The sequence below is a fragment of the Pigmentiphaga litoralis genome, assembly GCF_013408655.1.
Taxonomy (GTDB): Bacteria; Pseudomonadota; Gammaproteobacteria; order Burkholderiales; family Burkholderiaceae_B; genus Pigmentiphaga; species Pigmentiphaga litoralis_A.
Genome location: NZ_JACCBP010000001.1, coordinates 1,486,696 through 1,544,366, shown reverse-complemented (window position 1 = coordinate 1,544,366; position 57,671 = coordinate 1,486,696). Strand labels below are relative to the sequence as shown.

The window sequence follows — 57,671 nt, the reverse complement described above, 5'->3', positions numbered from 1 at the left end:
TCCACGAGTACCACGGGGAAAAGCGCGGCGACCTGTACTTCACCAAGGAAATGCTGCTGGCGGTGGGCGACCGGTACGAATCGGAGATCGCGCAACGCCGTGCCCAGGACGCGAAGTACCGGTGAAACGCGTGCCTGTCGACTCCGCCCTTCATACCGTCCCTTCGGGCCGGCACCTGACATTCAAACTATGACCGCCATTCTGTTCTATCTGTTTGCCGCGATCCTCGTGCTGGCCGCCTTGCGGATCATCACGACGCGCAGCCCCGTCACGGCCGCGATGCACCTGGTGCTGGCGTTCTTCACGGCCGCCATGATCTGGATGCTGCTGAAGGCCGAATTCCTGTCCATCCTGCTGGTGCTGGTGTATGTCGGCGCGGTCATGGTGCTGTTCCTGTTCGTGGTGATGATGCTCGACATCGACACCAGCAAGATGCGCGAAGGCTTCAAGTCCTACCTGCCGGTGGGCCTGTCGGTCGGCGCCATCATGGTGGTGGAAATGTCGTTCGTGCTGGCGCGTGCCTACTGGGTGCCCGAAGCCGGCCCGGCGCCTGTCGCCGCCGACTTCAACAACACGCGCGCCATCGGCATCGCGATGTACACGGACTACGTGTTCGCAGTCGAAGTCGCCGCCGTGCTGCTGCTGGTGGGCATGGTGTCGGCGATCTCGCTCACGCTGCGCCGCCGCTCCGACGTCAAGGTCACGCGCTCGTCCGACCAGATCCGGGTTCGCGCCAAGGATCGCGTGCGCATCGTCAAGATGACGTCGCAGACCGAGCAGCCGGAGCCGACGCCCCTGGACACTGCATCCGATTCGAATGGAGCCAAAGCATGACGCTCACCCTGGGCCACTTCCTGGTGTTGGGGGCGATCCTGTTCGCCATCAGCATCGTCGGCATCTTCCTGAATCGCAAGAACATCATCGTGCTGCTGATGGCGATCGAGTTGATGCTGCTGGCGGTCAATATGAACTTCGTCGCCTTTTCCACCTGGATGGGCGACATCAGCGGTCAGGTATTCGTCTTCTTCATATTGACGGTGGCAGCCGCTGAATCGGCCATCGGCCTTGCGATTCTTGTTGTGTTGTTCCGCAACCTGAACACGATCAACGTTGATGAACTTGACCGGCTCAAGGGCTGACGGTCCAGTAAACGAGAAAACCAAGACATGTCGAGCGTTCCTAAGCTCTATCTCATTATCGCTTTCGCCCCGTTGATCGGGTCCCTCCTGGCCGGCTTGTTCGGCACCGGCTTCCTCGGACGCTGGCTTGGAAGGGCAGGGGCGCATACCGTCACCATTCTGGGTGTCCTGATATCCGCCATTGGTGCGGTCATCGCGTTGCAAGACGCGCTGGCGGGCTACACCTTCAATGGCACCCTGTACACCTGGGGCGCGATTGGCGGCATCAAGCTCGAAATCGGATTCATGATCGACACCCTGTCGGCCATGATGATGGTGGTCGTCACCTCCGTGTCGCTCATGGTGCACATCTACACCATCGGCTACATGAAGGAAGACCCGGGCTATGCCCGATTCTTCTCGTACATCTCGCTGTTCACCTTCTCGATGCTGATGCTGGTCATGTCCAACAACATGCTGCAGCTCTTCTTCGGCTGGGAAGCAGTGGGCCTGGTTTCGTACCTGCTGATCGGCTTCTGGTACACCCGTCCGACCGCGATCTTCGCGAACATGAAGGCCTTCCTGGTCAACCGTGTCGGCGACTTCGGCTTCATCCTGGGTATCGGCCTGCTGTTCGGCTACGCCGGTTCGATGAACTACGCCGAGGTGTTCTCGCAGTCGACCAAGCTGGCCGGCATGACCTTCCCGGGCACCGACTGGATGCTGCTGTCGGTCGCGTGTATCAGCCTGTTCATCGGCGCCATGGGCAAGTCGGCGCAGTTTCCGCTGCACGTCTGGCTGCCTGACTCGATGGAAGGCCCGACCCCGATCTCCGCACTGATCCACGCCGCAACGATGGTGACCGCGGGCATCTTCATGGTGTCGCGTTTCTCGCCGCTGTTCGAACTGTCGCCCGCCGCGCTGTCCTTCATCATCGTGATCGGCGCCATCACCGCGCTGTTCATGGGCTTCCTGGGCATCATCCAGAACGACATCAAGCGCGTGGTCGCGTATTCGACGCTGTCGCAGCTCGGCTACATGACCGTGGCGCTGGGCGCGTCGGCCTACTCGGTCGCCATCTTCCACCTGATGACGCACGCGTTCTTCAAGGCCCTGCTGTTCCTGGCGGCCGGTTCGGTCATCATCGGCATGCACCACGAACAGGACATGCGCAAGATGGGCGGTCTGCGCAAGTACATGCCGATCACCTGGATCACGTCGCTGCTGGGCTCGCTCGCACTGATCGGCACGCCGTTCTTTGCAGGCTTCTACTCGAAAGAAAACATTATCGAAGCGGCCAAGCTGTCGACGATTCCGGGCGCGGGCTTCGCGTACTGGGCCACGTTGATCGGCGTGTTCGTGACGGCGTTCTACTCGTTCCGCATGTACTTCCTGGTCTTCCACGGCAAGGAACGTTTCGCGACGGACGGCGGCCATCATGCGGATGCGCATGGTCATGACGACCACGCGGCTGCACATGCCACGACGCATGCGCCGCACGCGGCGCACGGATCGCACGACTCGCAAGCCATTCCGCACGACGACCATGCGCACGATGTGCACGGCCACGACGACCACCACGGTCACGGCGGCGTGCCGCACGAGTCGCCCGCCGTGGTTTGGGTGCCGCTGGTGCTGCTGGCCATCCCGTCGGTCATCATCGGCGCGATCGCGATCGGCCCGCTGCTGTTCGGCGACTTCTTCAAGAATGTGATCTACGTGTCGCCCGACCACCACGTCATGGCGCACCTGGCCGAGCACTTCCACGGCTGGGCCGCGTATGGCATGCACGCCTTCACGACGGCGCCGTTCTGGCTGGCCGTGGCCGGTGTGGTGGTGGCCTGGTACTTCTACCTTGTGAACCCGGCCGTTCCGGCGGCGATCAAGGCACGTAGCGGCGCCATTTACACCTTGCTGGACAACAAGTACTACATGGACAAGTTCAACGAAGTCGTCTTTGCCCGTGGCGCCCGCGTGATCGGCAATGGCTTCTGGAAGTTCGGCGACCGCCAGCTGATCGACGGCCTGATCGTCAACGGCAGCGCGCGGTCGGTGGGCTGGATCGCCTCGGTGGTCCGCCACCTGCAGTCCGGCTATATCTATCACTACGCCTTTGCCATGATCATCGGCATCATGGCGCTCGTGACGTTCTTTGTGTTGATGAATAATTGATGGCAAGCGACATGGCTCAATCTTCTCTTCCGTGGCTCACGCTTGCGATCTTCACGCCGATCGTATTCGGGCTGCTGGTCCTGGCCACTGGCCGTGAACACAATCCGAACGTCTCGCGCGTCCTGGCGCTGATCGGCTCGATCGCCGGGCTGATCGTCACGATTCCGCTGATCGCGGGCTTCAACGCCGGCACCGCCGACATGCAGTTCGTCGAGAACACCGCATGGGTCGCGCAGTTCGGCATCTACTATCACCTGGGCATCGACGGTATCTCGTTGTGGCTTGTGCCATTGACGGCCTTCATCACGGTCATCGTGGTGCTGGCAGGGTGGGAGGTCATCACCGACCGCGTGGCGCAGTACATGGGCGCCTTCCTGTTCCTGTCGGGCTTGATGATCGGCGTGTTCGTCGCGCTGGACGGTCTGCTGTTCTACATCTTCTTCGAAGCCACGCTGATCCCGATGTTCATCATCGTGGGCGTGTGGGGCGGTCCGAACCGCGTGTACGCAGCCATCAAGTTCTTCCTGTACACGTTCATGGGCTCGCTGCTCATGCTGGTGGCCTTCATCTACCTCTGGCATGCATCGGGCGGCTCGTTCGACATCCAGACGTGGCAGAAGCTGCCCCTGGGCTACACCGAACAGATCCTGATCTTCTTCGCCTTCCTGATGGCGTTCGCCGTCAAGGTGCCGATGTGGCCGGTGCACACCTGGCTGCCCGACGCCCACGTGGAAGCGCCTACCGGCGGTTCGGTGGTGCTGGCCGCGATCATGCTGAAGCTGGGTGCCTATGGTTTCCTGCGCCTGTCGCTGCCCATCGTGCCCGATGCGTCGCACAGCCTGTCGGGATTCATGATCGTCCTGTCGCTGATCGCCGTGATCTACATCGGCCTGGTCGCACTGGTGCAGTCCGACATGAAGAAACTGGTGGCGTACTCGTCGGTCGCCCACATGGGTTTCGTGACCCTGGGCTTCTTCATGTTCAACACCGCCGGTACCGAAGGCGCGATCATCCAGATGATCTCGCACGGCTTCGTCTCGGGCGCCATGTTCCTGTGTATCGGTGTGCTCTATGACCGCATGCACTCGCGCCAGATCGCCGATTACGGTGGTGTGGTCAACGTGATGCCGCGTTTTGCCGTGTTCTTCGTGCTGTTCTCGATGGCCAACAGCGGCCTGCCGGCCACCAGCGGTTTCGTGGGCGAGTTCTTCGTAATCCTGGGCGCGGTCGAATACAACTTTTGGATCGGCCTGCTGGCTGCCACCGCACTGATCCTTGGCGCGTCGTACTCGCTGTGGATGGTGAAGCGCGTGATCTACGGCCCCATCGCCAATGACCACGTGCGGGCCCTGACCGACCTGAACCGTCGTGAATTCGCGATCCTGGCGATCATGGCCATCGCCGTGCTGTACATGGGTATCTATCCGGCACCCTTCACCGATGTGATGCACGTCTCGGTCGATGCGCTGCTCAAGCATGTCGCTGTTTCAAAACTGTAAGTCGCGGGACGCTTAACGCAATGGACTTTGCCAATCTGAACCTGCCCCTCGTCTTGCCGGAGATTCTTCTCCTGGTGCTGACGTCTACGATTTTGCTGATCGACGCATTCAGCAAAGACGAGGAGCGCAAACTCACGCACTACCTGTCGTTGACGACCCTTGCGGCGTTGACCTGGTTGAGCCTGTCGGAGCTGATCTCCGGCGTGCAGGGGACGGCGTTCGGCTCCCTGTATGTCGCGGACGGCATCGGCCACGTGCTCAAGGTGTTCTCGTACATCGCCGTGGGCGTGACCCTGATCTATGGCCGCAGCTATGCGCACCTGCGCGGCATGCTGCGCGGCGGCGAACTGTATGTGCTGTCGCTGCTGGCGCTGCTGGGCCAGATGATCATGATCTCGGCCGGCAACATGCTGACGATCTACCTGGGCCTGGAACTGATGTCGCTGTCGTTCTACGCGCTGGTCGCCCTGCGCCGCGAACACCCCGTGTCGACCGAAGCCGCCATGAAGTACTTCGTGCTGGGCGCGCTTGCATCGGGTTTCCTGTTGTACGGCATGTCGATGATCTATGGTTCGACCGGCACCCTGACGCTGGACGGCATTGCCCGCGCGGTGGCCGACCAGAATCAGGACCGCATGATCATGGTCTTCGGCCTGGTGTTCCTGGTCGCGGGTCTGGCCTTCAAGCTGGGTGTGGTTCCGTTCCACATGTGGGTGCCCGACGTCTATCAAGGCGCACCGACCCCCGTCACGCTGCTGCTGGGCGGTGGCCCGAAGCTTGCCGCGTTTGTCATCATCCTGCGTCTGCTGGTCGAAGGTCTGGGCGATCTGTGGGCCAGCTGGCAGCCGATGCTGGCCATCATGGCTGTCGCGTCGCTGGCGATCGGCAACCTGGCCGCTATTGCGCAGACCAGCCTGAAGCGGATGCTGGCGTACTCAACCATCTCGCACATGGGCTTCGTGCTGCTGGGCCTGATGTCGGGCATCGTCGACGGCAACGCCGCCAACGCCAACAACGCGTACAGCTCGGCCATGTTCTACGTGGTGATCTATGTGCTGACCACGCTGGGTTCGTTCGGCATCATCATGCTGCTGTCGCGCGCTGGCTTTGAATGCGACGACATCAAGGATCTGGCCGGCCTGAACCGCCGCAATCCCTGGTACGCCCTGATCATGCTGCTGCTGATGTTCTCGCTGGCCGGCGTGCCGCCGACCGTGGGCTTCTACGCCAAGCTGTCGATCCTGCAGTCGCTGGTCGGTATCGGCCACGTGGGCCTCGCCATCACCGCAGTCGTGTTCTCGCTCATTGGGGGCTACTACTACCTGCGCGTAGTCAAGACCATGTACTTCGACGAGCCGACCGACAACTCGCCCATCGTGGCATCGATCGGCTTCAAGTCGGTGCTGTCGGTCAACGGTGCGCTGATGCTGGTGCTGGGCGTGTTGCCCGCACCGCTGATGGCGCTCTGTGTGCAGGCGATTTCCACGTCGCTGAAGTTCTGAGGATTTGAACCTCGGGGGGCTTGAGGTGCTGAGGTGCTGAAGTGCTGAGGTGCCCAAGTTCTAGAGTTCTGATAGTTCTGAGGTTCAGGCTCCGGGGTTGTTTTCCCGGAGCCTGATGCTTATCAAGGCCCGCCTGAGCCGGGGCCGCGTCCACCGCGATGCGCGTCCCGCGAGGCTTCCCTGCAAGGTGGTGCACGCTCTTGAAACAAACGCTCGCCATCTACGTTCTTGTGTTCCTTGCGCTCGTCGGCGCGAATCTTCCCTTCCTGACTGAACGCCTGTTTGCCGTGCTGCCCTTTCGCCGCGCAGGCGCGATCGTTGCTAAGCCGTTCTGGCTGCGCTTTGTCGAACTGGTCGTCCTGTACCTGCTGATCGGCCTGATCGGGCGCGGCTTCGAAGCCAGCCTGGGCAACGTCTTTCCGCAAGGATGGCAGTTCTACGCCATTACCTTCGTGCTGTTCCTGGTGCTGGCATTTCCCGGCTTCGTACACCGGTACTTGATGAGAAAGAGGGTGGCATGACCGCAGACGAACTTCGCAAAGACCTGGACGCCGCGTCGGCCCGCATGAAGGAAGCGACGCTGACCAGCGAATCCGTCTTCAAGGGCAAACTGCTGGACGTTTGGCGCGATACCGCCCGGCTGCCCAACGGGGCCACGTCCACGCGCGAACACTTCCACCACCCGGGCGCTGCCGCCATCGTGCCCGTGCTGCCGGACGGCCGCCTGGTTTTGGTCAGGCAGTACCGCTATCCCATGCACCGCGCCTTCGTCGAATTCCCGGCTGGCAAGATCGACAAGGGTGAGGCGCCCCTGGCAACCGCGCAACGCGAGCTGCTGGAAGAGACGGGGTACCACGGCGGCAAGTGGACCGAGCTGACCACCATCCACAACGCCATTGCCTACTGCGATGAACGCATCATTCTGTTCATGGCGGAAGGCATTGAGGCGGGTGAGCAGAAGCTGGACGAGAACGAGTTCGTCGAGGTGTTTACGGCCACGCTGGAAGAGCTGCTGTCGTGGATCGCCGCAGGCATCGTCACCGATGTGAAGACGATCATCTCGGCGTTCTTTGTTGAGAAGTTTCGCGAAGGGCGCGGGGATCAGGTGCCGGTCAAAGGTAGCTAAAGGCCGCCGATCGCCGGTCGAACGATCGTGCGCCAACGACAAAAACGCCGCAGTGGCCAAGCCCCTGCGGCGTTTTTTTATTCAAGGCCCCGTGTGTGGGGCCAGGGCGTTACCGCCCTGTCTTGATCGTTACCCCCGAGCCGCCTTCTGCTCCAACCGGAAGCGATGCAGCAACGGTTCCGTATACCCATTCGGCTGCGCCAACCCTTCAAACACCAGCGCGCTCGCCGCCTTGAATGCCAGCGACGTCTCTTCATTGCCCGACATCGGCTCATAGATCGGATCGTTGGCGTTCTGCTGGTCCACCACCTTGGCCATGCGCTTCATCACGTCCTTCACGTCCGCGTCGGTCGTGATGCCGTGGCGCAGCCAGTTGGCGATGTGTTGGCTGGAGATGCGCAGGGTGGCGCGGTCTTCCATCAGGCCGACGTTGTGGATATCAGGCACCTTGGAGCAGCCGACGCCCTGGGCGATCCAGCGGACCACGTAGCCCAGGATGCCTTGCGCGTTGTTTTCCAGTTCCTGCTTGATGTCGGCGGCGGACCACTTGCTTGGGTCGCCGATCGGCACGGTAAGCAGGCCCTCCAGCAATTGGTCGTCCACATCGGCCAGCTTTGTCTTTTCCAGGTCCTGCTGAACGGCTTGCACGTCCACTTGGTGGTAATGCAGCGCGTGCAGGGTGGCGGCGGTGGGTGAGGGGACCCAGGCGGTGTTGGCGCCGGCCTTGGGGTGCGCGATCTTTTGTTCGAGCATGGCGGCCATCAGGTCGGGCATGGCCCACATGCCTTTGCCGATCTGGGCGCGGCCACGCAGGCCGGCGTCCAGGCCGATCAGCACGTTGCTGCGCTCGTAGGCGGCAATCCAGGAGGACGCTTTCATGTCGCCCTTGCGCATCATGGGGCCGGCTTCCATCGCGGTGTGCATTTCGTCGCCCGTGCGGTCCAGGAAGCCCGTGTTGATGAAGGCCACACGTTCGCTGGCGGCGGCAATGCACGCTTTCAGGTTGACGCTGGTGCGGCGTTCTTCGTCCATGATGCCCATTTTCATGGTGTGACGCGGCAGGCCGAGCAGGTCTTCGATGCGGTCGAACAACTCATTTGCGAAGCCGACCTCGGCGGGGCCGTGCATCTTGGGCTTCACGACATAGAAGGATCCGGCGCGCGAGTTTTGCTTGCGCTTGAGGTCAGGCAGGGAGGCCAGGGTGGCGACCACGCCGTCCATGATGCCTTCGGGGATTTCCAGGCCGTCCTTGTCCAGAATCGCCGGGTTGGTCATCAGGTGGCCGACGTGACGCACGAACATCAGCGAGCGGCCATGCAGCGTGAGTTCCTTGCCGTCGGCGCCGGTATAGGTGCGATCGTCGTTCAGGCGGCGGGTGAAGCTCTTGCCGCCCTTGCTCACTTCTTCGGTCAGCGTGCCCAGGTTCAGGCCCAGCCAGTTGCGGTACACGTGCACCTTGTCTTCGGTGTCGACCGCAGCGATCGAATCTTCAAAGTCCATGATGGTCGTCAGGGCGGCTTCCATCAGCACGTCCTTCACGCCGGCCTTGTCGGTGCTGCCGATCGAGTCGGTCTTGTCGATCTGGATCTCGAAGTGCAGGCCGTTATGGCGCAGCAGCAGCGCGGTCGGGGCCGACGCATCGCCCTGGTAGCCACGGAACAGCGACGGGTCTTGCAGGCCGGTGGTCTTGCCGCCCAGGTCGACTTGCAGGGCGCCATCGACCACGGTGTACGACGTTGCGTCCACGTGCGAGCCACTCGCCAGCGGCGCGGCCTGGTCCAGGAAGGCGCGGGCGCGGGTGATGACCGCCTGGCCGCGCTTGGGGTTGTAGCCCGCGCCGCGTTCGGCGCCGTCGGTGTCGGGCAGGGCGTCGGTGCCGTACAGGGCGTCGTACAGGCTGCCCCAGCGGGCGTTGGCCGCGTTCAGCGCGTAACGCTGGTTCGACACCGGCACCACCAGCTGCGGACCGGCCTGTTCGGCGATTTCGGTGTCGACGTTCTTGGTGCTGGCCTTGACGGTTGCCGGCCGCGCCTGCAGGTAGCCGATGCTTTCCAGGAAGCTGCGATACGCCGGCATGTCGGTGATCGGACCCGGGTGGGCCTGGTGCCAGGTGTCGATCTCGGCTTGCAGACGGTCACGTTCCTTCAGCAGCGCGCGATTCTTGGGCGCCAGGTCGTGAACGAGGCGGGAGAAGCCCTGCCAGAAGGTGTCGCTGTCCAGGCCGGAATCCTTGAGGGCTTCCTGTTCGATGAAACGATCCAGCAGCGAGGCTACCTGGAGGCCGTGGCGGGCGATGCGTTCAGTCATGGGGGTTCTCCACACAATCTTGGGTAAGGAAGTCGGGCGTGTACGGTGCAGCGCCCGGAAGTTTTGGCTATGGATGATCATAAACGCCCGGACGCTCCGGGCGGGCATCCGATACCGTGTATTGCAGTCACTAGTCTTTTGCGTGGGGAGTGGGGAAGGCGCGCCGTCGCCGATGACGTTGGTTGCGCGAATGCGTATCATTGCGATGCAGGCAGCGCGTGTCAGAGCGGGTCCACGTAGGGCCACAGACGGGCGGGGCGACTAGAGGGCCTTGCTCGGTGACGAGGTATTCTCCCAATACTTCCAGAGTGCGATGCGGACCTTGTCCACGCATTCCCTGGCTTGAGCGCGCGGCCGCGGGTCACCTTGGGCCGAGACGACGCGCGCTCCAGTGTCAGCAAACGATTTTGAATTCATCCATGCAGAGTCCTTCCATGTCGTCCCCCCTTAGTACCGATGCGTCGCCCGGCAGCGTTGCCGAGACCCCGCTCACGCTGTCGCAGCGGCTCAAGGCGGAAACCGCCAGGCTGCACGACATGCTCGATCAACTGGTGATGTCGACCCAGCCATTCGACAACCGCGAGAATTACGGCCGTTTCGTGCTGACCCAGTATCTGTTCCAGCGAGATATCGAGTCGCTGTATGACGACGCGCGCCTGCAGGCGATGATTCCGGATCTGCCGTCGCGGCCGCGTCTGGCGGCGGCGGCGATGGACCTGCAGGACCTGGCGGTTGTCGTGCCGGACGACGCCGATGCGCCGGCGGCGGCGCGGCTGGCGATGGAAGAGGGCCTGGGCTGGCTGTATGTGTCCGAAGGATCCAAGCTCGGTGCGGCGTTTCTGTTCAAGGAAGCGGCGGCGCGATTGGGACTGAGCGAAACCGTCGGCGCCCGGAACCTGGCCGCGCCGGAAGGGGGGAGGGGGGCGGCGTGGAAACGGTTTGTGCAGGTGCTCGACCACAACGCGTTGTCGGCAGATGACGAAGACCGTGTCGTGGAAGGCGCCCGCCAGGCGTTCCATCGCTTTGCCGAACTGCTGCGACGCAGTTTCGGTCTTGCGGCGTAAGGGGCAAAGGATGCGACGGGACAAGGGGCGCGCGGGTGGAGTGGATACGGAGACACATCCTGCCCAACATGCAACGTTGCCTGTGGGGAGGCGCGACCTTGCCGCGCGCGATGTCGACGAAGCGACGCGCGTCCTTGCCGTGCGCGGCTTCAACCAGGATGGGCCGTCGACTCGCGATGCACGGGATGACGTCAGTGGAACAGAGACGGCGCTTTGTGTGCCCGCCCTGGGCGTTGCCGCCGGACGTCGCCGTGTGTTGCGGATGGCGTCTGCGTTGCCTCTGAGCGTGCCTGGCATCACATGGGTTTCACGCGTTCTGCAGGCGCTGGGGGCAGCGGGACTGCTACGGGTTTCGGCGGCGCAGGCTGCCACGTCAGCTTCGTCAACGTCAGCGGCATCAACGTCAGCTTCATCAACGTCCCCGGAACCTGCCACCGCACCCTCCGCACGTCCGCGCCTGGTGTCCGTCGGCGCGGGCACGACCGAGATCGTGTACGCCCTCGGGGCGCAGGCGCAACTCGTCGGCGTGGATACCAGCAGTCTGTACCCGGCGGTGGCGCAGGCCTTGCCCAAGGTGGGCTATCAACGGACCTTGACGGCCGAAGGGGTCATGTCCTTGGCGCCGCAGGTGCTGCTGGCCAGTCAGGATGCCGGGCCGCCGGCCGTGCTGGCGCAGGTGGCGGCGGCGGGCGTGACGGTGGTGCGCGTGGATGGCGCGTATTCGTTCGAAGGTCTGTTGCAACGCATCGGTCAGGTGGCCAGCGCCACGGGCCGGCTCGATGAAGGCGAAAAGCTGTCGGTGTCATTGGCTGCGCGGTGGGCGGATGTGATGGCGCAGGTGGACGGCAAGCCGCTGCGCACCCGGTCCGGCAAGATCGCGTCGGTCGCGTTTCTGATGCGGCATGGGCCCACGGTGGTGGCCGCCGGCCGAGGCACCGGGGCCGATGCCATCTTGCGTCTGGCGGGGGCACGCAATGCGTTCGGCGATGCGTTCGACAGCTACAAGCCCTTGTCGGCCGAAGCGCTTGCCCAAGCCGCACCGGACGTCATCATCGGCACGTACGACGGCGTGCTGAAGCCCGGTGATACCGATGCACTGAAGGCGCTGCCGGGTGTCGCGCTGACGCCGGCGGGGCGCAGCGGGGCGATTCGCAGTTTTGACATCGTGCTGCTGCTGGGCTTTGGTCCGCGGCTGCCTGAGGCGGTCGAGGCGCTGCATCAGGGGCTGCTGCAGGCGATACGTGGGCCAGGGCAGGGCGCGGCGCCAACGTCGAGGCGGCTGGAAGGACGACCGGCAGCGCAATCGACGGCGTCATCCGTGGCGCCTTCTCCAAGTGCTTCTGCGGCGCCCTCTCCGGCTGGTTTCGCGGCATCGCCTCGTTGATGGCGATCGCTTCAACCCCGCCCGCGCCGCCCACGAGCCCCACGCCTGCCCGCTCCCGCGGTGCAGGCAGGCTGCCGGCGCCTGCCCTGTTTGGCGTGCTCGCCGTGCTGTTGATCGTCCTTCTGGTCTTGGCGGCAGGGCGGGGCGCGTACCCCATCTCGCCGTCGCAGGTCGTGGCTATTTTCCTGAGCAAGCTTGGCGTGTCCGATAGCGGCTTCGACGCGCAGCAGATGGGCGTGCTGTGGACGATCCGGCTGCCCCGCGTGGTGCTGGGCGCAGGCATCGGCGCGTTGCTGGGGATGGCCGGCGCGACCATGCAAAGTCTGTTCCGTAATCCCCTGGCGGACCCCGGGCTCATTGGCGTGTCGAGCGGCGCGGCGCTGGCCGTCGCGCTGACGATCGTCTTCGGCAATCTGTGGTGGCCTGGGCTGACCACGCAGCTCGGGCTGGCGCTGTATCCGCTGGCGGCCTTTGCGGGCGGCGTCGTCACCACCTTGCTGGTGTACCGCATCGGCCGGACGTCACTGGGCGTATCCGTCGCGGCCATGCTGCTGGCGGGCATTGCGCTCAACGCGATCGCATTCGCATTGATCGGCTTGGCGAGTTATGTCGCCACCGACGAACAGTTGCGCAGCATGACGTTCTGGAACCTGGGCAGCCTGGCGGCGGCGTCGTGGCCGGTGGCGGGCGTGGTCAGTGCGGGCGGCGTGATTGCCGTGTTCGGCATGTGGCGGCTGCGGGTCGGTTTGAATGCCATGGCGCTGGGCGAAGCCGAAGCGCGCCACCTGGGCGTTCATGTCGACCGACTCAAGACCCTGTCCATCATTTTCAGTGCGCTGGCGGTTGGCTTGGCCGTGGCGTTCTGCGGCATGATCGGCTTTATCGGACTGGTCGCGCCGCATTGCATTCGCCTGATCGCCGGGCCGGACGCACGCGTGGTGATGCCCGGCTCGGCCTTGCTTGGCGCAGCCTTGACGGTCGGCGCCGACGTGGTCGCACGCACGCTGGTTGCGCCTGCGGAGATGCCTATCGGTGTGCTGACCGCGCTGATCGGTGCTCCGTTTTTTCTGGTCCTGTTGCTGCGCGGCAAGGGCCGGATGATGGAGGGCTGAGCGATGACATCAGTCCAAGCGCCGGTGCTGCGCGTCGACGCGCTGACCGTCCATCGCCGCCAACGCGGCGGGGCAGACCATGCCGTGCTGCGCGACGTGTCGCTGACGGTCGCCCCCGGCGAACTGGTCATGCTGATCGGCCCCAACGGCGCCGGTAAATCGACCCTCCTGGCCGCCGTGTCAGGCGACCTTGCCCCTGCATCCGGCCGCATCGACTTCGACGGCAAGCCTTTGGCGTCATGGCATCGGAAGACCCTCGCACAGCGCCGGGCCGTCTTGCCCCAACGGGCAGGGCTCAGCCTGCCGTTCACGGTGCAGGAAGTCATCAAACTAGGTTGCCTGGCGCGGACCGGATCGCACGCCACGCTGACCCGCATTGTCAATGAAGCCGCTGCGGCTGCAGGCGTGGACCATCTGGCCCATCGGTCGATGACCCAGCTCTCGGGCGGCGAGCAGGCCAGGGTCCACCTGGCCCGGGTGCTGGCGCAGATCTGGCCGGAAGGCGGACGTGCGGCGCAAACCGGCACGGAGCCGACCCGCAATCTGTTGCTGCTGGACGAGCCCTGCGCTAGCCTGGACCCGCATCACCAACACGCAGTCTGCACGGTCGTTCGCGACTTCGCCCATCGCACCGGCACAGGTGTCGTCATCACGATGCACGACATGAATCTGGCCGGGCAATATGGGGACCGGGTGGTGGCGCTGTTGGACGGCGCCGTGGTTGCCGACGGCACGCCGCGCGATGTGCTGACCCGGACGTTCGTGCAGCAGTGCTTTGCCGTCGATGCCGCCCGCATCGACGCCGATGGCGGGCTGCTGGTGGCCACGCGGCCCTGGGCAGGCTAGGCGACGTCCGCCAACCTGGGTCAAAAAAAAGCCACCTTGCTTACCGCAGGGTGGCTTTTTCTTCACGGCTTCACATCCCGCGCCATCACATCTCCGTATACACCGGCCCTTCGCCACCTTGCGGCGTGACCCACACAATGTTCTGCGTCGGATCCTTGATGTCGCAGGTCTTGCAGTGCACGCAGTTCTGCGCGTTGATCTGCAGCTTGTCGGCGCCGGCGTCGTCCTTCACGTACTCGTACACGCCTGCGGGGCAGTAGCGTCCTTCGGGCCCGGCGTAGGTCGGCAGATTGATCCGCGTCGGCACGGTCGGATCCTTCAGCGTCAGGTGGACCGGCTCGTCTTCCTCGTGATTGGTGTTCGAGATGAACACCGACCCCAGGCGATCAAAGGTCAGCTTGCCGTCCGGCTTGGGATACACGATGGGCGTGCATTCACTGGCTGGCTTCAGGTACACGTGGTCGGGCTTGGTACGGTGGATGGTCCAGGGCATGTTGCCGCGGAACACCAGCTGTTCGATGCCCGTCATCAGCGTCGCCACCGTGCGGCCCTTCTTGAACCACTGCTTGAAGTTGCGCGCCTTGTTCAGTTCTTCGAACAGCCACGACGCTTCGAATGCGGCGGGGTAGGCGGTCAGTTCGTCATGGCGGCGGTCGGCCACCACGGCGTCGAACGCAGCCTGCGCGGCCAGCATGCCGGACTTGATGGCGGCATGGCTGCCCTTGATGCGCGATGCGTTCATGAAGCCCGCTTCGCAACCGACCATGGCGCCGCCCGGGAACACCAGCTTGGGCAAGGACAAGAGCCCGCCTGCCGTGATCGACCGTGCGCCATACGAAATGCGCTTGCCGCCTTCCAGGAAGGCACGGATGGTCGGATGCGTCTTGAAGCGCTGGAACTCTTCGAATGGCGACAGATAAGGATTGGCGTAATCCAGGCCCACGATCAGGCCGATGGCGACCTTGTTGTCTTCCTGGTGATACAGGAACGATCCGCCATAGGTATCGCTTTCCAGCGGCCAGCCGGCGGTGTGGATCACCAGGCCGGGCTTGTGCTTGGCCGGATCGATCTCCCACAGTTCCTTGATGCCGATACCGTAGCTTTGCGGATCCTTGCCGTCGTTCAGCTTGAACCGTTCCATCAGCTGACGGCCCAGGTGACCGCGCGAGCCTTCCGAAAAGATGGTGTAGCGCGCATGGAGTTCCATGCCAGGCTGAAACTGGTCAGTCGGCTCGCCGTCGCGGCCCACGCCCATGTTGCCGGTGGCCACGCCCTTGATCGACCCATCGTCGTTGTACAGGATTTCGGCGGCGGCAAAGCCCGGGAAGATATCGACGCCCAGGCCTTCGGCCTGTTCGCCCAGCCAGCGCGTGACCTTGCCCAGGCTGACGATGTAGTTGCCGTCGTTATGGAAACAGGGCGGCAGCATCCACGACGGGGTGGCTTTTGCGCCGGTGTCCGACAGGAACAGGAAGCGGTCTTCGGTCACGGGCACCGTCAAGGGGGCGCCTTTTTCTTTCCAGTCGGGAATCAGTTCGGTCAGCGCGCGGGGATCCATCACCGCACCGGACAGAATGTGGGCGCCGATCTCGCCGCCTTTTTCCAGCACACAGACACCGATTTCGCGGCCGGTCTCGGCGGCCAGTTGTTTCAGGCGAATCGCGGTGGAAAGTCCGGCAGGGCCGCCGCCAACGATGACGACGTCGTATTCCATCGACTCGCGTTCAATCTCTTGCATGAGGAAAGTGCTCCGCGTGGGCGGGCGACGGGCCGCAGGGCGGATGGCGGTTCCGTCACCAATAGGTTGGAAGTATTATTCTCGGATTGTATTTTAGGCGTTCACGTACGATCACGCTGAAACCAGCAGTCAACGAGGAAAAGATCAATGAATAAAGTCTATGCGAGCGCCAGAGACGCGCTGCTCGACATCGTGCGCGATGGCCAGACCATCGCGGTGGGCGGTTTTGGCCTGTGCGGGATCCCCGAGGCGCTGATTGACGCGCTGCGCGACTCCGGCGCCAGCCAGCTGACCTGCATCAGCAACAATGCGGGCATCGACAACGTCGGTCTGGGCAAGCTGCTGGCCACCCGGCAGATTCGCAAGATGATCGCCTCGTACGTGGGCGAAAACAAGGAATTCGAACGGCAATACCTGGCCGGCGAACTGGAAATCGAATTCACGCCGCAAGGCACGCTGGCGGAAAAGCTGCGCGCGGGCGGCTCGGGCATCCCGGCCTTCTTTACGGCAACCGGCGTGGGCACGATGATCGCCGAAGGCAAGGAAACCCGCGAATTCGACGGTCAGACCTACGTCATGGAACGTTCGCTGGTGCCGGACGTGTCGCTGGTCAAGGCGATGGTGGCCGACAAGAGCGGCAACCTGATCTTCAACAAGACCGCGCGCAACTTCAACCCGAACGTGGCCATGGCTGGCAAGATCACCGTGGCGGAAGTTGAAAAGATCGTGGAAGTGGGTGAACTCGATCCCGACCAGATTCATCTGCCCGGCATCTTCATCCATCGCATCGTGTTGAATGCGACCCCCGAAAAACGCATCGAACAGCGCACCACGCGCCCGGCATAAGGAGACGACCATGGCTTGGAACCGTGAACAAATGGCGGCTCGCGCTGCGCAGGAACTGCAGGACGGCTTTTATGTGAACCTGGGTATCGGCCTGCCGACCCTGGTTGCGAACCAAGTGCCGGCCGGACTGGAAGTCTGGCTGCAGTCCGAAAACGGCCTCCTGGGTATCGGCCCCTTCCCGCTGGAAAGCGAGGTCGATCCCGACATGATCAATGCCGGCAAGCAGACCGTGACGACCCTGCCGGGCTCGTCGATCTTTTCGTCGGCCGACTCGTTCGCGATGATCCGTGGCGGCAAGATCAACCTGGCCATCCTGGGCGCCATGCAGGTGTCCGGCAAGGGCGATCTGGCGAACTGGATGATTCCGGGCAAGATGATCAAGGGCATGGGCGGCGCCATGGACCTGGTGGCGGGCGTGGGCCGGGTCGTGGTCCTGATGGAACACGTGGCCAAAAAGAAAGACGGCACGACCGACATGAAGATCCTGGGCGAATGCACCTTGCCGTTGACCGGCCTGGGCGTCGTGGATCGCATCATTACGGACCTGGCCGTGATCGACGTGACGCCGGACGGCTTGAAGCTGATCGAGACCGCCCCGGGCGTGACCGTGGCGCAGGTGCAGGAACTGACGGGCGTCACGCTCGACACCTCGGCGGTGACGGTTGCGGCCTGACAGACGGAAGGGTGCGGGCCGCATCGCGGCCTTGCTCGTGGCCTCGGCCGCGGTGTTCGGCACCGGGGGTGTTCGGGCCGAAGCGCCAGGGCCCTTGCTGCCGCCCGCGCTTGCCATTCCGGCCGTAGCGTCATCGGCGCAAGCCTTTGTTCCCGATGGCTTTACCCTTGCGAATGAAGTCACCGGCGATCTGGGCGGCGCCTATCCAGGCGTGGTCCAGGTCTACGAAAACCGGCAGGGCCGCCGGGCCATGCTGGTGGGGCTGCGCCGGCCCAACGGATTCGAGGCGACCGGCTGGGGCTTTGTGCTGCCCTGTCGTACCTGCGGCGCCGATCTGCCGCCCGATCGCAATCTTGACGTCCGTATCCAGGGCGGGGCGATCATCGTGGTGGACCGTAGCGCATCTGCCGCCGACGACACCACCACGCAGGCCGAGCTGGTGTTCCGTCCGTCCGACGACAGGCGGGGCTGGCTGCTGACCACCCTGACACAACTGACGGTGTTCACCCGCGAAGGGCGCGCCGAACAGTCCTACATCGACTATCGCCGTGGCGATACGCAGGATGCCGTAGGGCGTTTTGACGGCGCGCGCTTTACACCGGATCGCATAGACTCTGGTCGCACTGAAGCCCGTGAACTGGCCCTGGACTCGCTCGCGCTGTATTAGCCGCAGCGCGGTCTGGCTGAGCTGTTGGGCTGTCTCCAACGGTTACTGCACACAGTCCGGCAGGCCTTGCGCATACCCGCTATAATTCCGATTTCCCGCAAGCGCTCGGCAAAAACCGGGTGCAATTGGCAATGACCAAGTACGTATTTGTTACCGGTGGCGTGGTGTCTTCCCTTGGCAAGGGCATCGCCGCGGCATCCCTGGCAGCGATCCTTGAATCGCGCGGCCTCAAAGTCACCATGCTCAAGCTGGATCCCTACATCAATGTGGATCCCGGCACCATGAGCCCCTTCCAGCACGGCGAAGTGTTCGTCACCGAAGACGGCGCCGAAACCGACCTGGACCTGGGCCACTACGAGCGCTTCATCAGCACCCGCATGCGGAAGGTGAACAACTTCACCACCGGCCAGATCTATGAATCCGTGCTGCGCAAAGAGCGCCGCGGCGATTATCTGGGCAAGACCGTGCAGGTCATCCCGCACATCACCAACGAAATCCAGGACTACATCGCACGGGGCGCAGCCGCCGCGTGGGACGGCCAGACCGACGTCGCGATCGTCGAGATCGGCGGCACGGTGGGCGACATCGAATCGCTGCCGTTCCTGGAAGCCGTGCGCCAGATGAGCCTGCGCCTGGGCCGCAACAGCGCCGCGTTCATTCACCTGACGCTGGTGCCGTTCATCGCCTCCGCAGGCGAACTCAAGACCAAGCCTACCCAGCACTCGGTGCAGAAACTGCGCGAAATCGGGATCTACCCGACGGCGCTGCTGTGCCGCGCCGATCGTCCGATTCCCGACGACGAACGCGCCAAGATCTCGTTGTTCTCGAACGTGCAGCTCGACGCGGTCATCTCGGTATGGGATGCCGACTCGATCTACAAGATCCCGGCCATGCTGCACAAGCAGGGCCTGGACGATCTGGTCTGCGAAACGCTCAACATCACCGCCAAGCCCGCTGACCTGACGGTGTGGGACAAGCTGATCGAAGCCAAGGAAAATCCCGAAAACGAAATCACGATCGCCATGGTCGGCAAGTATGTCGACCTGACCGAATCGTACAAGTCGTTGACGGAAGCCCTGGCGCACGCCGGCATCCATGCACGCACCAAGGTCACGGTCGAATACCTCGACTCCGAAGTGATCGAGACCGAAGGCGTGGGCGCGATGGCCAAGTACGACGCCATCCTGGTGCCGGGGGGCTTCGGCCGCCGCGGAACCGAAGGCAAGATCCAGGCAATCCGCTACGCGCGTGAAAACAACGTGCCCTACCTGGGCATCTGCCTGGGCATGCAGCTGGCCGTGATCGAATACGCCCGCCACGTGGCTGGCCTGAGCGACGCCAACAGCACCGAATTCGAGCCCGACACGCCGCACCCCGTGGTCGCTCTGATCACCGAATGGATGGACCGTGAAGGGCGCACCGAACAGCGCACCGCCGCGTCCGACATGGGCGGCACGATGCGCAAGGGCGCGCAACGCGTGCCGGTCAAGCCAGGTACGCTGGCACAGCGCATCTATGGCGATGAAGTGAACGAGCGCCATCGTCACCGCTACGAAGTGAACAACGTGTATGTTCCGAAGCTGGAAACGGCTGGCATGGTGATCAGCGCGCGCACGCCGACTGAAAACCTGCCCGAAATGATGGAGCTGCCGGCCCATCCGTGGTTCGTGGGGGTGCAGTTCCACCCCGAGTTCACGTCCACGCCGCGTAACGGGCATCCGCTGTTCTCGGCGTATGTGCGCGCCGCGCTCGACCGCAAACAGAAGACCACGACCAAGGAAAACGTATGAGCCAGCTCGACGCGATGACCCGAACCCATTCGTTCTGCGGCTTCGACGTCGGCTTGCAGCACCCGTTCTTCCTGATCGCCGGCCCGTGCGTGATCGAATCCGAGCAGATGGCGATCGATACCGCCGGCACGCTCAAGGAAATCACGACGCGCCTGGGCATCCCGTTCATCTACAAAAGTTCGTTCGACAAGGCCAACCGCAGCTCCAGCAAGACCTTCCGGGGCCTGGGCATGGACTTTGGCCTGCGCGTGCTGTCCGAGGTGAAGTCGCAGCTGGGACTGCCGGTGCTGACCGACGTGCATGACATCGAACAGGTCGGTCCGGTATCGGCCGTGGTCGACATGCTGCAGACGCCGGCGTTTTTGTGCCGCCAGACCGACTTCATCCGCGCCTGCGCGGCGTCGCTCAAGCCGGTGAACATCAAGAAAGGCCAGTTCCTGGCGCCGCACGACATGGTCAATGTTGTCGACAAGGCCCGCGAGGCCGCGATCGAAGCCGGCGGCGACGGCAGCAACATTCTTGTCTGTGAACGCGGCGCTTCGTTTGGCTACAACAACCTAGTTTCCGACATGCGTTCGCTCGCCATCATGCGCGAGACCGGCTGCCCGGTCGTGTTCGACGCCACTCATTCGGTGCAGTTGCCGGGCGGGCAGGGGTCGACATCGGGCGGCCAGCGCGAATTCGTGCCGGTGCTGGCGCGCGCTGCCGTTGCAGTGGGCGTGTCCGGCCTGTTCATGGAAACCCATCCCGATCCCGCGCATGCGAAATCCGATGGTCCGAATGCGGTACCGCTGGGGCGCATGGCCGACCTCCTGGGCTCGTTGATCGAGCTGGACCAGGTGGCAAAACGCCATGGCTTCATCGAAAGCGATTTTCAGTAAACCACCACGAGACACATCATGAGCGCAATCGTAGACATCATCGGCCGCGAAGTCATTGACTCCCGCGGTAATCCCACCGTCGAATGCGACGTCCTGCTCGAGTCGGGGGCCATGGGCCGCGCGTCCGTGCCATCGGGCGCATCGACCGGATCGCGTGAAGCGATCGAACTGCGCGACGGCGACAAGAGCCGCTATCTTGGCAAGGGCGTGCTGCGCGCTGTCGAGAACGTGAATACCGAAATCGCCGAAGCCCTGATGGGCCTCGACGCACAGGAACAGGCCTTCCTGGACCGTACCCTGATCGACCTGGACGGCACCGAAAACAAGGAACGCCTGGGCGCCAACTCGATGCTGGCCGTGTCGATGGCCGTGGCCAAGGCCGCCGCCGAAGAATGCAGCCTGCCGCTGTATCGCTACTTCGGTGGCAGCGGCGCCATGAGCATGCCCGTCCCGATGATGAACGTGATCAACGGTGGCGCGCACGCCAACAACAACCTCGACCTGCAGGAATTCATGATTCTGCCGGTGGGCGCACCGTCGTTCCGCGAAGCCATTCGTATGGGCGCCGAAGTGTTCCACGCGCTCAAGAAGCTGATCAACGACAAGGGTATGTCGACGGCCGTGGGTGACGAAGGCGGCTTTGCCCCCAACGTCGAAAACCACGAAGCCGCGATCCAGCTGGTGCTGCAGGCCATCGAAAAGGCCGGCTACGAGCCCGGCACGCAGATCGCCCTGGGCCTGGACTGCGCCGCCAGCGAGTTCTTCCGTGACGGCAAGTACCACCTGGAAGGCGAGAAGGCCGCGCTGACCCCGCAGGAATTCACGCATCTTCTGGCCACCTGGTGCGACAAGTACCCGATCATCTCGATCGAAGACGGCATGGCGGAAGGCGACTGGGCGGGCTGGAAGTACCAGACCGAACAGCTCGGCAAGCGCGTGCAGCTGGTGGGCGACGACCTGTTCGTCACCAACACCAAGATCCTGAAGCAAGGTATCGACCAGGGCATCGCCAACTCGATCCTGATCAAGATCAACCAGATCGGCACGCTGACGGAAACGTTCGCCGCCATCGAAATGGCCAAGCGCGCCGGCTACACCGCCGTCGTGTCGCACCGTTCGGGCGAAACCGAAGACTCGACCATCGCCGACATCGCGGTGGGTACCAACGCCCTGCAGATCAAGACCGGCTCGATGTCGCGTTCGGATCGTATGGCCAAGTACAACCAGTTGCTGCGGATCGAAGAAGATCTGGGCGACGTGGCGCACTACCCAGGTCGTTCGGCTTTCTACAACCTCCGTTAAAAGCCGCCGTCCATGCGTCTGCTCACCCTGATCATCGCCTTGCTGCTGGTCGCTATCCAGTACCCGTTGTGGCTCGGCAAGGGGGGGTGGATGCGCACCTGGGAACTGGAGCGGCTGCTGGCCGCCCAGCACGAGGTGAACGCCAAGCTCGAAACGCGCAATATCGCCCTGGATGCCGAAGTCCGCGACTTGAAAAGCGGTACGGACGCCATCGAAGAGCGTGCACGGTTCGAACTTGGCATGATCCGCGAAGGTGAAGCCTTTGTGCAGATCGTGGACGCATCGTCTGCCAACGCCCAGGCGCCTGCGCCTGGCGCCGCGGCGACGGGTTCCGGTGCGACGGCGGGTGCGCCTGCACCGGCTGCCCGGCCTGCGGCTGCCTCACAGCCACTTAATTCGCGCTGACTGTAGCGGCCCAGCGGGCTGCAAATCATTTCTTGTGTATGGGCATCGCCATATCCCGTCGAATCACGACGAGGCCGGCTTGCCGAGCCGCGTCCGTGTAGCCATCGTTGCCTGACGGCAGGACGACTCGTTTGAGTACCTGCTGGATGCCCGGAAACAGCGGCGCGTGCAGGTAGGTCAGATCCAGCACCAAAATGCTTTCGTCCGGGCGGACGCCGACCGCGCGCGACTCGGGTTGTGGCAGAACGCGCACCAACCGATAGCCATCGACACCCCACCTTTTTTGAAAGCCCGCCAGCCGGGTTCGGACCGCGTCGTGCCCCAACGCAAGATCCGTTTCGCCCTGGCCCAGCAAGGGGATCTACGCGCGTTCGAACGCCAGCTGGATGGCGAGCGAATCGCCGCCGGTGATCGCACCGGTCCGCGCAGCTTCGAAAAGCGCGTAACTGATCGCCTGGCGCGCCACTGCCCATCGTGTCACTTCGATCACGCCGACGCCCAGCAGGAACAGGGGCAGGGCCACCAGCAGGAACTCGATGATCGCCATGCCGCGCCGCCTGGGGCGACGAGGCGGGCGATTGACAGACCCGATGAGCGGGGGGCGAAGGATCAGCGGCATCCCGATAGTCTGTGCGGACGCCAATGCGCCCGCCATTCGGAATGTTGCGCCGGACAAAAAAAGCGCGGGACTCGGCCCGCGCTTTTTCACTGCTTACCGCTAGCCAGCATCAATGCCGGGAGTCGCTCTGGTGCCGCAGCGCCGTCGATTCAGTCGCAAACAATTCCGCGACATCGACCGGGTCAAATTCAAACGCCTTGACGCAGTAGTCGCACTTGACCTCGACACGGCCTTGTTCTTCGATGATGTCATCGACTTCGGCCTGGCCCAGGCGCAGCAGCACGTTCGCGACTTTCTCGCGCGAGCAGGTGCAGCGGTACTGGACGGGCAGCGGTTCGAACGCCGTCATCGTTTCCTGCCAGTACAGGCGGCGGATGATGGTGTCGGGCGTGACGGTCAGCAGTTCTTCCGGCTTGATCGTCTCGGCCAGATGCTGGGCACGGTCCCAGGTATCGGCCAGGTCCGCTTCCTTGTCGGCATCCGCCGCGCCTTCGGTAGAGGGGGCGTCACCCTCAGGCTTGACACTGTGGCCGCCCTGGTCAGGCAGCTTCTGCAGAAGCAACCCGGCGGTACAGTTGGCGTCGGCCGCCAGCCACATGCGCGTCTGCAGCTGTTCGGACGTCGCCATGTAGTGCTCGAGCACTTCGGCCACGGTGTCGCCCTGCATGGCCACGATCCCCTGGTAGGGCTGCTGGCCGGCGTGCCGGTCCTGCGGGTCCAGCACGACCGAGAAACGGCCGTTGCCGCCCGGGCTCAGCAGCGTCTGCAGGGTGCCATCCTCGGGCACTTCATAGCCTTCGCGAATCTTGACGGTGGCGCGCATGCCCAGGTCAGCATGGCATTCCACCACGATCAGGCCGATGGGGCCGTCGCCTTGCAGCTGCAGGACCACGGTGCCATTGAACTTGATGTTGGCGGCCAGCAGGGCGGCGGCCGCGACCAGTTCGCCCAGCAGCTTCTGCACGGCAGGCGGGTAGTCATGGCGGGCCTGGATTTCCTGCCAGGTGTCGCGGATGGCAACGACTTCGGCGCGTACCGTGTTGCCTTCGAACAGGTACTTTTTGAGATGGTCGGACAAAAATGCTGCTCCTGAACGCCGTGGCTCGTGGCCTGGCGGGTGGTACACGTCTGGTTACCGGCAAGATTGTACCGGCCCAGCCTACAATCGGCGCATGACAGAAACGAGAGAACTCCGCCGTCGCGCCTGCGAACTGGTGTGCCTGACGGACCCAGTGGAAAAGGCCGCCAGGACGCGGGAACTGCCCGCGCTGGGGCTGCTGGCGGATCCGGAAGCGGACCTGCCCGAACCCGCGGGGGTACCCGGCCGGCCCGACAGGCCCGTCCAGGTGGCGCCGCGCGATGTCCCCACGCGGGGCATGGCCACGCCCGAGGCCCGCGCCGCGCTCATGCATGCGCTGGCGCATATCGAATTCAACGCGATCAACCTGGCCCTGGATGCTATATGGCGCTTTTCTGGCCTGCCACAAGGGTTCTATCAGGATTGGTTGAAGGTGGCGAGCGAAGAGGCCCTGCATTTCACGTTGTTGACCGACCACATGGCGGCACATGGCGTGGCGTATGGCGACTTTCCGGCCCACGACGGCCTGTGGCAGATGGCCGAAAAGACCAAGGGTGACCCCCTGGCGCGTATGGCGCTGGTGCCGCGGACCCTGGAAGCGCGGGGCCTGGACGCCAGCCCGGCAATCCGCGCGCGGCTGGCCCACGCCGGCGACCACAAGGCCGCGGGGATCCTGGACATCATTCTGCGGGACGAAATCGGCCACGTGGCCATCGGCAACCGGTGGTACCGCCATTTGTGCGACGCCGCCGGGCTGGACCCGGTCGTGCACTACCCAATCCTGAGCGAAGCCTATGTGGTGCCGGTGCTGCGGGGTCCGTTCAACTTCCCGGCGCGCCGGGAAGCCGGATTCACGGAGCCGGAGCTGGTGGCGCTTGAGCAGGCAGCCGCTTCCGCGCGGATTCCTCCTCGCGAAACCGCAGCGCCATCCGCCGCACCGTCCCGTTCACCGTCATCGGCAAAGCCGGCATGACTTCCACGTCGGCCGGCACTTGCCAGGCAGGCAGGTGCTGTCGGGCGTAGTCGCGAAGCTCGCGCGCGAACCTGTCGTCGTCGCCCTGTGCTGCATCCAGTTCCGTAGCGTCCCGGCCGGCCCTGCGCCGCACCACATAGGCCTTCACCTTGGATGCGCGCCCCGGCACGATCGCCACGTCTTCCACGCCCGGACAGCCGCGCAGCACGGCTTCGACCTCGTCCGGCACGACCGTGTGCCCGCCGTCAGCCGGGAAAACGTCTTCGATACGCCCGGCGTACCAGAAATAGCCGTCTTCATCGACGCGCGCCAGGTCGCCCGTGTGATGCCAGGTGCCGCTGACCGGCCGGCCGGCTTCTTCGCCGCGCCAGTAGCCCAGGAACAAGGCGGGATCGGCATGGCCCTGGATGTCGTACCGGTTGACCACGATCTCGCCAACCGTGCCCGGGGGCGCCGGATGACCCTGCGGCGTGGCGATGGCGACCTGGTGGCCCGGATAGGGCCGGCCCATGCTGCCGGGGCGGGTCGGCCACTTGTGCCGGCTGTGGCCGATGATGGCGCGCACTTCGGCCTGGCCGTAGGTTTCGTTGGGCGTCACGCCCAGTTCGCGTTCGCATCGGGCCGCAAGCGCAGCGTCCAGATGGGATCCGCCCACGGCCATGGCGCGCAGCGACAGCTTGTAGCGGGTCGCAGCGTCGGGCACGGCGTCCAGCAGGCCGCGCAAGGCGGCAGGCTGCAAGCTGGCGTTGGTGACTTGATAGCGTTCCAGCAGTTCGAACACCTGTTCAGGCGTGCTGGCATGGCGGCTGGCGACCAGCGGCTGCCCAAAGTACAGGGCAGGGAGCAGGCCGTCGAACAGGCCATGGCCGCCGCCCCATTCGGACCCCGTCCAGAGCACGTCGGTGGGTTCGGGAAACCAGTCCTGCGATGCCACGACGCCGGGCAGGTTGCCGATCAGGGACCCGTGAGACAGCACGACGCCGCGCGCCGGACCGGTCGTGCCGGTCTTGTACAGCAGGATGGCGGGGTCGTTGGCGCTGGTGGGATGCATGTCGAACACGCTTTCCTGCCGCGCGATCAGCGTGCGCCAGGACAGCACGCGTTCGTCGTCCAGATCGATGCCGATGGCCTGACGCAGCAGCGGGCAGCGATCGGCGGCGGGCAGCACGGTGTCGGCCGCCATGCCGTCCACCAGGACGATCCGCGACTCGCTGTCGCGCAGGCGCTGTTCGACCACATCACCGGGCAGGCGCGTCGACAAGGGCACCGTGATGGCGCCAAGCTGGTACACGGCAATATGGGCGACGGCCGCTTCGGGCCGCTGGGGCAGGGCGATGGCGACACGGTCGCCGCGTTGCACGCCCATGCGGCGCAGGCCGTTCGACAGCCGGTTGGCATATTCATGCAGCCGGGCAAACGTCCAGACCTCGCGTTCGCCGTGCATGTTTTCCGCATACAAAGCGATACGGCGCGCGTCGGCACTGGTGGCCGTCCATCGGCGGCAGCACGCGTCGGCGATGTTGAAACGCTGAGGAACCCACCATCTGAACGTGGTGTAGAGTGCCTGATACTGGTCTTCCATAACCCTCCGCTGGCGATTCAAGATCTCGGTCGGATCGGCGTGCGTGGTTCAGCCAGCCTTCGCTTATAACGCAATGATCGTTGACCTGACGGACATCCGCAATGTCTTTGCGGACTTCAGGGTCTGCCCTGCGCCAGGCTGCGTCACGTGTCCCCGAAGGGTGAGGGATAGCGCCCGTCCACGTTGCTAATTCTGGTAAGTAATCATGTACGTACCCCGTCTGCCATCCCGTTCCGAAACCCTGGTCGTACGCGGTGTCCCGCACCATTTGCGGCACTGGGGCAAGCCCGGTGCGCCCCTGCTGCTGGCCTTGCATGGGTGGATGGATGTTGCCGCCTCTTTCCAATTCGTTGCCGACCATCTGGCCGACCGCTGGCATATCGTTGCGCCGGACTGGCGGGGCTTCGGCCTGACCGGGCCCACCGGCGTCGATTGTTATGAATTCAGCGATTACCTGGGCGACCTGGACGCGCTGCTGCGGCACCTGTCGCCCGATGCGCCGGTGCCCCTGGTCGGGCACAGCATGGGCGGCAATATCGCCATGCTATACGCAGGCGTGCGGCCGGAGCGGATCAGCGCCGTGGTCAACCTGGAAGGCCTGGGCTTGCCTGGCACCCAGGCCCAGGACGTTCCCGCACGGCTGGCATCCTGGCTGGACCAGCTGGTGGAAGGCGCAAAGCTGCAGGATTACGCCAGTGCGGACGCCGTGGCCGAACGGCTGCGCAAGACCAATCCAAGGCTGACGCCCGATCGCGCGGCGTTCCTGGCGCATCACTGGGCCAAAGAAGTGAATGGGCGGTGGGTGCTGCTGGCCGACCCGGCGCACAAGATCCTGAACCGCGTCGCCTACCGGGTGGACGAGGTCCAGGCCTGCTGGCGCGCGAGCCAGGCGCCGGTGCTGTGGGTCGAAGCCGACGACAGCGATATCCTGCGGCGTATGACGGCCTTGCCGGACTATCGGTCCCGGCTGGAAGCCGTGCGCCACTTGCGCCAGGCCACGGTGGCCAACGCCAGTCACATGCTGCATCACGACCAGCCCGAGGCGGTGGCGCAACTGGTAGCAGAATTCCTGGACCTGAATAGCCGCTGACAGCAGGGCGGACTTACAATTGACGTATGGCCCCCCAGCAAAACTTCGATCTGCACTGCCATTCCCGTGTATCGGACGGCATGTTGTCGCCCCAGGACCTGGTGGCGCGCGCCCATGCGAATGGTGTGGACGTGCTGGCGCTGACCGATCATGACGAGATTGCTGGCCTGGCGGACGCTGCCGCCGCTGCGGCTGACCTTGGGATCGGGTTCGTGCCCGGGGTTGAAATCTCGGTGACCTGGGCGAACGAAACGGTACACATCGTCGGTTTGCAGGTGGACCCGACCAACCCGGTGTTGGATGCCGGGCTGCGCGCCACACGTTCGGGGCGGGAACGTCGAGGCCGCGAAATGGCCGACCAACTGGCGGCCGTGGGCATACCGGGCGCATTCGAAGGCGCGTTGAGCCATGCCGGCAACCCCGACCTGATCGGTCGCACCCACTTTGCGCGCTACATCGTGGAGCAGGGCGTGTGCCAGGACGTGCGCGAGGTGTTCCAGCGGTTCCTGATCGACGGCAAGCCCGGCTACGCGCCCATGCGCTGGGCGTCGCTGGCCGACGCGGTCAGCTGGATCCGCGGCGCGGGCGGCATGGCGGTCATTGCCCATCCGGGCCGCTACGATTACACGCCCGTGCAGTTCCACGCCTTGTTTGAAGAGTTCCTGGGGCTGGGCGGCGTTGGCATCGAAGTGATCACCGGCAGCCACACCCCGGACCAATACCGCGAATACGCCCAGGTGGCCACGTCCTACGGCTTCCTGGCGTCGCGCGGGTCGGACTTTCATGGTCCGACCGAAAGCCGGGTGGACCTCGGCAGCCTGCCGCCGCTGCCGGACACCCTGAAGCCGGTCTGGCACGACTGGGCCTGATGGGGGCCTGATGCGGGCTGATGTGGGCCTGATGCGGGACGCGTTCGGGTTCCGTCATGGAACGGTCACATCCTTGTCATAGACTTCGCCGACATTTCTCCGTCAGGCGACCGCGTCTTCCATGCTCACCGTTGCAGAACTCCTATCCGGCCTCGGGCTCCTGTTCATCGGCCTGCGCCTGATTGGACAGCATCTGCGACAGGCCATGGGCCACCGCGTGCGGTCCGCGCTGCGTATGGCGACGGCATCACGGTGGAGCGGCCTGTTGGCCGGGGTGCTTGCCGGGGCCATCACCCAGTCGAGCAATGCGGTCACGCTGATCACCGCCAACCTGGTTCACGGCCGCGTGCTGTCGGTCAACCAGGCCGCCCCCGTCGTGGCCGGGGCCAATGCCGGCACGGCGCTGCTGGTGTTCCTGGCCACGCTGGATATCCGCCTGGTCGTGCTGTACCTGGTGGCGGCGGCGGGCCTGTCGATTCACTTCAAGCTGGATACCCACGCGCTGCGCCGCGACTGGATCTGGGCCGGATTGGGGCTGGCGCTGCTGTTCATGGGCCTGGACCTGATCAAGCACGCGCCCGACGCGTTGACGCTGGACGACTGGCGCACCCTGCTGGGCAACGGGCTGTCGTCACCGATCGCGCTGGTGATCGGGATCGTGATTGCGCTGATCACCCAGTCGGCGTCCACCGCCACCATCCTGGCAGTGGCCTCGTTGCATACCGGCTTCATGACGTTTGACGCGGCGTTCTGGATCATGACCGGCGCCAACCTGGGCAGCGGGGCGGCGGTGCTGGTGTCGGGCAGCGGACTCAAGGGGAGCGGGCGGCAGCTGTGTCTGGTCCACGTCATGGTCAAGACCGGCGGTTCTATCCTGGTGGCCGCCGTCTGGCTGGCCCTGTCGGCCCGGTCGGCAACGGGCGTCACCGTTGCCCCGGAACATGCGTCATCGCTGCTGGCCGTGCTGTTCCTGGCCATGCAGTGCGTCGGGGCATTGCCGGTCACGCTGTGGCGCGATGCCGCGATCCGGGTGACGGCGCGCCTGACGCCTGCCGATCCGGTCGAACAGGCCAGCCAGCCGCATTTCATTTATTACCGTGCCGCCGAAGATCCGATCAACGCCCTGGAGCTGGCGCGTCTGGAGGCGGAACGGCTGACGGCGGCATTGCCCGATCTGTTGCCCGATCTGGATCAGGAAGGCGCGCAGACGAACGTGCAGACCGCCGGAGCTGCCGCCGCGCGACGGCATCTGCTGGCAGGCCACCGCAACGTCGCCGCACAAACGTCCGCCTTTCTGTTGACCGTGGTGAGCCAGGGGCTGGCCCGCGAGGACCTGACACGTGCTGCGCAAGAGCAATCCAATCTGGACAGCCTGCAGGCGCTGCAGGACACCCTGGCCGAGTTCGGGGGCATCGTCGACGCGTGGGGACAGGAGCGGCCGCAGTTGCTGTTCAATCTCTGCGAGGCCCTGCGCACGCAGGTCGGCCTGCTGGCTGACACGGTTCGCGTCGACGTCCGCGTGGATGCGATGCCGCCGATCGCGGCCGTCCCGCCGGGTGACCGGACCCAGTCGGGCCACGCATCAGATCCCGTCGATACGCACGACCTGGACACCCTGATCCAGCTGACCGGCGACCGCGGCGCCTTGTTCGAGCGCCTGCGCCGGCAGGTCATGGCGTCGGACGCGCACGACGACGCCGAGGCGCAGGAACTGCTGATGGCGACACGGCTGTTCGAGCGCGCGGTATGGCTGGTGCGCCGGATTGCCATCGCCCGCCGCGAAGCCCTGGACGGTGTCGTGGCGCAGGCAGTTGACGCCGTGGACCGGCCTGTGGAGCCGCAAGGCGCGTGAGTGGGACGGTCCGTGCTAGCCTCTCGGTTTGGGCGTTCCTGAACGCTCGTCCCCTGCAGGTCCGCAAGTCCTATGAATAAAGCGTTTGTCAAAGAATCCGATGCCGACGAAGACGACGAGCTGCCCGAAGCCGTTGCCTTGCCCGCCGGTGTCCGAAACTACATCACCCCGGAAGGCTATGCGCGGCTGCGCGACGAACTGACTCACCTGATGACGGTGGATCGGCCATCGGTGGTGCAGATCGTGTCCTGGGCGGCGTCCAACGGCGACCGGTCCGAAAACGGCGACTACCTGTATGGCAAGAAACGGCTGCGCGAGATCGACCGGCGCATGCGTTTCCTGACCAAACGGCTGGATATTGCCGAGGTTGTCGACAGCGCTTCGCAGCCCAACCGGGATCACGTGTTTTTTGGCGCCACCGTCACGTATGCGGACAAGGAAGGCGAGACCCACACCGTCACCATCGTGGGCGTGGATGAAGCGGAACCCTTGCAGGGCAAGATCAGCTGGATTTCGCCGGTGGCCCGCGCGCTGACCAAGGCCAAGATCGGCGACACGGTCGTGCTGCGCACGCCTGCCGGGATCGACGAACTGGATATCCTGGAAGTCAGCTATCCGGAGCCAGTGGCCGACGCCAGCTGAGCGTGGGGCTGGCCGGGGCCGATACCAACTGGTGCGTGGCCGGCGGCATCACTCAAGCCGCATCACTCAAGCAGCATCACTCCACCATGAAAAAGGCTGCGTACGGTCAACCCGTCACGCAGCCTTTTTCACTTGCGACCGAGCGATTTCCGGTCAGCCCTTGATCCGGATGATCCGCTGGACTTGCGGAACGCGCCGCAGATAACGGATCACCTGCGCCAGGTGCTGGCGGCTTTCGACCTGCACGGTAAAGTGCACGGCCACCGTGCTGGACGCTTCGTCCTGCATCGACACGTGGGTGATGTTGGCGTCGGCCGCCGAGATCTCGGCTGCGACCCGTCCCAACACCCCGCGTTCCTGCCGCAACACCACGTCGATACGCGCCGTGAAGTGCTTGGACGTCTGGTCGTCCCAGGCCACGTCCAGCCAGCGTTCCGGCTCGCGTGCGCGCTGGCGGCGGGCGTTGGGGCAGTCTTCGGTGTGCACGACCAGGCCGTGGCCCAGACGCACATACGCGACGATGGAATCGCCCGGGATCGGCGTGCAGCACGGCGCCAGTTGCACCGCCAGCCCTTCATTGCCCTGGATGCGGATGGGCGTGGCGGCCGGGTCGGTCGCTTCGTCCACCTGGGCGGCGGACGTGGCGATCGGATCGCCTTCAGGCATGAAGCGGCGAGCCACCACGGCAGCCAGACGTTTGCCCAGGCCGATGTCGGCCAGGATCTCGTCCCGGGACCGGGCGCCGCTACCCCGGGCCAGCTTGTCCCACACCGGGTCGGTTGGCTCGGGCATCGGCAGGCCGATGGACTTGAGCGCCGACGCCAGCAGGCGTTCGCCAAAGGCGGCGGATTCTTCGTACTTGACCGTGCGAAGGTAGTGGCGGATTTCGGAACGGGCCTTGCCGGTCCGCACGAAATTGAGCCACTGTGCGTTGGGCCGCGACGATTCGGAAGTGACGATCTCGACCGCGTCGCCGCTTTTCAATTCCGTGCGCAGCGGCACGAACTCGCCATTCACCTTGGCGGCCACCGTCTGGTTGCCGACGTCGGTGTGGATCAGGTAGGAAAAGTCGATGGGCGTCGCGCCGCGGGGCAGCGAAATGATCTTGCCGCGCGGGGTGAACACATACACCGCGTCGGGGAACAGGTCGACCTTGACGTGTTCGAGGAATTCGCTGCTGTCGCCGGTCTGCCGCTGGATGTCCAGTAGCGACTGCAGCCACTGGTGGGTGCGCTTTTGCAGGTCGTTCAGGCTGACGTCGCTGGACTTGTACAGCCAGTGCGCCGCCACGCCGCTTTCGGCCACCTGATTCATGTCGCGCGTGCGCACCTGGAATTCCACCGGCGTGCCGTACGGGCCGACCACGGTCGTGTGCAGGGACTGATAGCCGTTCACTTTCGGAATGGCGATGTAGTCCTTGAACTTGCCGGGCACCGGGCGGAACAGCTGGTGCAGCGTGCCCAGCGTCAGATAGCACTCGGGTTGGGAATTGACCACCACCCGGAAGCCATAGATGTCGAGCACTTCGGAAAACGACTTTTTCTGTTCGGTCATCTTGTTGTAGATGCCGAACAGGTTCTTTTCGCGGCCCAGCACGTCGGCTTCGATGCCGGCGGCGGGCAGGGCGGCGCGAACCGTTTCCTGGATCTTGCTGACCAGCTCGCGGCGATTGCCCCGGGCCGACAGCACCGCGCGTTGCAGCACTTCGTAGCGATGCGGATAGATCGCCTGGAAGCACAGTTCCTGCAGCTCGCGGTAAATGATGTTCAGGCCGAGGCGGTGCGCGATCGGCGAATAGATGTCCAGCGTTTCGCGAGCCACCCGGCGGCGCTTTTCGGGCGCCACGGCGCCCAGCGTACGCATGTTGTGCAGGCGGTCGGCCAGCTTGATCAGGATCACCCGGACGTCGCGCGCCATGGCCAGCAGCATCTTGCGGAAGCTTTCCGCCTGCTGCTCGGCCTTGCTGGCAAACTCCAGCCGGTCCAGCTTGGACAGGCCGTCAACCAGATCGGCAACGTCCATCCCGAAGCGTTCGATCAGTTCCTGCTTCTTGACCCCCTGGTCTTCCATCACATCGTGCAACAACGCGGCCATGAGCGCGTCGGCATCGAGCTTCCAGCCCGCGCAAATCTCGGTCACCGCGATCGGGTGCGAGATATAGGCTTCGCCGCTCGCGCGGAACTGGCCCAAGTGCGATTCGTCGGAAAAACGATAGGCGTCGCGGACGCGGCGAACGTCTTCCGGACTCAGGTACAGCGAGATGGTTTCGGTAAGGGGAGCCAGCGATACCCCGGCGGCGGGGGCATGGTACGAAGCAGGCGTGGCGGAAGGCGCGAGCGGCGAGTGGCCGTTCGAAGCGGGGGAAACTGCAGACGAGGGCTCGGGCGTGGACCCTGAACGTGAGGAAGTGACAGTAAATCCCATAGTCGTCGCAAGAAAGTCAGCAGGGGCGGTGACGACCGACCCTGCCCAGTGCGATACCCAACCGGACACCTTGTGGGCGCACTGGAAATTGGCATCGTCCGATCGGGTGGAAACTGTCGCCCGGGGCGTCTTGCGACGAAGGCGCCCCGGGTTCCACCACGCGGACTGGATACAGGCTGACTACTTAGGTGGGGACCTTCTTGAGCATTTCCAGACCGGTCTGGCCGGCGGCGATTTCACGCAGCGCGGTCACGGTTGGCTTGTCCTTGGTGTCGAGCTTGGCCGCATGGCCCTGCGCGAGTTGACGTGCACGATAGGTGGCGACCAGGGTCAATTTGAACCGGTTCGGAATTTGTTTCAAGCAGTCTTCGACCGTAATACGTGCCATGAGGGTCCCAGAGAAAGTCAGTGCAGATAGTGCATGAGCGCTGGCTAGCGCGGCGCGGCTAGACGGGCGCCGGAGTGTGCGGAATGCCGAGCTCGGAAAACAGCTGGGCGTGGCGCGCCGCCTGAGAACGAAAACGCAGCCGGGCGGCGGAAACGATGGTGTTCAGTTCCGCCAGGGCTGCGTTAAAGTCTTGATTAATAATAACATATTCGGACTCGGGGGCGTGCGCGAACTCGCCGCCGGCCGCCAGCAGGCGCCGTGCGATCACCTGGGGGGCATCCTGGCCACGGTTGTGCAGCCGGGCTTCCAGCGCCTCGATTGATGGCGGCAGGATGAAAATGCCGATCGCTTCGGGGTACTTGGACCGCACCTGGCGGGCGCCCTGCCAGTCGATCTCCAGCAGCACGTCCTGGCCCGCCTCGGTCTGGCGCATGATCCAGTCACGCGGGGTGCCATAGAAGTTGCCATGCACTTCGGCCCATTCCAGCAGGTCGTCTTCGCGCTGCATCTTTTCGAACGCAGCCACGGAAACGAAGTGGTATTCCTTCCCGTCGGTTTCTTTGGGGCGGGGCGCCCGGGTCGTGCAGGAAATGGACAACCGGATCTCGGGGCTGCGTTCAAGCAGCGCGTTGACCAGGCTGGACTTGCCTGCGCCGCTTGGGGCGACGACCATGAATACGTTTCCGGCTCTTAGGGGCATGACAGCAGCTGGCAAAGGCGTAAGGATACCAAACTGGCCAGGGCCAGATGACTACGGCGCGACCTTCATCTGTTCGTTGCGACTGCGCAGGGTCGTGATCAGCCCGTCGATCCCGCTTTGCGCCACCACGGGCGAAAACTGATTCCGGTAGTTTTCGATGAACCAGACGCCCAGCACATTCAGGTCATAGATCTTCCAGCCCTGCGGCGTCTTTTCCATGCGGTAGTCCACCGGCACGGCGTCGCGATCTTCATCGCTGACCAGCGTCCGCACCACCACGTCGGTCGCGGCGGCATCGGCGCGGAAAGGGCGCATTTCGACCTTGGCCTGCGGCGAGATGCTCGACACCGCGCCGCTGTACGTGCGCACCAGCATGTTGCGGAATTCCTTGACCAGTTGCTGCTGCTGGTCCGGCGTAGCCTGGCGCCAGTAGCGGCCCACGGCCAGGCGGGTGGTCTTCTCGAAATCCACGTACGGCAGGATCAGTTCGTCGACGGCCTGGTTCACTTTCGCTGGCGAACCCGACTTCAATTCGTTGTCGGACCGGATGCGGGCCAGCACGTTGGTCGCGGCCTTTTCGATGATCGCGGCAGGCGGTTCCATGGGGTCCGGGGCCTGGGCGTGGACCAGGGGCGTGACGGCAAAGGCGGCCACGCCCAGCACCAGCGTCGCCACGCAGCGTCGCGCAAAGGCTGCGGGCGAGGGCACGCGTGCGGCGGTGATCGGGGTCGTTGAGGGGTACATGGTCGAAACTCCAGACAAGACAAAAGGTGCGCAGATGGCCTTTTTCACTCTACGCGAACTTGCTGCCCTTGGGGATCGGCGCACTGTAAGCATCGGCAATCCGGCTGTTGCTCTCGACATCGGGGCGCGACAGTTCGCCCGACATTTCCGCACGCACCCGGGGCAGGCCTTCGGGGTACTGCGCCGCCACAAAGCTCAGCATGGCTTCCCGTATCTGGCAACGCAGCTCGAACGCAGTTCCCGAATCGATCGCGCTGACCAGCAGACGGATCTGCATCGCGCGGTCGGTCGTGTCGACCACGTGCATCACGCACACGCGTTTGTCCCACAATTCATTGGCTTGGCAGACGCGTTCGAATTCGGCACGCACCTTGTCCAGCGGCACACTGAAATCCAGCCACAGGAAGACGGTGCCCAGGATGGTGGACGAGGTGTGCGTCCAGTTTTCGAACGGGTTTTCGATGAACCATTGCAGCGGGACGATCAGCCGGCGTTCGTCCCAGATGCGCACCACCACGAACGCACCGGTGATCTCTTCGACCCGGCCCCATTCGCCCTGGACGATCAGCACATCGTCGATGCGGATGGGTTGGGTAAAGGCGATCTGCAGGCCGGCAATGAAGTTGCCGAGCACGGGGCGTGCGGCAATACCGGCAACCAGGCCTGCCACACCGGCTGACGCCAGCAGACTGGCGCCGAACTGGCGGGCGCCGGGCAGAGTCAGCAAGACGAACGACAGGCCCAGCAGCGCAATGATGAAATGCGCGCTGCGCGTCAAGACACGCGTTTGCGTCAGGATGCGCCGGGCCTTCAGGTTGTCGACCACGTCATACGGATTCAGGCTGACGACGGTGGCGCTGATCGCATGCACGCATCGGTGCACCAGCCAGGTCATGGCCAGGATCAGCGCCACGGACACCACGTAGGATGCGCCCACCAGGAAGGGAAAGGTCTCGGGCGTGCCACTGAGCACCATGCGGACCGCGAACAGCATCAGCACGACCTGGCTGGCGCGGTACGCATACTGTGTCATGGCGGTGGTGAAGGGCTTGCGGCGAGCCAGGCGGCGCAGCACGGCAATTAGCGTGCGGTGGATCAGGAACGCCGCGATCAGCGCCACGACGATGGCCGCACCGAACAGCAGCCAGGGGCGAGCCAGGGCCAAGACGTTGTCGGGAAGGATCGCGTCCATGTCACCTCTCTGGGTACGGTTGAGAAGTGATTCATCCTAACAAGCAAGCCCGCCCCAGGGCACGGACTCAAGTTTTTCCATTTGTGTGCAGTGCAGCATGAGCCGGCATGCTGGGATGGATGCCGGAACCTATCGGCGGGCTACAGTATCGAACCTTCTTTGCTCACTTTCCAAGGTGCTTGCCCATGACGACTTCCCCTGCCCGAACCGCCCCCGCCAAGCGTTACGACGTCAGGGATTTCTTTCGCAAGCCCGAACGGTCGCAATACCGCATTTCGCCCGACGGCAAGCATCTGGCCTTCCTGGCGCCGCATGCCGGACGCCAGAATGTGTTCGTGCAGCCGCTGGCTGCCGATGGCACGCTGTCGGGTGAACCGCGGGCCCTGACGTCCGAAACCGCGCGCGACGTGGGCGGCTATTTCTGGAAGGGCAGCGAGCATGTGCTGTACGTCAAGGACTTCGGCGGCGACGAGAACTTCCATGTGCTGTCGGTGCCGATCGCGGGCGGGGCAGCGCCTCGCGACCTGACTCCGTTTGAAGGCGTGCGGGCGCAACTGGTGGACGACCTGGAAGATGACGACGCGCATCTGCTGCTGTCGCACAACCACCGGGACAGCCAGGTATTCGACGTGTTCCGTGTCGACGTCGCGACGGGCGAGGCCGAGCTGGTGGCGGCCAACCCGGGCAACATCACCGGCTGGGGGACCGATCACGACGGCAAGCTGCGCCTGGCGATCACTACCGATGGCGTCAACAACACGCTGCTGTACCGCGACCAGGAAACCGACGAGTTCAAGGCGCTGCTGACCACCGACTTCAAGGAGTCGGTGTCGCCGCTGTTCTTTACGTTCGACAATCGCCGGCTGTACGTGTCGTCCAACCGGGGGCGCGACAAGGCGGCCATCTTTGAATTCGATCCGCAAACGGCGCAAGAAGGCGCGCTGCTGTTTGAGCACCCCGATGTGGATGTGTCGGGGCTGGCCTATTCCCATCGCCGCAAGGTGCTGACCGAGATCCACTACACGACGTGGAAGAGCGAGCACAAGGTGCTGGACCCGGTATTGGCCGCGGTCTACGACGATCTGGCGCAGCAGTTGCCGGGGTATGAAATCGCCCTGCAGAGCGCCACCCGCGACGAGACCCGCTTTATCGTTGCGACCTACAACGATCGGACGCAGGGAGCGCGCTACCTGTACGACAGCGAGTCGCGCAAGCTGACCCTGCTGAGCGTGATCCAGCCGCACCTCGCCGAAGACGACATGGCGGTCATGAAGCCCATCGAATTCGCGGCGCGCGATGGCCTGACCATCCGAGGCTACCTGACCCTGCCGGTGGGTGTGCCGACCGAGAATCTGCCGGTGATCGTGAATCCGCACGGCGGGCCATGGGCGCGCGACGTGTGGGGCTTCAACCCGGAAATCCAGTTCCTGGCCAATCGGGGCTACGCCGTTCTGCAGATCAATTTCCGTGGATCGACCGGCTTTGGCCGCGCGTTCTGGGAAGCGTCGTTCAAGCAGTGGGGCAAGACCATGCAGCACGACATTACCGACGGCGTGCACTGGCTGGTGAAGTCGGGCGTGGCGGATCCCAAGCGGGTCGCCATCTATGGCGCAAGTTATGGCGGCTATGCGACCCTGGCCGGCATTGCGTTCACGCCGGATCTGTACGCTGCGGCGGTCGACTATGTTGGCGTGGCCAACCTGTTCACCTTCATGAACACCATTCCGCCTTACTGGAAGCCTTTCCTGGACTCCATGCACGAGATGGTCGGCCATCCGGAAAAGGACGAGGCGTTGCTCCGCGAAGGGTCACCCGTGTTCTTTGTGGACAAGATCACGACGCCGCTGTTCGTGGCCCAGGGCGCGCAGGATCCGCGCGTCAACAAGGATGAAAGCGATCAGATCGTGGCGGCGCTGCGGGGCAGGGGCGTCGAGGTGGAATACATGGTGAAGGACAACGAAGGCCATGGCTTCCACAACGAAGAGAACCAGTTCGAGTTCTACACGGCCATGGAAGCGTTTCTGGCGAAGCACCTGGATCCGCAGGCCGGCTGATCCCGCTTTGGGCAGCGGGGCGTGATGGATCCGGGTCGATCCATCACTGCCGCCGGAACCACAGCACCGACAGTCCAGCCGCCAGCACGGTCAGCAGGGCGGCCATGGCGGCAAATAGCGCGCTGATTTCGGTCTCGCGCTTTTCCATCGAAAACTTCAGGTTCAGGCCTTCGTAGATCTTGCGCAGGTCTGCCGCGGAACTGGCCTGGAAATATTCACCGCCGGTCATCTGTGCGACCGCTTTCAAGGTGGGTTCGTCCAGCCGCGCATAGAAGGACCAGCCTTCATCGCCAATCATGGCGCCCTGGTTCGTGCCGAAGCCGACGGTATAGACCCGCACGCCGCGTTCGGCCGCCATCTTGGCGGCGTCCAGGGGATCCGGCCCGGTCGTGCGGCGGCCGTCGCTCAGAAGGATGATTGCGCCCCCCGTATACGACGCCGGCATGACCGGCGCACGCTTTTGCACGGGCGCTTCGGGCTTTGCGCCAGCAGGGGGCAGGGCGCGCGAGCCATACCGGGAATTGCTGCGGAAGACTTCGGATTCCAGATCGATCCCGTCTTGCGGGAACAGCATGGCCAGCGCCAGGATCAGGCCGCTGCCCGTGGCCGTGCCACGCTGAAGCTGGAAGCGTTCAATGGCCGCGATCATGTCGGGCCGGCTTTCGGTCGGGGTCTGCACCACGGCAGCCGTGCCGGCGAACGACACGATACCCAGCCGCACGCTGGAGGGAAGCTCGTCAATAAATTGTTTGGCGGCCCCTTGCGCGGCGAACATCCGGGTCGGCTCGACGTCGCTGGCCTGCATGCTGCGCGACACATCCATCGCCAGCACCAGGGTCAGGTATTCCGCCGGGAGCACGACCGTGGCGCTGGGCCGGGCCGCGGCGAACAGCGCTGAAATCATCGCTAACAAAAAAAGCAGGGGAGGAATGTGCCGGCGGAAGCGCTGCGCAGGCCCGAGTGCGTCCCGGACGAGCAGCATGCTGGAGTAACGGAGCACCGCTTTTTTTCGCCGCCGCAGCACGGCGATATAGGCCGCGACCAAGAGGGGAACGAGGAGCAATGACCAGAGCAGGTCAGGCCATAAAAACCGCATGGATGCTCCTTGTTCGTCGGGCTGCAAGACGGAGGAAATCGTCAGCCCCAGTATGCACATGAACCCTGTCGCTGGTAAAGACGGATGTACCAAATCCGGAGTGAAAGTGTTAACTTGGTTCCTGCCAGGCCGATGCGAATCTTGAGGGTCAGAGGATGAAGCGAGCACCACTCTACAGCAGCACGAGTCGGCCGACATCGGCCCCGAGTGCGCAGGCCATGCCCTCGGCAGCGCCGCCTTCCTCCGCGTCATCCCCTCCTGCTTCTGCATCCCCCACCGACTCACGTCCCCCCTCCCGCACCCGCGCTTTCCTGCGCCGCCACGACAAGGCCGCGATGTTTTTCGCCGGCCTGCTTTGCGCGGGCGTGCTGGCCCTGTTGCTGCGGGCCGCGCCGGGTGGCCAGGCCCCGCTGACGCAGGAAGACATCAACGCCGCGGTGCTGCACACGCTCGAAACGCAGTCATTGCCCTCACGCCCTGCGCGTGCGGCCGAAGCGGTGCGCCGGTCGGTGGTGCGGGTGCGCGGGTATCCCGATACCGTCCCCACCGAGACCAAGCCACAGGGCGCCGTACCCAAGGCCGACACCGTGCCGTCGCCGCAGGAAAAACCACGCAATGATGGCGGCAAGCCGCCCAACCGCCAGGCCGACGCGGGTAAGCCCGGCGCGCCGCGCGACGGCGAACGGGGCGCCAAGCCCGGTGCACCGTCCGGCAAGGAGGAGACGCCCGACGAAGACCGCGGCAGTGTCGGGTCTGGGGTCGTGGTGGTGGAAGACGGCACGATCCTGACCAATTTCCATGTGATCGCCGGATCCAAGCGTCTGGTCGTTACCTTTTTTGACGGCTTCGAGTCCGAAGCCACAGTGGTCGGCGTCCAGCCCGACAAGGACCTGGCCGTCATTAAGGCCAAGTCCACGCCCGATGACCTTCCGCCTGCAACGCTGGGCAGCACCGCCAACCTGCGTCCGGGTGACGAAGTGGTTGCTGTCGGATTCCCGTTCGGCATCGGCCCGTCGGTATCGTCGGGCGTCGTATCGGGCCTGGACCGCGCCTTTGTATCCCCCCAGGGCAAGCAGGAATTGACCAAGCTGATCCAGTTCGACGCGGCGGCCAACCCGGGCAATTCCGGCGGTCCGCTGGTGTCGATGGATGGCGAAGTGGTCGGCATCGTCACCGCCATCCTGAACCCGACCGAAGCGCATACCTTCATCGGCATCGGGTTCGCGACCACCATCGAATCGGCAGGCAGCGCAGTGGGGATTCCGCCGTTCTGATCGGGCGTTGCGCACGCGTTCGTGCACGCCACCCGTCATTCACGCATTCATTCATAGTCATCGCTCAGGGAATCGGCTTATGGAAGACAAGGCAACGCAGGGACTGGACACCGCTTCGTTGATGGAGAAGGTGCTGTACGAAGTCAAGCGTGTGGTGGTGGGGCAGGACCACTTCCTGGAACGCGTGATGGTGGCGATCCTGGCGCAGGGGCACCTGCTGGTCGAAGGGGTGCCGGGGCTGGCCAAGACGCTGACTGTGAACACCCTGGCGCGCACGGTGCGCGGATCGTTCAAGCGCATCCAGTTCACGCCTGACCTGTTGCCGGCCGACCTGATCGGCACGCGCATGTACAACCAGAAAAGCGGCGAATTCAGCACCGTGCTGGGGCCGGTGTTCACCAACCTGCTGCTGGCGGACGAAATCAACCGCGCGCCCGCCAAGGTGCAGTCGGCCCTGCTCGAAGTCATGCAGGAGCGGCAGGTGACGATCGCGGGCGAAACGCACAAGGTGCCATCGCCCTTCCTGGTCATGGCCACGCAGAATCCGATCGAAACCGAGGGCACCTATCCGCTGCCCGAAGCGCAGGTCGACCGCTTCATGATGAAAGTGCTGATCGACTATCCGAGCGAAGAAGAAGAGTTCGTGATCGCGTCGCGCGTGACGGGAGTGGCGACACAAGTGGCGGCGGTCGCGTCGATCGAACAATTGCGCGACATCCAGGCCGAGTGCCGCCGGGTGTATGTGGACCCTGGCATCATGCAATACGCCGTCAAGGTGGTATCGGCCACGCGCCGGCCCGACCGTTATGGTTTGGGCGACATGGCCCGCTACATGACGTTCGGCGCCAGCCCGCGCGCCACCATCAACCTGATTGAAGGCAGCCGCGCGCTGGCCTTTCTGCGCGGCCGCAGCTATGTGCTGCCTGAAGATCTGATCGACTTGGTGCCCGACGTGCTGCGGCATCGCCTGGTGCTGTCCTACGAAGCGCTGTCCGACGGCCTGACCGCCGATCAGTTGATCATGCGCATCCTGAAAGCCATTCCTGCGCCTGACCGGCCATTGGACACACATGTTCGGGTTGAAGCGACAGCGTAAGGCGGCGCGCGCCGCGGGCGAGGCAGCCGCCACCCCGGCTCCTTCGCCGTCGTCGGCCAGCGCCGGCCTGCCCAATCCGGAGCAGCTGCTGCAGCGTCTGGAATGGACGGTGGTGCGGCGGCTGGACGGGCTGCTGCAAGGCGATTACCGCACCCTGTTTCGCGGCTACGGCCTGGACCTGGCCGAACTGCGCGAGTATCAGCCGCAAGATGACGTGCGCTACATCGACTGGAACGTGACGGCGCGTCTGCAGACGCCGTATGTGCGCGAGTTTCAGGAAGATCGCGAGGTGGCGGGGTGGTTCCTGCTGGACTTGAGCGGATCGTTGGATTTTGGGTCGCAGGCAGTGCGCAAGCGCGGCATGTCGGCCGGATTCGTGGGCGTGCTGGCGCGATTGCTGACGCGTAACGGCAACCGCATCGGCGCCGTGCTGTATTCCGCCGACGGGATGCAGACCATTCCGGCCCGGTCTGGCCGGCGGCACGTGCTGCATGTGCTGGACAGCATGCTCAAGTCCAAGGCGGCCACCGCGCAGCGGCAGACCGATCTTCAGGAATTGCTGACGCAGGCGCAGTCGGCCATCAAGCGGCGGTCGGTGGTGTTCGTGGTGTCCGACTTCATCAGTCAACCGGGCTGGACCAAGGCGCTGGCGCAATTGGCGCAGCGTCACGAAGTGGTGGCGGTGCGGCTGTACGACCCGTTGGAGCTTGAGCTGCCGGACCTGGGCATGGTCATGATGCAGGACGCGGAAACGGGCGAGCAGCTGTTCGTGGACACGCATGATCCGGGCTTTCGGAAGCGCTTCATGGAAGCGGCTGCCAAGCGGGAAGCGGACCTGCGCGATGCGCTGAGCAATGCGGGCGTGGACTGCCTGGAACTGAGCACGATGGACAAGCTGGATTCGGCGCTGCTGCATTTCATTCGCCAGCGCAAACGGCGCGGGCAGCTGGCATCGGGCGTCAATCCGCTGGCGCGGCGCGCCGGCCGGTGATGGCAAGCGCCAAGGCGAAGGCAAGAGCAAAGGCAAGAGCAAAGGCAAAGGCAAGGGTAGCAAGATGAACATGGATCACTTCGGGCACCTGACCCTGCTGTGGCCGCGCATGCTGTGGCTGTATCTGCTGGTGCCGGTGCTGGTGCTGCTGTACGTGCGCCTGCTTGCGCGGCGGCGGCGCGTGGCGGCCAGCTATCCCAGCCTGGACCTGGTGGGGGCGGCCGTGGGCGACAGCCGCATGCGCCGGCACCTGCCTGCTGTCATCCTGCTGCTGGGACTGTGCGCCATGCTGTTCGCGGTTACGCGGCCGCAGGCAGTGGTCAAGCTGCCGTCGCGGCTCGAAACCGTGGTGCTGGCCATGGATATGTCGGGCAGCATGCGGGCCGACGACGTCAAGCCGAGCCGCATGGTCGCTTCGCAAACCGCCGCCAAGGCCTTCATTGATGATCAGCCTCACAACGTGCGTCTGGGCATCGTCGCGGTTGCGGGTGCGGCGGCGCTGGTGCAGTCGCCGACACGGCTGCGGGAAGACGCCACGGCGGCCATCGACAACCTGCAGATCCAGCGCGGCACGGCATTGGGCAGTGGGCTGATCATTTCGCTGGCGGCCCTGCTGCCGGCGGCCGACCTGGATGTGGAAGGGCTGATCAGCGGCCGTCCGACCTACGGCGCCGTGCCGCCCAAGATCGATCCCGAAGCGCCGCCCGCCACGCCGGGATCCAACCGGTCGGTGGCGATCGTGTTGCTGTCGGATGGCCAGAGCAATACCGGGCCGGATCCCATGAAGATCGTGGATGTGGCCGCGTCGCATGGCGTGCGGATCTATACCGTCGGCGTCGGGACGAACGAGGGCGCGACACTGAGCGTGGACGGATGGTCGATGCGGGTTCGGCTGGATGACGAGGCGTTGAAGAAGATTGCGTCGGCCAGTGGCGGCGAATATTTCCGCGCGGATAACGCCAAGGAACTGAAGACGATCTATCAGTCGCTGGCGATGCGCCTGGCGTACGACAAGGAAGAGCCGATGGAAGTGTCAGCGTTGTTCGTGGCGCTGGGCGCGATGCTGACGATGGTGGCCGCGTTGCTGTCGATGTGGTGGTTCGGCAGAATACTTTAGCCCCCCCTAGGCGCTTCGCGCCTCCCCCCAAGGGGGCGGCACTGGCGGACTGGCGGAGCCAGATCCGCTGTGCCCTGGAGGGGGGAGCTGTAATGCTGCGGGTGGCGCTTGGTCGCTCTGGGCTACCGATTCCTGTGATCGATAAGATTCGGCCCCGAGGCAGTGATGCTTCGGGGCCGATTGTCTTGCTGCTGCGGTTTATCTGCTGCGGGGCGTCAGTCGGCTTTGACGTTGGCGTCAGTGATGACCTTGGCCCATTTGGCGACTTCGGTTTTGATGGCGGTGGCGGCTTCGGGGGGGGCGGCGTAGTTGGCGATGACGCCTTGTTGCAGCAGGGCGTCTTTGGCGTCTTGCGTGCTCAAGGCTTTTTTCATTTCCGAGGTCAGCTTGTCGACCACGGCTTTGGGCGTGCCGGCGGGGGCCAGGATGCCGAACATGGAGCTGACTTCAAAGCCTTTCAGGCCGGCTTCGGCGGCGGTCGGGACGTCGGGCATCGTGCTGACGCGGTCTTTCGATGCGACGGCCAGGGCGCGCAGTTTGCCGGACGCGATGAAGCCCTGCGCAGCCGGGGCGGTTTCGATCATGCTCAGGACTTGTCCGCCGACCAGGTCGGTCATGGCGGGGCCGCTGCCCTTGTACGGGACGTGCAGCATGTCGATGCCGGCCATCTTCTTGAACATTTCACCGGCCAGGTGCTGCGGCGATCCGCTGCCTGACGATGCGAAGGTCAGCGAGCCGGGCTGCTTCTTGGCCAGGGCGATGAGCTCGGTCAGGTTCTGTGCCTTGACGGTCGGGTTGACGACGAACACCAGCGGCACGGAGCCGACGATGCCGACTGGCGTAAAGCTTTTTTCCAGGTCGTAGCTGACCGTCTTGGCGAACAGGGTTGCGTTGATGGCATGGCTGGTCAGCGCGCCCATCAGCAACGTGTAGCCGTCGGGTGCCGCGGTGGCGACGGCCGCGGCGCCGATGTTGCCGGTGGCGCCGGCACGGTTGTCAACGACCACTTGTTGATTCAGCGCGGCCGACAGCTTCTGCGCAATGACACGGCCGATCACGTCGGTGGCGCCCCCTGGGGGATAGGGCACGACCAGGCGAATGGGCTTGCTGGGATAGTCGTCCGCAGCGTGGGCAAGAAGGGGAGCGCCGGCTACGCCAGCCACCGCAAGCGCGAGCAACAGGTGGCGACGCAGGGGATTGAGGGCACGGGGGGAGGATGTACAGAGCTTCACGCGTCGATCTCCAGGCATTTTTATAAGTAAGGGGTCAGGCCCCTCTTGTGACCGACTATAGAAGCGGGTAGCATCATCGTCAAGAATATTATTGATAATTAAATCGACATGACTTCACAGCCTAAAAAGCCTGGCACTACCCCCTCCAATGGCCACTCCACGACCCCCGAGATGTCCCAGGAAGGTATGTCGAAGGGGCTCACCAATTACGGGGACCGCGGCTTTTCGCTGTTCCTGCGCAAGGCTTTCATCAAGGGCGCGGGCTACACCGACAGCGCCCTGACGCGGCCGGTCATCGGCATCGTCAACACGGGCAGTGCCTATAACCCCTGTCACGGCAATGCGCCGCAGCTGATCGAAGCGGTCAAGCGCGGCATCATGCTGGCAGGCGGTCTGCCCATGGACTTTCCGACGATCTCGATCCACGAAAGCTTTTCCGCGCCGACCAGCATGTATCTGCGCAACCTGATGTCGATGGACACCGAAGAAATGGTCCGCGCCCAGCCGATGGACGCGGTGGTGCTGATCGGCGGTTGCGACAAGACGGTGCCCGCGCAGTTGATGGGCGCGGCGTCGGCCGGCATCCCGGCGATCCAGCTGGTCACGGGCGCGATGCTGACGGGTTCGCACCGGTCGGAACGGGTTGGCGCCTGCACCGACTGCCGCCGCTACTGGGCCTACTACCGCGCGGACCAGATCGATGACCAGGAAATTGCGGACGTCAACAATCAGCTGGTGGCCAGTGTGGGCACCTGTTCCGTCATGGGCACGGCCAGCACGATGGCGTGTATTGCCGAAGCGCTGGGCATGATGGTGCCGGGCGGTGCGTCGGCCCCCGCCGTGACGGCCGACCGTATCCGTATCGCCGAGCAGACCGGTACGCTGGCCGTGCAAATGAGCAAGGACCGCCTGACCATCGACAAGGTGCTGACGGCCGAAGCGTTTGAAAACGCCATGCGGGTGCTGCTCGCGATTGGCGGTTCGACCAACGGCATCATCCACCTGACCGCGATTGCGGGCCGCATGGGCTTTGAAGTGGACCTGGAAGCGCTGGACCGCTTTGGCGCCGAAACGCCTGTGCTGGTGGACCTGAAGCCGTCGGGCCAGCATTACATGGAAGACTTCCACAAGGCCGGTGGCATGATCACGCTGCTGCGCGAACTGAAGCCGCTGCTGCATCTGAACGCGATGACCGTCACGGGCCGCACGCTGGGCGAAGAGCTCGACGCCGCCAGTGCGCCGTTCAAGCAGGACGTGGTCCGTCCGTTCAACAACCCGATCTACCCGCAGGGCGGCATTGCCGTGCTGCGTGGCAATCTGGCCCCGGGCGGCGCGATCATCAAGCAGTCGGCCGCCGCGCCTGAATTGATGGAACACGAAGGCCGCGCGGTGGTGTTCGAAGACGCCGAAGACATGGTCACCCGCCTGGATGATCCGGATCTGGATGTGAACGCCGACGACGTGCTGGTGCTCAAGCGCATCGGCCCCAAGGGCGCACCGGGCATGCCCGAGGCCGGCTACATTCCGATCCCGATGAAGCTGGCGCGCGCTGGCGTGAAAGACATGGTCCGCATTTCCGATGGCCGGATGAGCGGCACGGCGGCCGGCACCATCGTGCTGCACGTCACGCCGGAAGCGGCCGTGGGCGGCCCGCTGGCCTATGTGCAGAATGGCGACCGCATTCGCCTGAGCGTCAAGAATCGCGAGATCGCGCTGCTGGTGTCGGCCGAAGAATTGGCCGAACGGGCGCGCGTGGCGCCGGTGGTCGAACCGACGGCGGACCGTGGTTATCGCAAGCTGTTCCTGACCACGGTGACGCAGGCCGACGAAGGGGTCGACTTCGATTTCTTGCGCGCTGCGACCATGACCGGTACCGTCCCACGAACCAAGTAATCTGACGGCCCGATCTTGCCTGTCTGCACAGCCCCTGCCATGGACACAGCCCTGCTTCACGCACCCGATGCGGTCATTCTTGACGACACGACAGCCGACCCGGTGGCGCGGGTCGTTGCCGCGTTGGAAGAAGACATCGTGCTGGGCGTCCTCAACCCGCGCGAACGATTGATCGAAGACGATCTGATGCATCGTTTCGGCATCAAGCGGCATGTGGTGCGCGAGGTGCTGGCCATGTTGGATCGCCTGGGCCTGACCGAGCGGCGGCGCAATATCGGATCCCTGGTGCGGTCGTTCACGCCCAAGGAAGTGTCCGAGCTGTATCAGTTGCGGGCCTTGCTGGAAACGCAGGCGGCCAGCCTGATTCCGCAGTCGCCCGATCCGGATGCCTTGAACGAACTGATCGAGATCCAGGAAGCGCACGACGCCGCGGTGCAGGCCAACGATCCGCGGCGTGTGTTTCGCGCCAACGTGCGTTTCCACCAGGCCCTGTTTGGGCTGACCGGCAACGTCGTGCTGCAGCGGGCGATCGCCGAATATGCGCGGCAGACCCACCCGATCCGCTTCAGTTCGCTGGTGTCGCCCGACTACCGGCAAAAGGCCTGCCGCGAACACTGGCAGATGATCGCGGCCCTGAAGGCAGGGGACCGGGATGCCCTGGTCACCCTGTGCCGCGAGCACCTCCTGCCGTCGCGCGACGCCTACCTGAGCGCCAACCAGCACCGCTTCAGCCAGCCATGAAGGCGGTGCCGATCCGTTGACATCGGCGTGTAAGATAGCTTCGGGCACAACAATAATGATCGACAGGCCCGGGTCATCGAAGTCGATAAGGAGACGGTGTGTCGACGGCTATCAGGATATTCCAGGGCAGGTTCGGCCGTGTCGCATTGCTCGACATGGACAAGCCGCTCGTCACGCATGCGCACCATCATTGCCATGTGCTGATCAAGGCAAGCGGCGCCGACACGGCCTTCCGGGTGCGGGACCGGATCACGCCGCTGACCGACGACACCGCGGTGCTCGTCAACGCCTGGGAGTCGCATTCGTATGAACACCCCGGCGCCCTGGCGCCGCCCACGGTGATCCTTGCGCTGTATGTCGAGCCGGCGTGGCTGGGGGAAATCCAGCGGCATCTGTCAGTCGCGGCGCATCCGCAGTTCTTTCCCAATCCCTGTGTCGAGATTTCGGCGCGGATCCGCAAGCTGGCCGACGACCTGGCCATGGAAATGCTGTACGCCGACGACATTCCGGCCGAGCGGCTTGAAACCGTGCTGTTCGACCTGATGATCGCGGTGATCGATCCGTTTTCGGAATGGCGCAACATGCGCCATTTGCTGCATGCGCAAAGCGCCATCGGCGGCGATCCGCGCATCCGCAAGGCCATTGGCTACATGCGCCAGAACCTGGGCGCCGAATTTGACATGGACCGCGTGGCGATGCACAGCGGGTTATCGCGCGCGCATTTCTTTACGCTGTTCCGGCGCTGCACGCGCCTGACGCCCAATGTCTACAGCAACGTGCTGCGCATGGAAGCGGCGATCACCGACCTGACGCACACGCGCCAGCCGCTGGCCGACATCTCGTCGCGACTGGGCTTTTCGGCGCCGAGCCACTTCACGCGGTTCTTCCGCCAGCACATCGGCAGCGCGCCGACGGACTTCCGGCGCGTGGTGCAGCATTACGAAAAACAGACTCAAGGGTAAGTGGCCGGATTCCTCGGTAAGGCCTTTCGTCCTCCTGCTGCCTAGACTGCGTCCATCGACATGAAGACCGATGGCGCCGCTGAGGCGACCGTCGGCGGGACAGAGAGACGTGAAAGCAGAACAGGACGCGGGCGCGCACGCCCACGTCGGTCAAAGGATGCCCCGCGTTGAAGACGACGCGCTGCTGACAGGCCGCGGCCGCTTTGCCGACGACCTGGGCGCCCGGCCCGGCACCTTGCACGCCGCCGTGCTGCGTTCGCCCCACGCCCATGCCCGGGTGCTGGCGGTCGATGCCGCACCGGCGCTGGCCTGGCCCGGCGTGCGCGCCGTATTGACCGGCGCGGACGTCAAGGCGTGGACCCGGCCTTTCGTGGTCGGCGTCAAAAGCCCCATGGAACATTACTGCCTGGCCGTGGACACCGTGCGCTACGTGGGCGAACCGGTGGCCGTGGTGATGGCTGAGACGCGGGCGCTGGCCGAAGACGCGCTGGATGCCATCGTCGTCACTTACGAGGCCTTGCCGGCGGTGGTGGACGTGGAAGACGCCATCGCGGCCGACGCAGCCCTGCTGCATCCGGCTGTGGGCAGCAATGTTCCTAGCGACCGCCACTTTTCCTACGGTGATCCGGACGGCACCTTCGCAACGGCGCCGCATCGGGTCGGGCTGACCGTCCAATACCCCCGCAATTCCTGCACGCCCATCGAGTGCTACGTGGTGCTGGCCGAGTTCATGCCAGGCGATGAAGGCTATGAGGCCACGTCGAATTTCCAGGGGCCGTTTTCGTTGCACACCGTGATGGCGCTGGCGCTGCAGATTCCGGCGGCGCGCCTGCGCTTGCGCACGCCGCCCGATTCGGGCGGCAGCTTCGGCGTCAAGCAGGGCGTATTCCCGTACATCGTGATGATGTGCCTGGCGGCCCGCAAGGCAGGGGCCCCGGTCAAGTGGGTGGAAGACCGGCTGGAGCATCTGGTGGCGGCCACGTCGGCCACGGGCCGCGTGTCGACGATCCAGGCAGCCGTGGAAGACGATGGCCGCATCCTGGCGCTGGACTTTGATCAGTTCGATGACGTGGGCGGCTACCTGCGTGCGCCGGAGCCGGCCACCTTCTATCGCATGCATGGCTGCCTGACCGGGGCCTACACGATCCCCAATCTGCGGGTGCGCAATCGTGTCGTAATGACCAACAAAACGCCCGCCGGACTGGTGCGCGGCTTTGGCGGGCCGCAGGTGTATTTCGCGCTGGAACGCCTGATGCAGCGGATCGCCGTGGAGCTGGGGCTGGATCCGCTGGACGTGTATCGCCGCAACTTCATTCAGCCCGATGCGTTTCCGTATCGCGCGGCGGCAGGCGCGCTGCTGGATTCCGGCAACTATCCCCTGGGACTGTCCTTGGCGGCGGACCAGGGCGGGCTGGCCGAACTGATCGAGCGGCGTGACACGGCGCGGCGGGCAGGGCGGCTGTATGGCATCGGATATGCGGCGATTGTCGAGCCGTCGATTTCCAACATGGGCTATATCTCGACGGCGTTGACGCCGGAACAGCGCGCCAAGGCGGGTCCCAAGAACGGGGCGATCGCGTCGGCCACGGTGTCCATCGATCTGCTGGGCGGCGTGACCGCACTGATCGACTCGACGCCGCAAGGGCAGGGGCATCGCACGGCGGCCGCGCAGGTGGTGGCCGACGTGTTCGGATTGCGGCCTGCCGACATTACCGTCAATGCCGAATTCGACAGCCAGAAAGATGCGTGGTCGGTGGCGGCGGGCAACTATTCCAGCCGCTTTGCCGGCGCGGTCGCGGGCACGCTGCACCTGGCGGCGGTCAAGCTGCGTGACAAGCTGGCATCGATTGCCGCGCCCTTGCTGGCGTGCGAACCGGCCGCCGTGTGCTTTGCCGGCGGGCAGGTGTTTGCAGGGCCCACGCCCGAGCGCACGCTGCCGTTCGCGCGGCTGGCCGCGGGTCCGCATTGGGCCCCCGCACTGCTTCCGCACGGCGTGGAAGTGGGGCTGCGCGAGACAGTGTTCTGGACGCCTGAACAGCTTGAAGCGCCGACCGATGACGACCGGGTCAACACATCGGCGGCCTACGGTTTTGCGTTCGACATCTGCGCCGTGGAAGTGGATCCCGACACCGGCCGGGTGCGCATCGATCGCTACGTGACCTGTCATGACGCCGGCACCTTGCTGAACCCGGCCCTGGCCGACGGGCAGATCCGCGGGGCTTTTGCACAGGGGCTGGGCGCGGCATTGATGGAAGAGTTCGCCTATGGCGGCGACGGCAGTTTCCAGTCCGGGACCTTTGCGGATTACCTGGTGCCGACGGCATGCGAAGTGCCCGAGCCGGTCATCGTGCACATGTCGACGCCATCACCCTTCACGCCCTTGGGCGCGAAGGGGCTGGGGGAGGGCAACAACATGAGCACGCCGGTATGCATCGCCAATGCCGTGGCCGATGCGCTGGGCGTGGCCAATGTCGTGCTGCCGCTGACGCCGTCGAAGGTGATGGCGTTGATGGGCATGGATGAAACGCCGCCGCGTGCCGGGAGCCCGGGCGGGTCTGCGCGTCGGGATGCCGACACGGTGCACGGGGCCGGCGCAGCGGTCCACGCGTCGAACGGCGCGCCCGCTGCGGTGGCGGCCGGGGTGGGCGGCGGTGCGATGAATCTGGCGACCGGCACCCGGGCAGGGGACCATGCCAACGCAGGCAAGGGCAAGGCAGGCAAAGGACTCAGCGCGCAGGGCAGTGTGGAACTGGCCGCGACGCCCGAAGCAATTTTCGCGGTGCTGCTGGATCCGGTTGCCCTGGCCAAGGTGATCCCGGGATGCCACGCCCTGGAAAGCACCGGCGAGAACCAGTACCGCGCCGATGTGACCTTGGGTGTCGGCATGGTCAAGGCCCGGTATGCGGCCGAGATCAGCCTGTCTGAACTCGACCCGCCGCATCGGCTGCGGCTGGCCGGGGCCGGAACGTCGTCATTGGGAACGGCCAGCGGCAGCGGCAGCGTGGAGCTGACGCCGTCGGGCGCCGGAACGCGATTGAGCTACGACTACCACGCCGATGTCAGCGGCAAGGTCGCGGCGGTCGGCGGCCGGATGCTGGAAGGCGCGGCCAAGATCGTGCTGAAGCAATTGTTCGAACAATTGGGCAAACAGGCGGAAAGTCGGTCTGGCACCCAGGTCGGCGCATCGTTCGATGCGCGGGTTGCCGACGGCACGACTGCCGCGTCGGGCCGCGGAATCCACAGTGCCAATCCGGGGCCGGGTCAGGCCGCATCGGCGTCGATGGCGGACGGTCCCTCGTTCTGGCGTCGCATGGTTGGCCGCCTGTTTGGTGGAGACGTGTCATGAAGCCCGGTCTTTACGATTACTACCGCTGCGACACCGTCGACGAAGTGCTGGAACTGCTGGACCAGCATGGCGACGATGCCCGCATCCTGGCCGGCGGGCAGTCCTTGATGGCCGCGCTGAACATGCGTCTTGCGCAACCCAAGGTGGTCGTGGACATCTCGCGCATCGCGCCGCTGGCCTATGCGCGGATCGTCAACGATGCGCTGGTGATCGGTGCGTCGGCCACCCAAGCCAGCGTGGAATGGCGGCCGACGCTCGGCGACGAAGTGCCGTTGCTCAAGCGCGCCTTTCCGTATATCTCGCATTTCCAGATCCGCAATCGCGGCACCGTGTGCGGGTCGATCGCGCATGCCGACCCGAGTGCGGAACTGCCTGTGGTGCTCCTGGCACTGGGCGGGCGCGTGGGCCTGCGGTCGCGCCAGGGGCGCCGCGATCTGTCGGCCGATGACTTTGCCCAGGGCATGTTGATGACCGCGCGCCGGCCCGACGAACTGGTGGAAGACGTGAGCTACCCGGTGCACCGCGCCGGCACGGGCTACGCCTTTGCCGAGATGGCGCAGCGCCACGGCGACTTTGCCATCGCGGCGCTGGCGGCCTGCGTGGATGCCGACGGTATCCGGCTGGCGGTGGGCGGCGTGTCGGATCGTCCACGTCTGCTCAATATTGAGCGGCTGTCAGGTTCGGCACTGGATGACGCCCTCAACGACTTTGCATGGAGCCTGGAGGCCCAGGACGATCAGCATGCCAGTGCGCAGTATCGGCGGCACCTGGTGCGCCGCCTTGGACGCCGTGTGATTGAGGAGGCAAGCGCATGAAAGCACTTGAGCAACGCAGCCGGACGACGATTTCGATCCAGCTGAATGGGCGGCCGCGCAGTGGCGGGTGCGACAACCGCACGTCACTGGCGGACTTCTTGCGGCATGAATTGGGCGCGACGGGTACGCATGTGGGCTGCGAGCACGGCGTGTGCGGCGCCTGCACAGTGCGGGTCGATGGCGTGGCGGTGCGTGCCTGCATGATGCTGGCCGCGCAGGCCGAGGGCAGCCGCATCGATACGGTGGAGGGACTGGCCCGGGTCGAGGCGGGCGCGCCGCCGGCCGTCATTGGATCCGCCGCCCCATCGGCCAAGGCCCCCACGCTCGGCGACCTGCAGCAGGCCTTCAAGCGGCATCACGCCTTGCAATGCGGTTTCTGCACGGCGGGGATCCTGATGTCGTGCAGCGACTTTCTTGAACGCCGCCCGGACCCGTCCGAAACCGAAGTGCGCGAGATGCTGTCGGGCCATCTGTGCCGCTGCACCGGCTACACCAACATTGTGATGGCCGTGCTGGATGTCGCGTCATCGCGGCGTGCCAACGCGCCTGCCGAACACGAGGGCAACCATGCTTGATCTGGGCCGCACATTCCTCCAAAGCGTCGAGCGCAGTCCCGTTGCGCTGGCGATCGTCGATGGCGACATCCGGCTGACTTACGCGCAGTGGTTTGACAAGGTGTGCCATGTCGCGGGTGGGCTGGCCGCACTGGGACTGGGGCGGGGCGACCATCTGCTGTTGGTGCTGCAAAACCGCTGGGAGATGGCTACGCTGCACTGGGCCTGCCAGTTTCTGGGGGTGGTGGCCACGCCGCTGAACTGGCGCGCCAAGCCGGATGAAGTCGAATACTGCGCGGTGGATTCGGGGGCCAGAGCCATCGTGTTCGAAGCGGTCAGCGCCGACGCGGTGGCGGGGTCGGAAAGGGCGCAGCAGATGGCGCGGATCGGGGTGGGCGAGGCATCCACGCCGCAAGCACTGCCCACCGGCGCCACCACGTCCTTCAGCGATCTGCTGACGGCGCCGCCCCTGGACCGCGACAACCCGCCGCTGTCCGGCGGGCCGGAAGACATCTCGCTCATGCTGTACACGTCGGGCACGACCGGCAAACCCAAGGGCGTGCCGCGCCGCCATCGCCAGGAACGCGCGGCCGCGCTGGCGCACGTGGCGCAGAACAGCTACCGGCGCGGCGAGCGCACCCTGGGCGTCATGCCGCTGTATCACACCATGGGCGTGCGGTCCTTGCTGGCGATGGCGATGGTGGATGGCCTGTTCGTGTGCGTGCCGCGTTATGACTCCGCCGCGGTGCTGCGGCTGATCGCCAGCGAACGCATCACCAACCTGTACCTGGTCCCGACCCTGTACCACGACATGCTGGCGCACCCGACCTTTGCGCAGACCGACGTGACGTCGGTGACCAAGATCGGCTTTGCCGGCGCGCCCATGCACGATGCCTTGCTCAAGCGCATTGACGCCGCCTTCAAGCCCGAGTTGTTCGTCAATCACTACGGATCGTCCGAGGTCTATACCTGCACGATCAATCAGGATGCCGTCGCCAAGCCGGGCTGCGCGGGACGCGCGGGCATCAACACGCGGATCGGCGTCGTGCCTCTGGACGCCACCACGCCCCACCCGCGCATCGCGGCCGGGCAGGAAGGGCAGATCATTGCCGATCTGGCGGGCGACGAGGCTTTCGATGGTTACTGGAACCGTCCCGATGCGGATGCCAAGTCGCTCAAAGGCGGCTGGTACTTCACCGGCGACACGGGGTATGTGGACGCCGATGGCGACCTGTTCGTGACCGGCCGCGTCGACGACATGATCATCTCGGGCGGTGAAAACATTTCGCCGGTCGACATTGAATCGGTCCTGTCTCTGCACCCTGGTGTCGATGAAGTTGCGGTTGCAGGCCTGCCCGATGAACGCTGGGGACAGCGGGTCGTGGCCTTCGTCAAACGGCATGCGACGGCGGGTACGGGCAGCCAAGGCAGCCACACCGCAGCCCCGGTCGATGCCGCCCTTTTGGACGCGTGGTGCCGCACGTCCGACCTCGTCAATTTCAAACGGCCTCGCGACTATGTGTTCGTGCAGGCCATACCCAAGTCGCCCGTCGGCAAAGTGCTGCGGCGTTGCCTGGTGGCCGGCGACTATGAACCGGAACCATCCCTTTCCAAGGAGCAAGACAGTGTCTGACCTCACACACCCCGCGCAGTCGCTGCTGGACGATCTTTCAGGCTTTCGGGTGGAGGTGGATGCCGCGCGCGAACGTGCCGACATCGTGCTCGACCGCGCGCCGCTCAACGTCATCACCATGCCGCAGCGCGATCAGTTGCGCCTGGTCTTCGAAGCGCTGGATGCCGACCCGCGCGTGCGCGTGATCGTGCTGCGCAGCACCGGCGAACATTTTTCCAGCGGCGGCGACATCAAGGGCTTCATGGAAGCCACGCCCGAAAAGGTATCGGCGCTGGCCTGGAATGTGGCGGCGCCGTTCCGCTGCAGCAAGCCGGTGATCGCGGCCAATCGCGGCTACTGCTTTGGCGTGGGCTTCGAAATTTCACTGGCCTGCGACTTCCGGATCGTGACCGACACCACCTTGTACGCGCTGCCCGAACAGAAGCTGGGACAGATCCCGGGATCGGGCGGGTCGGCTCGGCTGCAGAAGATGGTTGGCGTGGGCCGCACCAAGGACATCGTGATGCGGTCGCGCCGCATTCCCGGACCGCAGGCCTACGACTGGGGCATTGCGGTGGACTGCGTGGCCGATGCCGACCTGGAAAAGGCCACCGACGCGCTGGTCGAAGAACTGCGCGCCTTTTCGCCGCTGGCGCAGCGCACGGCCAAGAAACTGCTGAACGACACCGAAGATGCGCCCCTGTCGATCGCGATCGAACTGGAAGGCCATTGCTATTCGCGACTGCGCAGTTCCGACGATTTCCGGGAAGGGGTCGAAGCCTTTCACGGCAAACGCAAACCGGCATTCAAGGGCAGTTGAACCGGGGCCTGCCTTGCTGCCCACCCACGACATGAGCCCGGACACCGGGTCGATTCAGGAGACTTGCCATGAAGACGCTACAAAGAACCGCCGTCGCCGCACTCTGGTCCGCAGGCTTGCTGGGCGCGGTTGCGCCGGCGGTCCAGGCGCAAACCGGCCCGCTGCGCATTGGTGTCGTCACGCCGCTGTCGGGCACCTATGCCCCGATCGGCGCGCAGGTAAAGATGGGGCTGGAACTTGCGCTGACCGAGATCAATGCGGGCGGCGGCATCATGGGCCGCAAGGTCGAATTGCTGTATGAAGACGAAGAAGCCAATCCGCAGGTCGCGGTGCAGAAGGCCGAAAAGCTCTTCCAGCAGTCCAAGGTGGATTTCCTGACCGGCACCGTGAATTCGGGATCGACCCTGGCGGTGGGACAGGTTGCGGAACGCAACGATAAGTTGATTGCGACCACGGTGTCCTTTTCGGATGCGATCACCGGCGACAAGTGTTCGCCCAATGTGTTTCGCGTGAACGCCAAGGCCGGGCAGCAGTCGGTGGCGCTGGCCGAATGGCTGGCCAAAGACAAGCCGGGGGCGTCGCTGTTCCTGCTTGGCCCCGATTATGAAATGGGCCGCAGCACGGTGGCCGCGTTCAAGGATGCCGCCACGCAGCGCGGCATCAAGGCCAATGGGGAACTGTTCGCGCCGCTGGACAGCAAGGACTACTCGAGCTACTTCGGGCAGATCCGCGCGGCGCGTCCGCAGGTGTTCTACACGTCCACCGCGGGCAACGACACGGTGCGTCTGTTCAGCCAGCTGGCCGAATACGGCATCAACAAGAACATCACGATGATCGGCGTGTCGGGCGCCATCACGGCGCAGAACATCAAGGCCATCGGCAAGAACGCCGAAGGCTTCGTGACCGGCGTGGGCTACACGCCCGAGATCGACAACCCGCAGAACAAACGTTTCGTGGCCGACTTCGTGAAGGCCAACAAGATTGCGCCGGACCTGTACGGCGCCGATTCGTATGGCGTCCTGTACTTCTACAAGGCCGCTGTCGAAAAGGCCAAGTCCACCGAAACCGCCAAGGTGCGGACCGCCATGGAAGGCCTGAAATGGACCACGCCGCAGGGCGAAAAGACCATGCGCGCGGCCGACCACCAGGCCATCCAGGACATGTACGCCGTCCGGATCGCCAATGGCGACTTCACCATCATCAGCAAGGTGCAGGGCGACAAGGCCATTGGCCCCAGCACCTGCAAGCGCTGGTGAGCCGAACCGCCGTCATGATCAAGGAATCGACATGAGCGCCTGGCTCGAAAGTCTGCAGTTCGTCTATGCGCCGCAGGTCGTCAACGGCCTGTCGCTTGGGGTGGCCGTCATTCTGATGGCGCTGGGCCTGACCATCATCTTCGGTCTGCTTGACGTCATCAACATGGCGCACGGCGAGTTCTATGCGCTCGGCGCGTACCTGGGCACGTCCTTGCTGCTGACCGGGC

General features: G+C 64.6%; 51 protein-coding genes and 1 pseudogene (2 of these 52 only partly in view). 39 read left to right on the top strand and 13 right to left on the bottom strand.

The window, feature by feature from the left end:
* From nuoI to HD883_RS06780, 8 genes are all read left to right on the top strand, one after another.
* Positions 1–125, top strand: the 3' portion of a protein-coding gene (nuoI, locus tag HD883_RS06815) for an NADH-quinone oxidoreductase subunit NuoI (protein ID WP_179587052.1). 364 nt of this gene lie to the left of the window's left edge; only the last 125 of its 489 coding nucleotides appear in the window; its start codon lies beyond the left edge, outside the window; the stop codon is at positions 123–125.
* A 64-nt stretch (positions 126–189) separates the two neighbouring features.
* Complete coding sequence (locus HD883_RS06810; RefSeq protein WP_179587054.1) at positions 190–834, top strand: NADH-quinone oxidoreductase subunit J; 645 nt, start codon at positions 190–192, stop codon at positions 832–834.
* Complete coding sequence (nuoK, locus tag HD883_RS06805; RefSeq protein ID WP_074323126.1) at positions 831–1,139, top strand: NADH-quinone oxidoreductase subunit NuoK; 309 nt, start codon at positions 831–833, stop codon at positions 1,137–1,139. The genes HD883_RS06810 and nuoK overlap by 4 nt, the downstream gene beginning before the upstream one ends.
* A gap of 27 nt (positions 1,140–1,166) precedes the next feature.
* Complete coding sequence (nuoL, locus tag HD883_RS06800) at positions 1,167–3,290, top strand: NADH-quinone oxidoreductase subunit L (RefSeq protein WP_179587056.1); 2,124 nt, start codon at positions 1,167–1,169, stop codon at positions 3,288–3,290.
* An 11-nt stretch (positions 3,291–3,301) separates the two neighbouring features.
* Positions 3,302–4,789, top strand: coding sequence for an NADH-quinone oxidoreductase subunit M (locus tag HD883_RS06795; RefSeq protein WP_179587059.1), 1,488 nt, complete (start codon positions 3,302–3,304; stop codon positions 4,787–4,789).
* A gap of 20 nt (positions 4,790–4,809) precedes the next feature.
* Entirely contained in the window at positions 4,810–6,291 is a 1,482-nt protein-coding gene (nuoN, locus tag HD883_RS06790; protein ID WP_179587062.1) for an NADH-quinone oxidoreductase subunit NuoN, read from the top strand.
* 200 nt (positions 6,292–6,491) lie between these two features.
* A complete protein-coding gene (locus HD883_RS06785; RefSeq protein ID WP_257022017.1) occupies positions 6,492–6,812 on the top strand; it encodes a DUF2818 family protein in 321 nt (106 codons plus the stop codon).
* A complete protein-coding gene (locus HD883_RS06780) occupies positions 6,809–7,417 on the top strand; it encodes an NUDIX domain-containing protein (protein ID WP_257022016.1) in 609 nt (202 codons plus the stop codon). Before HD883_RS06785 ends, HD883_RS06780 begins: the two co-directional genes overlap by 4 nt.
* A 129-nt stretch (positions 7,418–7,546) precedes the next feature.
* Here HD883_RS06780 and HD883_RS06775 read toward each other — a convergent pair whose 3' ends face one another.
* Positions 7,547–9,724 carry a malate synthase G gene (locus HD883_RS06775; RefSeq protein WP_179587066.1) on the bottom strand — a complete coding sequence of 726 codons (2,178 nt, stop codon included), beginning with the start codon at positions 9,722–9,724 and terminating at the stop codon, positions 7,547–7,549.
* A gap of 434 nt (positions 9,725–10,158) precedes the next feature.
* Here HD883_RS06775 and HD883_RS06770 point away from each other — a divergent pair, with 434 nt between their 5' ends.
* The 4 genes from HD883_RS06770 to HD883_RS06755 all read left to right on the top strand — a co-directional run bounded on the left by HD883_RS06770 (position 10,159) and on the right by HD883_RS06755 (position 14,130).
* Positions 10,159–10,788, top strand: a complete 630-nt coding sequence (locus HD883_RS06770) for a biliverdin-producing heme oxygenase (protein WP_179587068.1) — start codon at positions 10,159–10,161, stop codon at positions 10,786–10,788.
* 460 nt (positions 10,789–11,248) lie between these two features.
* Entirely contained in the window at positions 11,249–12,172 is a 924-nt protein-coding gene (locus HD883_RS28005; RefSeq protein WP_179587070.1) for a heme/hemin ABC transporter substrate-binding protein, read from the top strand.
* Positions 12,172–13,284, top strand: a complete 1,113-nt coding sequence (locus HD883_RS06760) for a FecCD family ABC transporter permease (protein ID WP_179587071.1) — start codon at positions 12,172–12,174, stop codon at positions 13,282–13,284. Before HD883_RS28005 ends, HD883_RS06760 begins: the two co-directional genes overlap by 1 nt.
* 3 nt (positions 13,285–13,287) lie before the next feature.
* A complete protein-coding gene (locus tag HD883_RS06755; protein ID WP_179587073.1) occupies positions 13,288–14,130 on the top strand; it encodes a heme ABC transporter ATP-binding protein in 843 nt (280 codons plus the stop codon).
* Between the two features lie 85 nt (positions 14,131–14,215).
* On the opposite strand, the gene HD883_RS06750 is transcribed toward HD883_RS06755, so the two are convergent.
* Entirely contained in the window at positions 14,216–15,844 is a 1,629-nt protein-coding gene (locus HD883_RS06750) for an electron transfer flavoprotein-ubiquinone oxidoreductase (RefSeq protein ID WP_179588699.1), read from the bottom strand.
* A 171-nt stretch (positions 15,845–16,015) separates the two neighbouring features.
* Here HD883_RS06750 and HD883_RS06745 point away from each other — a divergent pair, with 171 nt between their 5' ends.
* From HD883_RS06745 to ftsB, 7 genes are all read left to right on the top strand, one after another.
* On the top strand, positions 16,016–16,714 hold the full coding sequence (locus HD883_RS06745; RefSeq protein WP_179587075.1) for a CoA transferase subunit A: 699 nt from the start codon (positions 16,016–16,018) through the stop codon (positions 16,712–16,714).
* A 10-nt stretch (positions 16,715–16,724) separates the two neighbouring features.
* Entirely contained in the window at positions 16,725–17,387 is a 663-nt protein-coding gene (locus HD883_RS06740; RefSeq protein WP_179587077.1) for a 3-oxoacid CoA-transferase subunit B, read from the top strand.
* A gap of 31 nt (positions 17,388–17,418) precedes the next feature.
* Positions 17,419–18,054: a hypothetical protein gene (locus HD883_RS06735; RefSeq protein WP_179587079.1), complete on the top strand. Its 636-nt coding sequence runs from the start codon at positions 17,419–17,421 to the stop codon at positions 18,052–18,054.
* Positions 18,055–18,185: 131 nt separating this feature from the next.
* Positions 18,186–19,844: a CTP synthase gene (locus HD883_RS06730; RefSeq protein ID WP_179587081.1), complete on the top strand. Its 1,659-nt coding sequence runs from the start codon at positions 18,186–18,188 to the stop codon at positions 19,842–19,844.
* Positions 19,841–20,725 (top strand): 3-deoxy-8-phosphooctulonate synthase, encoded by an 885-nt coding sequence (kdsA, locus tag HD883_RS06725; protein WP_257022015.1) that lies wholly within the window; start codon positions 19,841–19,843, stop codon positions 20,723–20,725. The genes HD883_RS06730 and kdsA overlap by 4 nt, the downstream gene beginning before the upstream one ends.
* A gap of 18 nt (positions 20,726–20,743) precedes the next feature.
* Positions 20,744–22,027: a phosphopyruvate hydratase gene (gene eno, locus HD883_RS06720; protein ID WP_179587083.1), complete on the top strand. Its 1,284-nt coding sequence runs from the start codon at positions 20,744–20,746 to the stop codon at positions 22,025–22,027.
* Between the two features lie 12 nt (positions 22,028–22,039).
* Complete coding sequence (ftsB, locus tag HD883_RS06715) at positions 22,040–22,432, top strand: cell division protein FtsB (protein WP_179587086.1); 393 nt, start codon at positions 22,040–22,042, stop codon at positions 22,430–22,432.
* Between the two features lie 25 nt (positions 22,433–22,457).
* Here ftsB and HD883_RS06710 read toward each other — a convergent pair whose 3' ends face one another.
* The 3 genes from HD883_RS06710 to hslO form a co-directional block, all read right to left on the bottom strand.
* The gene (locus tag HD883_RS06710; RefSeq protein WP_179587088.1) at positions 22,458–22,787 is read right to left on the bottom strand and encodes a hypothetical protein; all 330 of its coding nucleotides are present in this window, start codon (positions 22,785–22,787) and stop codon (positions 22,458–22,460) included.
* Positions 22,788–22,793: 6 nt separating this feature from the next.
* Positions 22,794–22,979 (bottom strand): TadE/TadG family type IV pilus assembly protein, encoded by a 186-nt coding sequence (locus tag HD883_RS06705; protein WP_179587090.1) that lies wholly within the window; start codon positions 22,977–22,979, stop codon positions 22,794–22,796.
* 181 nt (positions 22,980–23,160) lie between these two features.
* A complete protein-coding gene (hslO, locus tag HD883_RS06700; RefSeq protein WP_179587092.1) occupies positions 23,161–24,129 on the bottom strand; it encodes an Hsp33 family molecular chaperone HslO in 969 nt (322 codons plus the stop codon).
* A gap of 94 nt (positions 24,130–24,223) precedes the next feature.
* On the opposite strand from hslO, the gene HD883_RS06695 reads away from it, so the two are divergent.
* Positions 24,224–25,102 carry a ferritin-like domain-containing protein gene (locus tag HD883_RS06695; RefSeq protein ID WP_179587094.1) on the top strand — a complete coding sequence of 293 codons (879 nt, stop codon included), beginning with the start codon at positions 24,224–24,226 and terminating at the stop codon, positions 25,100–25,102.
* On the opposite strand, the pseudogene HD883_RS06690 reads toward HD883_RS06695, so the two are convergent.
* A pseudogene (locus tag HD883_RS06690) lies at positions 25,026–26,684 on the bottom strand (acyl-CoA synthetase); the annotation flags it as partial. The gene HD883_RS06695 and the pseudogene HD883_RS06690 overlap by 77 nt on opposite strands.
* Positions 26,685–26,889: 205 nt before the next feature.
* Here HD883_RS06690 and HD883_RS06685 point away from each other — a divergent pair.
* The 4 genes from HD883_RS06685 (at position 26,890) to greB (ending at position 31,137) form a co-directional block, all read left to right on the top strand.
* On the top strand, positions 26,890–27,774 hold the full coding sequence (locus HD883_RS06685; RefSeq protein ID WP_179587096.1) for an alpha/beta fold hydrolase: 885 nt from the start codon (positions 26,890–26,892) through the stop codon (positions 27,772–27,774).
* Positions 27,775–27,800: 26 nt separating this feature from the next.
* Positions 27,801–28,643 (top strand): 3',5'-nucleoside bisphosphate phosphatase, encoded by an 843-nt coding sequence (locus HD883_RS06680; protein ID WP_179587098.1) that lies wholly within the window; start codon positions 27,801–27,803, stop codon positions 28,641–28,643.
* Positions 28,644–28,764: 121 nt separating this feature from the next.
* The gene (locus tag HD883_RS06675; protein WP_179587100.1) at positions 28,765–30,495 is read left to right on the top strand and encodes a Na/Pi symporter; all 1,731 of its coding nucleotides are present in this window, start codon (positions 28,765–28,767) and stop codon (positions 30,493–30,495) included.
* Between the two features lie 72 nt (positions 30,496–30,567).
* On the top strand, positions 30,568–31,137 hold the full coding sequence (greB, locus tag HD883_RS06670; protein ID WP_179587102.1) for a transcription elongation factor GreB: 570 nt from the start codon (positions 30,568–30,570) through the stop codon (positions 31,135–31,137).
* Positions 31,138–31,290: 153 nt separating this feature from the next.
* On the opposite strand, the gene HD883_RS06665 is transcribed toward greB, so the two are convergent.
* The 5 genes from HD883_RS06665 to HD883_RS06645 all read right to left on the bottom strand — a co-directional run bounded on the left by HD883_RS06665 (position 31,291) and on the right by HD883_RS06645 (position 36,585).
* On the bottom strand, positions 31,291–33,561 hold the full coding sequence (locus tag HD883_RS06665; RefSeq protein ID WP_179587104.1) for a RelA/SpoT family protein: 2,271 nt from the start codon (positions 33,559–33,561) through the stop codon (positions 31,291–31,293).
* 184 nt (positions 33,562–33,745) lie between these two features.
* Positions 33,746–33,949, bottom strand: a complete 204-nt coding sequence (rpoZ, locus tag HD883_RS06660) for a DNA-directed RNA polymerase subunit omega (RefSeq protein ID WP_179587106.1) — start codon at positions 33,947–33,949, stop codon at positions 33,746–33,748.
* 58 nt (positions 33,950–34,007) lie between these two features.
* Entirely contained in the window at positions 34,008–34,649 is a 642-nt protein-coding gene (gene gmk / locus HD883_RS06655; RefSeq protein WP_179587108.1) for a guanylate kinase, read from the bottom strand.
* A 51-nt stretch (positions 34,650–34,700) separates the two neighbouring features.
* On the bottom strand, positions 34,701–35,393 hold the full coding sequence (locus HD883_RS06650; protein ID WP_179587110.1) for an MlaC/ttg2D family ABC transporter substrate-binding protein: 693 nt from the start codon (positions 35,391–35,393) through the stop codon (positions 34,701–34,703).
* Between the two features lie 49 nt (positions 35,394–35,442).
* Positions 35,443–36,585 (bottom strand): mechanosensitive ion channel family protein, encoded by a 1,143-nt coding sequence (locus HD883_RS06645; protein ID WP_179587112.1) that lies wholly within the window; start codon positions 36,583–36,585, stop codon positions 35,443–35,445.
* 185 nt (positions 36,586–36,770) lie between these two features.
* On the opposite strand from HD883_RS06645, the gene HD883_RS06640 reads away from it, so the two are divergent.
* Positions 36,771–38,639: an alpha/beta hydrolase family protein gene (locus HD883_RS06640; protein WP_179587114.1), complete on the top strand. Its 1,869-nt coding sequence runs from the start codon at positions 36,771–36,773 to the stop codon at positions 38,637–38,639.
* 43 nt (positions 38,640–38,682) lie between these two features.
* On the opposite strand, the gene HD883_RS06635 is transcribed toward HD883_RS06640, so the two are convergent.
* Complete coding sequence (locus tag HD883_RS06635) at positions 38,683–39,735, bottom strand: VWA domain-containing protein (protein WP_179587116.1); 1,053 nt, start codon at positions 39,733–39,735, stop codon at positions 38,683–38,685.
* A 335-nt stretch (positions 39,736–40,070) separates the two neighbouring features.
* Between HD883_RS06635 and HD883_RS06630 the strand changes: the two genes are divergently transcribed.
* The 4 genes from HD883_RS06630 to HD883_RS06615 all read left to right on the top strand — a co-directional run bounded on the left by HD883_RS06630 (position 40,071) and on the right by HD883_RS06615 (position 44,213).
* On the top strand, positions 40,071–41,009 hold the full coding sequence (locus HD883_RS06630) for a S1C family serine protease (RefSeq protein WP_257022014.1): 939 nt from the start codon (positions 40,071–40,073) through the stop codon (positions 41,007–41,009).
* 79 nt (positions 41,010–41,088) lie between these two features.
* Complete coding sequence (locus tag HD883_RS06625; RefSeq protein WP_179587120.1) at positions 41,089–42,105, top strand: AAA family ATPase; 1,017 nt, start codon at positions 41,089–41,091, stop codon at positions 42,103–42,105.
* Positions 42,080–43,096, top strand: coding sequence for a DUF58 domain-containing protein (locus HD883_RS06620; protein ID WP_179587122.1), 1,017 nt, complete (start codon positions 42,080–42,082; stop codon positions 43,094–43,096). The genes HD883_RS06625 and HD883_RS06620 overlap by 26 nt, the downstream gene beginning before the upstream one ends.
* Before the next feature lie 64 nt (positions 43,097–43,160).
* Positions 43,161–44,213, top strand: coding sequence for a VWA domain-containing protein (locus tag HD883_RS06615; RefSeq protein ID WP_179587125.1), 1,053 nt, complete (start codon positions 43,161–43,163; stop codon positions 44,211–44,213).
* A 215-nt stretch (positions 44,214–44,428) separates the two neighbouring features.
* Here the strand turns inward: HD883_RS06615 and HD883_RS06610 are convergent, their stop codons facing one another.
* On the bottom strand, positions 44,429–45,463 hold the full coding sequence (locus tag HD883_RS06610; RefSeq protein WP_179587126.1) for a Bug family tripartite tricarboxylate transporter substrate binding protein: 1,035 nt from the start codon (positions 45,461–45,463) through the stop codon (positions 44,429–44,431).
* A 153-nt stretch (positions 45,464–45,616) separates the two neighbouring features.
* Between HD883_RS06610 and HD883_RS06605 the strand changes: the two genes are divergently transcribed.
* The 10 genes from HD883_RS06605 to HD883_RS06560 form a co-directional block, all read left to right on the top strand.
* Positions 45,617–47,338 (top strand): IlvD/Edd family dehydratase, encoded by a 1,722-nt coding sequence (locus tag HD883_RS06605; protein WP_179587128.1) that lies wholly within the window; start codon positions 45,617–45,619, stop codon positions 47,336–47,338.
* Positions 47,339–47,377: 39 nt separating this feature from the next.
* A complete protein-coding gene (locus tag HD883_RS06600; RefSeq protein ID WP_179587130.1) occupies positions 47,378–48,079 on the top strand; it encodes a GntR family transcriptional regulator in 702 nt (233 codons plus the stop codon).
* 98 nt (positions 48,080–48,177) lie between these two features.
* Positions 48,178–49,041 (top strand): AraC family transcriptional regulator, encoded by an 864-nt coding sequence (locus tag HD883_RS06595; RefSeq protein ID WP_179587132.1) that lies wholly within the window; start codon positions 48,178–48,180, stop codon positions 49,039–49,041.
* Between the two features lie 79 nt (positions 49,042–49,120).
* Positions 49,121–52,387: a xanthine dehydrogenase family protein molybdopterin-binding subunit gene (locus HD883_RS06590; RefSeq protein WP_373563424.1), complete on the top strand. Its 3,267-nt coding sequence runs from the start codon at positions 49,121–49,123 to the stop codon at positions 52,385–52,387.
* Complete coding sequence (locus HD883_RS06585) at positions 52,384–53,202, top strand: FAD binding domain-containing protein (RefSeq protein ID WP_179587136.1); 819 nt, start codon at positions 52,384–52,386, stop codon at positions 53,200–53,202. The genes HD883_RS06590 and HD883_RS06585 overlap by 4 nt, the downstream gene beginning before the upstream one ends.
* The gene (locus HD883_RS06580) at positions 53,199–53,777 is read left to right on the top strand and encodes a (2Fe-2S)-binding protein (protein WP_179587138.1); all 579 of its coding nucleotides are present in this window, start codon (positions 53,199–53,201) and stop codon (positions 53,775–53,777) included. The genes HD883_RS06585 and HD883_RS06580 overlap by 4 nt, the downstream gene beginning before the upstream one ends.
* Positions 53,770–55,389: an AMP-binding protein gene (locus tag HD883_RS06575; protein ID WP_179587140.1), complete on the top strand. Its 1,620-nt coding sequence runs from the start codon at positions 53,770–53,772 to the stop codon at positions 55,387–55,389. The genes HD883_RS06580 and HD883_RS06575 overlap by 8 nt, the downstream gene beginning before the upstream one ends.
* Positions 55,382–56,188, top strand: coding sequence for an enoyl-CoA hydratase/isomerase family protein (locus tag HD883_RS06570; RefSeq protein ID WP_179587142.1), 807 nt, complete (start codon positions 55,382–55,384; stop codon positions 56,186–56,188). The genes HD883_RS06575 and HD883_RS06570 overlap by 8 nt, the downstream gene beginning before the upstream one ends.
* 68 nt (positions 56,189–56,256) lie before the next feature.
* Positions 56,257–57,444, top strand: coding sequence for an ABC transporter substrate-binding protein (locus HD883_RS06565; RefSeq protein WP_179587144.1), 1,188 nt, complete (start codon positions 56,257–56,259; stop codon positions 57,442–57,444).
* Between the two features lie 31 nt (positions 57,445–57,475).
* A protein-coding gene (locus HD883_RS06560) for a branched-chain amino acid ABC transporter permease (RefSeq protein WP_179587146.1) crosses the window boundary here: on the top strand, positions 57,476–57,671 show its 5' portion. 698 nt of this gene lie beyond the right edge of the window; only the first 196 of its 894 coding nucleotides appear in the window; the start codon lies at positions 57,476–57,478; the stop codon falls past the right edge of the window.

What these genes read in the sequence shown, in the direction of transcription:
- HD883_RS06810 (WP_179587054.1), top strand. Translation starts at nt 190, where the DNA reads ATGACCGCCATTCTGTTCTATCTGTTTGCCGCGATCCTCGTGCTGGCC.
- nuoK (WP_074323126.1), top strand. Translation starts at nt 831, where the DNA reads ATGACGCTCACCCTGGGCCACTTCCTGGTGTTGGGGGCGATCCTGTTC.
- nuoL (WP_179587056.1), top strand. Translation starts at nt 1,167, where the DNA reads ATGTCGAGCGTTCCTAAGCTCTATCTCATTATCGCTTTCGCCCCGTTG.
- HD883_RS06795 (WP_179587059.1), top strand. Translation starts at nt 3,302, where the DNA reads ATGGCTCAATCTTCTCTTCCGTGGCTCACGCTTGCGATCTTCACGCCG.
- nuoN (WP_179587062.1), top strand. Translation starts at nt 4,810, where the DNA reads ATGGACTTTGCCAATCTGAACCTGCCCCTCGTCTTGCCGGAGATTCTT.
- HD883_RS06780 (WP_257022016.1), top strand. Translation starts at nt 6,809, where the DNA reads ATGACCGCAGACGAACTTCGCAAAGACCTGGACGCCGCGTCGGCCCGC.
- HD883_RS06775 (WP_179587066.1), bottom strand. Translation starts at nt 9,724, where the DNA reads ATGACTGAACGCATCGCCCGCCACGGCCTCCAGGTAGCCTCGCTGCTG.
- HD883_RS06770 (WP_179587068.1), top strand. Translation starts at nt 10,159, where the DNA reads ATGTCGTCCCCCCTTAGTACCGATGCGTCGCCCGGCAGCGTTGCCGAG.
- HD883_RS06760 (WP_179587071.1), top strand. Translation starts at nt 12,172, where the DNA reads ATGGCGATCGCTTCAACCCCGCCCGCGCCGCCCACGAGCCCCACGCCT.
- HD883_RS06755 (WP_179587073.1), top strand. Translation starts at nt 13,288, where the DNA reads ATGACATCAGTCCAAGCGCCGGTGCTGCGCGTCGACGCGCTGACCGTC.
- HD883_RS06750 (WP_179588699.1), bottom strand. Translation starts at nt 15,844, where the DNA reads ATGGAATACGACGTCGTCATCGTTGGCGGCGGCCCTGCCGGACTTTCC.
- HD883_RS06745 (WP_179587075.1), top strand. Translation starts at nt 16,016, where the DNA reads ATGAATAAAGTCTATGCGAGCGCCAGAGACGCGCTGCTCGACATCGTG.
- HD883_RS06740 (WP_179587077.1), top strand. Translation starts at nt 16,725, where the DNA reads ATGGCTTGGAACCGTGAACAAATGGCGGCTCGCGCTGCGCAGGAACTG.
- HD883_RS06730 (WP_179587081.1), top strand. Translation starts at nt 18,186, where the DNA reads ATGACCAAGTACGTATTTGTTACCGGTGGCGTGGTGTCTTCCCTTGGC.
- kdsA (WP_257022015.1), top strand. Translation starts at nt 19,841, where the DNA reads ATGAGCCAGCTCGACGCGATGACCCGAACCCATTCGTTCTGCGGCTTC.
- eno (WP_179587083.1), top strand. Translation starts at nt 20,744, where the DNA reads ATGAGCGCAATCGTAGACATCATCGGCCGCGAAGTCATTGACTCCCGC.
- ftsB (WP_179587086.1), top strand. Translation starts at nt 22,040, where the DNA reads ATGCGTCTGCTCACCCTGATCATCGCCTTGCTGCTGGTCGCTATCCAG.
- HD883_RS06705 (WP_179587090.1), bottom strand. Translation starts at nt 22,979, where the DNA reads ATGGCGATCATCGAGTTCCTGCTGGTGGCCCTGCCCCTGTTCCTGCTG.
- HD883_RS06695 (WP_179587094.1), top strand. Translation starts at nt 24,224, where the DNA reads ATGACAGAAACGAGAGAACTCCGCCGTCGCGCCTGCGAACTGGTGTGC.
- HD883_RS06685 (WP_179587096.1), top strand. Translation starts at nt 26,890, where the DNA reads ATGTACGTACCCCGTCTGCCATCCCGTTCCGAAACCCTGGTCGTACGC.
- HD883_RS06680 (WP_179587098.1), top strand. Translation starts at nt 27,801, where the DNA reads ATGGCCCCCCAGCAAAACTTCGATCTGCACTGCCATTCCCGTGTATCG.
- HD883_RS06675 (WP_179587100.1), top strand. Translation starts at nt 28,765, where the DNA reads ATGCTCACCGTTGCAGAACTCCTATCCGGCCTCGGGCTCCTGTTCATC.
- greB (WP_179587102.1), top strand. Translation starts at nt 30,568, where the DNA reads ATGAATAAAGCGTTTGTCAAAGAATCCGATGCCGACGAAGACGACGAG.
- HD883_RS06665 (WP_179587104.1), bottom strand. Translation starts at nt 33,561, where the DNA reads ATGGGATTTACTGTCACTTCCTCACGTTCAGGGTCCACGCCCGAGCCC.
- rpoZ (WP_179587106.1), bottom strand. Translation starts at nt 33,949, where the DNA reads ATGGCACGTATTACGGTCGAAGACTGCTTGAAACAAATTCCGAACCGG.
- gmk (WP_179587108.1), bottom strand. Translation starts at nt 34,649, where the DNA reads ATGCCCCTAAGAGCCGGAAACGTATTCATGGTCGTCGCCCCAAGCGGC.
- HD883_RS06650 (WP_179587110.1), bottom strand. Translation starts at nt 35,393, where the DNA reads ATGTACCCCTCAACGACCCCGATCACCGCCGCACGCGTGCCCTCGCCC.
- HD883_RS06645 (WP_179587112.1), bottom strand. Translation starts at nt 36,585, where the DNA reads ATGGACGCGATCCTTCCCGACAACGTCTTGGCCCTGGCTCGCCCCTGG.
- HD883_RS06640 (WP_179587114.1), top strand. Translation starts at nt 36,771, where the DNA reads ATGACGACTTCCCCTGCCCGAACCGCCCCCGCCAAGCGTTACGACGTC.
- HD883_RS06635 (WP_179587116.1), bottom strand. Translation starts at nt 39,735, where the DNA reads ATGCGGTTTTTATGGCCTGACCTGCTCTGGTCATTGCTCCTCGTTCCC.
- HD883_RS06630 (WP_257022014.1), top strand. Translation starts at nt 40,071, where the DNA reads ATGTTTTTCGCCGGCCTGCTTTGCGCGGGCGTGCTGGCCCTGTTGCTG.
- HD883_RS06625 (WP_179587120.1), top strand. Translation starts at nt 41,089, where the DNA reads ATGGAAGACAAGGCAACGCAGGGACTGGACACCGCTTCGTTGATGGAG.
- HD883_RS06620 (WP_179587122.1), top strand. Translation starts at nt 42,080, where the DNA reads ATGTTCGGGTTGAAGCGACAGCGTAAGGCGGCGCGCGCCGCGGGCGAG.
- HD883_RS06615 (WP_179587125.1), top strand. Translation starts at nt 43,161, where the DNA reads ATGAACATGGATCACTTCGGGCACCTGACCCTGCTGTGGCCGCGCATG.
- HD883_RS06610 (WP_179587126.1), bottom strand. Translation starts at nt 45,463, where the DNA reads ATGCCTGGAGATCGACGCGTGAAGCTCTGTACATCCTCCCCCCGTGCC.
- HD883_RS06605 (WP_179587128.1), top strand. Translation starts at nt 45,617, where the DNA reads ATGTCCCAGGAAGGTATGTCGAAGGGGCTCACCAATTACGGGGACCGC.
- HD883_RS06600 (WP_179587130.1), top strand. Translation starts at nt 47,378, where the DNA reads ATGGACACAGCCCTGCTTCACGCACCCGATGCGGTCATTCTTGACGAC.
- HD883_RS06585 (WP_179587136.1), top strand. Translation starts at nt 52,384, where the DNA reads ATGAAGCCCGGTCTTTACGATTACTACCGCTGCGACACCGTCGACGAA.
- HD883_RS06580 (WP_179587138.1), top strand. Translation starts at nt 53,199, where the DNA reads ATGAAAGCACTTGAGCAACGCAGCCGGACGACGATTTCGATCCAGCTG.
- HD883_RS06575 (WP_179587140.1), top strand. Translation starts at nt 53,770, where the DNA reads ATGCTTGATCTGGGCCGCACATTCCTCCAAAGCGTCGAGCGCAGTCCC.
- HD883_RS06565 (WP_179587144.1), top strand. Translation starts at nt 56,257, where the DNA reads ATGAAGACGCTACAAAGAACCGCCGTCGCCGCACTCTGGTCCGCAGGC.